Origin of the sequence: Budvicia aquatica DSM 5075 = ATCC 35567 (assembly GCF_000427805.1) — a bacterium.
GTDB lineage: Bacteria > Pseudomonadota > Gammaproteobacteria > Enterobacterales > Enterobacteriaceae > Budvicia > Budvicia aquatica.
Map to the genome: position 1 here is coordinate 1 of NZ_ATYS01000024.1, position 57,671 is coordinate 57,671.

Annotated in this window: 55 protein-coding genes, 3 tRNA genes and 1 pseudogene (1 of these 59 running past the window's edge); 43 read left to right on the plus strand and 16 right to left on the minus strand. The window is 44.3% G+C overall.

The features are described 5' to 3' along the window. Positions 1 to 30 precede the first annotated feature (30 nt). Positions 31 to 1,193, minus strand: a protein-coding gene (locus YWE_RS0110765; RefSeq protein ID WP_099044048.1) for an IS3 family transposase whose coding sequence is annotated in 2 segments (ribosomal slippage) — positions 31 to 932 and positions 932 to 1,193 — 1,164 coding nt in all. Because the reading frame shifts where the segments join, the coding sequence is not laid out codon by codon here. Between the two features lie 167 nt (positions 1,194 to 1,360). On the opposite strand from YWE_RS0110765, the gene YWE_RS0110775 reads away from it, so the two are divergent. Then, the gene (locus tag YWE_RS0110775) at positions 1,361 to 2,023 is read left to right on the plus strand and encodes a phage N-6-adenine-methyltransferase (protein WP_029094538.1); all 663 of its coding nucleotides are present in this window, start codon (positions 1,361 to 1,363) and stop codon (positions 2,021 to 2,023) included. 62 nt (positions 2,024 to 2,085) lie between these two features. On the opposite strand, the gene YWE_RS0110780 is transcribed toward YWE_RS0110775, so the two are convergent. Beyond that, a complete protein-coding gene (locus tag YWE_RS0110780) occupies positions 2,086 to 2,388 on the minus strand; it encodes a monooxygenase (protein WP_029094539.1) in 303 nt (100 codons plus the stop codon). A 922-nt stretch (positions 2,389 to 3,310) separates the two neighbouring features. Here YWE_RS0110780 and uvrY point away from each other — a divergent pair. From uvrY to YWE_RS0110810, 6 genes are all read left to right on the plus strand, one after another. After that, a complete protein-coding gene (uvrY, locus tag YWE_RS0110785; RefSeq protein ID WP_029094540.1) occupies positions 3,311 to 3,967 on the plus strand; it encodes a UvrY/SirA/GacA family response regulator transcription factor in 657 nt (218 codons plus the stop codon). Next, positions 3,960 to 5,792: an excinuclease ABC subunit UvrC gene (uvrC, locus tag YWE_RS0110790; protein WP_029094541.1), complete on the plus strand. Its 1,833-nt coding sequence runs from the start codon at positions 3,960 to 3,962 to the stop codon at positions 5,790 to 5,792. The genes uvrY and uvrC overlap by 8 nt, the downstream gene beginning before the upstream one ends. A gap of 64 nt (positions 5,793 to 5,856) precedes the next feature. After that, positions 5,857 to 6,411: a CDP-diacylglycerol--glycerol-3-phosphate 3-phosphatidyltransferase gene (gene pgsA / locus YWE_RS0110795; RefSeq protein ID WP_029094542.1), complete on the plus strand. Its 555-nt coding sequence runs from the start codon at positions 5,857 to 5,859 to the stop codon at positions 6,409 to 6,411. Between the two features lie 157 nt (positions 6,412 to 6,568). After that, positions 6,569 to 6,644, plus strand: a tRNA-Gly gene (locus YWE_RS0110800). A gap of 32 nt (positions 6,645 to 6,676) precedes the next feature. Beyond that, a tRNA-Cys gene (locus YWE_RS0110805) sits at positions 6,677 to 6,750 on the plus strand. Positions 6,751 to 6,761: 11 nt separating this feature from the next. Next, positions 6,762 to 6,848: transfer RNA gene (locus YWE_RS0110810), tRNA-Leu, on the plus strand. Positions 6,849 to 6,961: 113 nt separating this feature from the next. Here YWE_RS0110810 and YWE_RS0110815 read toward each other — a convergent pair. Continuing rightward, complete coding sequence (locus tag YWE_RS0110815; protein ID WP_211231004.1) at positions 6,962 to 7,177, minus strand: DUF2767 family protein; 216 nt, start codon at positions 7,175 to 7,177, stop codon at positions 6,962 to 6,964. A 142-nt stretch (positions 7,178 to 7,319) separates the two neighbouring features. Between YWE_RS0110815 and YWE_RS31185 the strand changes: the two genes are divergently transcribed. Beyond that, positions 7,320 to 7,553, plus strand: coding sequence for a hypothetical protein (locus tag YWE_RS31185; protein ID WP_029094544.1), 234 nt, complete (start codon positions 7,320 to 7,322; stop codon positions 7,551 to 7,553). A gap of 67 nt (positions 7,554 to 7,620) precedes the next feature. Here YWE_RS31185 and YWE_RS0110825 read toward each other — a convergent pair whose 3' ends face one another. After that, positions 7,621 to 8,277: a DedA family protein gene (locus tag YWE_RS0110825; RefSeq protein ID WP_029094545.1), complete on the minus strand. Its 657-nt coding sequence runs from the start codon at positions 8,275 to 8,277 to the stop codon at positions 7,621 to 7,623. Between the two features lie 549 nt (positions 8,278 to 8,826). On the opposite strand from YWE_RS0110825, the gene pepT reads away from it, so the two are divergent. Further along, entirely contained in the window at positions 8,827 to 10,080 is a 1,254-nt protein-coding gene (gene pepT / locus YWE_RS0110830) for a peptidase T (protein ID WP_029094546.1), read from the plus strand. After that, entirely contained in the window at positions 10,077 to 11,468 is a 1,392-nt protein-coding gene (gene dcuC, locus YWE_RS0110835; RefSeq protein WP_029094547.1) for a C4-dicarboxylate transporter DcuC, read from the plus strand. The genes pepT and dcuC overlap by 4 nt, the downstream gene beginning before the upstream one ends. Positions 11,469 to 11,544: 76 nt before the next feature. Here dcuC and purB read toward each other — a convergent pair whose 3' ends face one another. From purB to rluE, 5 genes are all read right to left on the minus strand, one after another. Then, positions 11,545 to 12,915, minus strand: coding sequence for an adenylosuccinate lyase (purB, locus tag YWE_RS0110840; RefSeq protein ID WP_029094548.1), 1,371 nt, complete (start codon positions 12,913 to 12,915; stop codon positions 11,545 to 11,547). Between the two features lie 26 nt (positions 12,916 to 12,941). Then, positions 12,942 to 13,565 carry a high frequency lysogenization protein HflD gene (gene hflD, locus YWE_RS0110850; protein ID WP_029094549.1) on the minus strand — a complete coding sequence of 208 codons (624 nt, stop codon included), beginning with the start codon at positions 13,563 to 13,565 and terminating at the stop codon, positions 12,942 to 12,944. A 2-nt stretch (positions 13,566 to 13,567) separates the two neighbouring features. Next, entirely contained in the window at positions 13,568 to 14,671 is a 1,104-nt protein-coding gene (mnmA, locus tag YWE_RS0110855; protein WP_029094550.1) for a tRNA 2-thiouridine(34) synthase MnmA, read from the minus strand. Between the two features lie 89 nt (positions 14,672 to 14,760). Then, on the minus strand, positions 14,761 to 15,231 hold the full coding sequence (locus tag YWE_RS0110860) for an NUDIX hydrolase (protein ID WP_029094551.1): 471 nt from the start codon (positions 15,229 to 15,231) through the stop codon (positions 14,761 to 14,763). Then, positions 15,224 to 15,844: a 23S rRNA pseudouridine(2457) synthase RluE gene (gene rluE / locus YWE_RS0110865; protein ID WP_029094552.1), complete on the minus strand. Its 621-nt coding sequence runs from the start codon at positions 15,842 to 15,844 to the stop codon at positions 15,224 to 15,226. Before rluE ends, YWE_RS0110860 begins: the two co-directional genes overlap by 8 nt. A 131-nt stretch (positions 15,845 to 15,975) precedes the next feature. On the opposite strand from rluE, the gene icd reads away from it, so the two are divergent. Beyond that, positions 15,976 to 17,229, plus strand: coding sequence for an NADP-dependent isocitrate dehydrogenase (gene icd, locus YWE_RS0110870; protein WP_029094553.1), 1,254 nt, complete (start codon positions 15,976 to 15,978; stop codon positions 17,227 to 17,229). Positions 17,230 to 17,340: 111 nt separating this feature from the next. On the opposite strand, the pseudogene YWE_RS31395 reads toward icd, so the two are convergent. Further along, positions 17,341 to 17,577 (minus strand): annotated as a pseudogene (locus tag YWE_RS31395) (site-specific integrase); the annotation flags it as partial. A 650-nt stretch (positions 17,578 to 18,227) separates the two neighbouring features. Here YWE_RS31395 and YWE_RS27085 point away from each other — a divergent pair. Together YWE_RS27085 and YWE_RS27090 are read left to right on the plus strand one after the other, a co-directional pair. Then, a complete protein-coding gene (locus YWE_RS27085; RefSeq protein WP_051323300.1) occupies positions 18,228 to 18,593 on the plus strand; it encodes a YajG family lipoprotein in 366 nt (121 codons plus the stop codon). 357 nt (positions 18,594 to 18,950) lie between these two features. Then, positions 18,951 to 19,394, plus strand: a complete 444-nt coding sequence (locus YWE_RS27090) for a nucleoside deaminase (RefSeq protein WP_051323298.1) — start codon at positions 18,951 to 18,953, stop codon at positions 19,392 to 19,394. A gap of 210 nt (positions 19,395 to 19,604) precedes the next feature. Here YWE_RS27090 and uspF read toward each other — a convergent pair whose 3' ends face one another. Continuing rightward, positions 19,605 to 20,039: a universal stress protein UspF gene (gene uspF, locus YWE_RS0110890; RefSeq protein WP_029094555.1), complete on the minus strand. Its 435-nt coding sequence runs from the start codon at positions 20,037 to 20,039 to the stop codon at positions 19,605 to 19,607. 369 nt (positions 20,040 to 20,408) lie between these two features. Between uspF and YWE_RS0110895 the strand changes: the two genes are divergently transcribed. The 3 genes from YWE_RS0110895 to YWE_RS0110905 all read left to right on the plus strand — a co-directional run bounded on the left by YWE_RS0110895 (position 20,409) and on the right by YWE_RS0110905 (position 22,639). Further along, entirely contained in the window at positions 20,409 to 20,771 is a 363-nt protein-coding gene (locus YWE_RS0110895) for a hypothetical protein (RefSeq protein ID WP_029094556.1), read from the plus strand. Positions 20,772 to 21,080: 309 nt separating this feature from the next. Beyond that, a complete protein-coding gene (locus YWE_RS0110900) occupies positions 21,081 to 21,887 on the plus strand; it encodes a sulfite exporter TauE/SafE family protein (protein ID WP_029094557.1) in 807 nt (268 codons plus the stop codon). 323 nt (positions 21,888 to 22,210) lie between these two features. Further along, entirely contained in the window at positions 22,211 to 22,639 is a 429-nt protein-coding gene (locus YWE_RS0110905) for a universal stress protein (RefSeq protein WP_029094558.1), read from the plus strand. 65 nt (positions 22,640 to 22,704) lie between these two features. Here the strand turns inward: YWE_RS0110905 and YWE_RS0110910 are convergent, their stop codons facing one another. Then, complete coding sequence (locus YWE_RS0110910; protein ID WP_029094559.1) at positions 22,705 to 23,649, minus strand: glycosyltransferase family 8 protein; 945 nt, start codon at positions 23,647 to 23,649, stop codon at positions 22,705 to 22,707. A 787-nt stretch (positions 23,650 to 24,436) separates the two neighbouring features. On the opposite strand from YWE_RS0110910, the gene YWE_RS0110915 reads away from it, so the two are divergent. Then, positions 24,437 to 26,068, plus strand: coding sequence for a Na+/H+ antiporter (locus YWE_RS0110915; protein WP_029094560.1), 1,632 nt, complete (start codon positions 24,437 to 24,439; stop codon positions 26,066 to 26,068). A gap of 332 nt (positions 26,069 to 26,400) precedes the next feature. Beyond that, complete coding sequence (locus tag YWE_RS0110920; protein ID WP_029094561.1) at positions 26,401 to 26,796, plus strand: hypothetical protein; 396 nt, start codon at positions 26,401 to 26,403, stop codon at positions 26,794 to 26,796. Between the two features lie 86 nt (positions 26,797 to 26,882). On the opposite strand, the gene YWE_RS0110925 is transcribed toward YWE_RS0110920, so the two are convergent. Together YWE_RS0110925 and YWE_RS31655 are read right to left on the minus strand one after the other, a co-directional pair. Then, the gene (locus YWE_RS0110925) at positions 26,883 to 27,113 is read right to left on the minus strand and encodes a DNA polymerase III subunit theta (protein ID WP_029094562.1); all 231 of its coding nucleotides are present in this window, start codon (positions 27,111 to 27,113) and stop codon (positions 26,883 to 26,885) included. A 182-nt stretch (positions 27,114 to 27,295) separates the two neighbouring features. Further along, positions 27,296 to 27,418, minus strand: a complete 123-nt coding sequence (locus tag YWE_RS31655; RefSeq protein ID WP_255324538.1) for a hypothetical protein — start codon at positions 27,416 to 27,418, stop codon at positions 27,296 to 27,298. A gap of 271 nt (positions 27,419 to 27,689) precedes the next feature. Between YWE_RS31655 and YWE_RS30405 the strand changes: the two genes are divergently transcribed. From YWE_RS30405 to YWE_RS0110965, 7 genes are all read left to right on the plus strand, one after another. Next, positions 27,690 to 27,842 carry a hypothetical protein gene (locus YWE_RS30405; RefSeq protein ID WP_154661408.1) on the plus strand — a complete coding sequence of 51 codons (153 nt, stop codon included), beginning with the start codon at positions 27,690 to 27,692 and terminating at the stop codon, positions 27,840 to 27,842. Positions 27,843 to 27,974: 132 nt separating this feature from the next. Then, complete coding sequence (hinT, locus tag YWE_RS0110940) at positions 27,975 to 28,328, plus strand: purine nucleoside phosphoramidase (RefSeq protein WP_029094563.1); 354 nt, start codon at positions 27,975 to 27,977, stop codon at positions 28,326 to 28,328. A 29-nt stretch (positions 28,329 to 28,357) separates the two neighbouring features. Further along, positions 28,358 to 28,927: a penicillin-binding protein activator LpoB gene (lpoB, locus tag YWE_RS0110945; RefSeq protein ID WP_029094564.1), complete on the plus strand. Its 570-nt coding sequence runs from the start codon at positions 28,358 to 28,360 to the stop codon at positions 28,925 to 28,927. Next, on the plus strand, positions 28,914 to 29,765 hold the full coding sequence (locus tag YWE_RS0110950) for a phosphotransferase (RefSeq protein WP_029094565.1): 852 nt from the start codon (positions 28,914 to 28,916) through the stop codon (positions 29,763 to 29,765). Before lpoB ends, YWE_RS0110950 begins: the two co-directional genes overlap by 14 nt. Before the next feature lie 183 nt (positions 29,766 to 29,948). Then, positions 29,949 to 30,992: a beta-N-acetylhexosaminidase gene (gene nagZ, locus YWE_RS0110955; protein ID WP_029094566.1), complete on the plus strand. Its 1,044-nt coding sequence runs from the start codon at positions 29,949 to 29,951 to the stop codon at positions 30,990 to 30,992. Between the two features lie 64 nt (positions 30,993 to 31,056). After that, positions 31,057 to 31,596 carry an alpha/beta hydrolase YcfP gene (gene ycfP, locus YWE_RS0110960; protein ID WP_029094567.1) on the plus strand — a complete coding sequence of 180 codons (540 nt, stop codon included), beginning with the start codon at positions 31,057 to 31,059 and terminating at the stop codon, positions 31,594 to 31,596. 307 nt (positions 31,597 to 31,903) lie between these two features. Further along, the gene (locus YWE_RS0110965; protein WP_029094568.1) at positions 31,904 to 33,208 is read left to right on the plus strand and encodes an NAD(P)/FAD-dependent oxidoreductase; all 1,305 of its coding nucleotides are present in this window, start codon (positions 31,904 to 31,906) and stop codon (positions 33,206 to 33,208) included. Positions 33,209 to 33,292: 84 nt separating this feature from the next. On the opposite strand, the gene mfd is transcribed toward YWE_RS0110965, so the two are convergent. Further along, positions 33,293 to 36,739: a transcription-repair coupling factor gene (mfd, locus tag YWE_RS0110970; protein WP_029094569.1), complete on the minus strand. Its 3,447-nt coding sequence runs from the start codon at positions 36,737 to 36,739 to the stop codon at positions 33,293 to 33,295. Positions 36,740 to 37,305: 566 nt separating this feature from the next. Between mfd and lolC the strand changes: the two genes are divergently transcribed. The 16 genes from lolC to YWE_RS0111050 all read left to right on the plus strand — a co-directional run bounded on the left by lolC (position 37,306) and on the right by YWE_RS0111050 (position 54,897). After that, positions 37,306 to 38,508 carry a lipoprotein-releasing ABC transporter permease subunit LolC gene (gene lolC, locus YWE_RS0110975; RefSeq protein WP_029094570.1) on the plus strand — a complete coding sequence of 401 codons (1,203 nt, stop codon included), beginning with the start codon at positions 37,306 to 37,308 and terminating at the stop codon, positions 38,506 to 38,508. Next, positions 38,501 to 39,205 carry a lipoprotein-releasing ABC transporter ATP-binding protein LolD gene (lolD, locus tag YWE_RS0110980; RefSeq protein ID WP_029094571.1) on the plus strand — a complete coding sequence of 235 codons (705 nt, stop codon included), beginning with the start codon at positions 38,501 to 38,503 and terminating at the stop codon, positions 39,203 to 39,205. The genes lolC and lolD overlap by 8 nt, the downstream gene beginning before the upstream one ends. Beyond that, positions 39,205 to 40,458 carry a lipoprotein-releasing ABC transporter permease subunit LolE gene (gene lolE, locus YWE_RS0110985; RefSeq protein WP_029094572.1) on the plus strand — a complete coding sequence of 418 codons (1,254 nt, stop codon included), beginning with the start codon at positions 39,205 to 39,207 and terminating at the stop codon, positions 40,456 to 40,458. The genes lolD and lolE overlap by 1 nt, the downstream gene beginning before the upstream one ends. Positions 40,459 to 40,500: 42 nt before the next feature. Then, a complete protein-coding gene (gene nagK / locus YWE_RS0110990) occupies positions 40,501 to 41,412 on the plus strand; it encodes an N-acetylglucosamine kinase (RefSeq protein ID WP_029094573.1) in 912 nt (303 codons plus the stop codon). 48 nt (positions 41,413 to 41,460) lie between these two features. Beyond that, positions 41,461 to 42,297 (plus strand): Sir2 family NAD+-dependent deacetylase, encoded by an 837-nt coding sequence (gene cobB, locus YWE_RS0110995; protein ID WP_029094574.1) that lies wholly within the window; start codon positions 41,461 to 41,463, stop codon positions 42,295 to 42,297. Between the two features lie 591 nt (positions 42,298 to 42,888). After that, complete coding sequence (locus YWE_RS27095) at positions 42,889 to 44,478, plus strand: MFS transporter (RefSeq protein WP_036015778.1); 1,590 nt, start codon at positions 42,889 to 42,891, stop codon at positions 44,476 to 44,478. 23 nt (positions 44,479 to 44,501) lie between these two features. After that, positions 44,502 to 45,641, plus strand: a complete 1,140-nt coding sequence (gene bglB, locus YWE_RS0111005; protein WP_029094575.1) for a beta-galactosidase BglB — start codon at positions 44,502 to 44,504, stop codon at positions 45,639 to 45,641. A gap of 48 nt (positions 45,642 to 45,689) precedes the next feature. Continuing rightward, positions 45,690 to 46,982, plus strand: a complete 1,293-nt coding sequence (locus YWE_RS0111010) for a glycoside hydrolase family 28 protein (RefSeq protein WP_029094576.1) — start codon at positions 45,690 to 45,692, stop codon at positions 46,980 to 46,982. A gap of 294 nt (positions 46,983 to 47,276) precedes the next feature. Further along, positions 47,277 to 47,960, plus strand: coding sequence for an oligogalacturonate-specific porin KdgM family protein (locus YWE_RS0111015; protein WP_029094577.1), 684 nt, complete (start codon positions 47,277 to 47,279; stop codon positions 47,958 to 47,960). A gap of 239 nt (positions 47,961 to 48,199) precedes the next feature. Then, the gene (kduD, locus tag YWE_RS0111020) at positions 48,200 to 48,961 is read left to right on the plus strand and encodes a 2-dehydro-3-deoxy-D-gluconate 5-dehydrogenase KduD (protein WP_029094578.1); all 762 of its coding nucleotides are present in this window, start codon (positions 48,200 to 48,202) and stop codon (positions 48,959 to 48,961) included. A 57-nt stretch (positions 48,962 to 49,018) separates the two neighbouring features. After that, entirely contained in the window at positions 49,019 to 49,657 is a 639-nt protein-coding gene (locus tag YWE_RS0111025) for an RpiB/LacA/LacB family sugar-phosphate isomerase (protein WP_029094579.1), read from the plus strand. Positions 49,658 to 49,897: 240 nt separating this feature from the next. Next, positions 49,898 to 50,332 (plus strand): GNAT family N-acetyltransferase, encoded by a 435-nt coding sequence (locus YWE_RS0111030; RefSeq protein WP_029094580.1) that lies wholly within the window; start codon positions 49,898 to 49,900, stop codon positions 50,330 to 50,332. Positions 50,333 to 50,349: 17 nt separating this feature from the next. Then, on the plus strand, positions 50,350 to 50,925 hold the full coding sequence (locus YWE_RS0111035; protein WP_029094581.1) for a transglycosylase domain-containing protein: 576 nt from the start codon (positions 50,350 to 50,352) through the stop codon (positions 50,923 to 50,925). Positions 50,926 to 51,154: 229 nt separating this feature from the next. Beyond that, positions 51,155 to 51,385 carry a hypothetical protein gene (locus tag YWE_RS0111040; RefSeq protein WP_029094582.1) on the plus strand — a complete coding sequence of 77 codons (231 nt, stop codon included), beginning with the start codon at positions 51,155 to 51,157 and terminating at the stop codon, positions 51,383 to 51,385. Between the two features lie 94 nt (positions 51,386 to 51,479). Continuing rightward, entirely contained in the window at positions 51,480 to 52,778 is a 1,299-nt protein-coding gene (locus YWE_RS0111045; RefSeq protein ID WP_036015780.1) for an HlyD family secretion protein, read from the plus strand. Continuing rightward, a complete protein-coding gene (locus YWE_RS0111050; RefSeq protein WP_029094584.1) occupies positions 52,771 to 54,897 on the plus strand; it encodes a peptidase domain-containing ABC transporter in 2,127 nt (708 codons plus the stop codon). The genes YWE_RS0111045 and YWE_RS0111050 overlap by 8 nt, the downstream gene beginning before the upstream one ends. A gap of 193 nt (positions 54,898 to 55,090) precedes the next feature. Here YWE_RS0111050 and YWE_RS0111055 read toward each other — a convergent pair whose 3' ends face one another. Next, entirely contained in the window at positions 55,091 to 56,446 is a 1,356-nt protein-coding gene (locus tag YWE_RS0111055) for a hypothetical protein (RefSeq protein WP_029094585.1), read from the minus strand. Between the two features lie 499 nt (positions 56,447 to 56,945). Between YWE_RS0111055 and YWE_RS0111060 the strand changes: the two genes are divergently transcribed. Together YWE_RS0111060 and YWE_RS0111065 are read left to right on the plus strand one after the other, a co-directional pair. Beyond that, positions 56,946 to 57,344: an immunity 22 family protein gene (locus YWE_RS0111060; RefSeq protein ID WP_029094586.1), complete on the plus strand. Its 399-nt coding sequence runs from the start codon at positions 56,946 to 56,948 to the stop codon at positions 57,342 to 57,344. 244 nt (positions 57,345 to 57,588) lie between these two features. Then, positions 57,589 to 57,671: the 5' end (the start) of a hypothetical protein gene (locus tag YWE_RS0111065; protein ID WP_029094587.1), read on the plus strand. It continues 892 nt past the right edge of the window; the window shows 83 of its 975 coding nt (coding positions 1-83); its start codon is at positions 57,589 to 57,591; the stop codon falls past the right edge of the window.

Below are 57,671 nucleotides of genomic sequence, written 5' to 3' on the forward strand. Positions count from 1 at the left end.
TGATCTTCCCCACCAAAAATGGACACAGGCCTAAGCGAGGTTCTGGTTTTCAAATTGTTCCGGGCTGATACCGCCACACGCACTGTGACGACGCCACCGATTGTAATCACACTCGATATAATTAAACACCGTTGTTCGCATTATTTCCCGGCTGATAAAGCGTTCTCCGTGGATACATTCCACCTTCAGCGAGTGGAAAAAGCTTTCCGCGCAGGCATTATCATAACAGTTCCCTTTTGCACTCATACTGCCACGCAGATTATGCCGTTTCAGTAATGCCTGATAATCCGCTGAGCAATACTGACCACCACGGTCACTGTGAACAATGACATTCTCCGGGCGTTTACGCCGCCAGAAGGCCATTTGTAGTGCATCGCAGGCAAGCTGTGCCGTCATGCGGGGTGACATTGACCAGCCGATAACAGCACGCGACCACAGGTCGATAACCACCGCCAGATACAGCCAGCCTTCGTCTGTGCGCAGATACGTGATGTCTCCGGCCCACTTCTGGTTCGGGCCGCTGGCGTAAAAATCCTGTTTCAGTAAATTTTCTGACACGGGCAGCCCGTGCTCACGGTAGCTGACCGGGCTGAACCGGCGCGAGGCTTTCGCCCGCAGCCCCTGACGACGCAGGCTGGCGGCCACTGTTTTGACATTTAACGTCAGGCCCTGCGACCGCAACTCGTCTGTCAGGCGTGGCGCGCCATAGCGCTGCTTCGCCTGCCCGAAGGCATCACGAACGGCGCGATCGCAGCACTGACGATACTGCTGACGTGAACTCATCACAGAACGTCGCTGACGCCAGACATACCAGCCGCTGCGGGCCACCCGGAGGACGCGACACATCGCTTTGATGCTGAATTCGGCCTGATGTTTTTCGATAAAGACATACTTCATTTCAGGCGTTTCGCGAAGTATGTCGCGGCCTTTTGGAGGATAGCCAGCTCCTCAGCTTGTTCCGCCAGCTGGCGTTTGAGACGAGCATTTTCAGCGGCGAGTTCATTTTCACGGTCAGAGGATGAGAGCTGTTGCTGCTGTTTACTACGCCAGTTATAGAGCTGCGATTCATACAGGCTGAGCTCGTGGGCTGCGGCGGCAACACCAATGCGCTCAGCCAGTTTAAGGGCTTCCTGACGGAATTCAGGTGTGTGCTGCTTGCGGGGCTTTTTGATGGTTGATGCTGGTTTTGTCATGTGAGATACCTCTGGTTGAGAGTTTACTCACTTAGCAGCGTGTCCACTATTGATGGGTAAGATCAGTTTTCTATTACGGCTTTGCTTTGTGTGGGCAAGGTTGTTGGTAGAAAATATCGAATCGGTTTGGTATTGCCGCCTGGTACCCACAATTAAGGGGACAGGCAATGATAGATTTTTCGAATACAGAGTATCTACAACATATTAATTATTTAAGATCGAAACCTAAACATCTATTAAGAGATATTGGGGATCAGTGGCGTACACCGGATGCTCTGTTTTTAGCTATCAATGAGTTATATGGGCCGTTAGTACTTGATTTATTCAGTGATGGTCAAAATAACAAATGCCCACATTTTTACACTGAGTCTGATAATGCATTAGCTCAAGATTGGGCGCAAAAGTTACAAGAGATCGGAGGTGGCGGGGCATTTGCGAATCCACCGTATTCAAGAGCAAAGAAACATAAAGGCAGCTATATTACCGGCATGTCATACATAATGAAGCACACCATTGCCCAGCGCGAAAAAGGCGGGCGTTACGTTTTTTTAGTTAAGGTTGCCACATCTGAGGAATGGTGGCCTGGCGAAAAGGCCGATCATATCGCTTTTATTCGCGGTAGAATTCCTTTTGATCTTCCTGCATGGTTTTCGCCAGCGAACAAACGACAGGAAGTAACAACGGCCTCTTTTGGCATTGCGGTGATGATTTTCGATAAAACATGGACAGGGTCGCCGATAAGTTATCTATCCCGGGATGTGTTACTTAACCGGGGAATGGAACTGATGAATGAACTGAAGGAGCCACAAACATTAGTTATTGCTGCATAATAAGCCCTGATAAAGGGCTTATTATGGCAATTAGAGAAACGCTGGGCTAAGCTACTGCTAACTTAAAGGCCGTGGTTGATTTTAGTCAGGGGAATATTGATATCAAACAGTTTACAGTTGATATTCTTTGCGCCCATCTGTTTAACGCGCTCTATGTGCATTGCGGCATAGCGTTCAGCTGATTCTCTATTACTAAATAGGTAGATTCCACCGGCTTCTTCTGTTTGGGCATTTTCAGTCCAAATTTTGGAGATAAAACCGGGCTCAGTATTGATTGTTGCTGCTAGTCCTGCTGCATTTTTAGATAAATTTTCGCCAAGCATTTCAGCAGGCATACTAAAGTCAATTTGGAGTAAAACGGTCATAAATACCTCTAGTCAGTGATGCTTATTTCTTAATGTTTTCTTAATAAGTAATGCATTACCCGCTCTTTTGCCTGATACCAAGGCAGTCGTATCTGGATAATAGCGATTTATTGAAGGCCAATGCAAACTTAGATATCTGCTTAAATGATATGAGTTGGTTAAAATTTATCAGTGAATATTATTTTATAGCATTGTCTTCAATGCATAAATAATCTAAGTGCAACTGACTATTGTTTCTATAACCATTTTTCAACTAGCCATTATTTTATCATTTAATCTGTCGTGCTTTCTGGCTATTTGATTTTTAGAACATGTGTATGTGTATGATAATGAATATATATCATGGCTAATTATATTTTTTCATCAATGTGTGTGGTGTTTGTTTTGGTTTTATATCAAAGAGTTAATTTATTTTTTGCAGCAATTGTAGATTAGTCGAACAGATTTATTGTTAATTTTTTGTTTGTTCTGTCGTTAAGTGAATTTTGATACTTGAATGAGAGTTAATTCAATTACTCTTACGAGCGTAATTTTACGTGGTTTTCAAATTTACATAAATAAGCGTTTAAAAACAGGATGTATGCAAATACGGTTCTTGTAACTATTTCTTACTATATTAGTGATAAATATCCCTACTGATTGATGGTAAATTAAGCCTGTTTAGCTAAAGATAACCATGAGTGATTAATCTTTTTATTGAGTTTAGATGGTGGATATGTAACCCTGAGCAGCATTGCGTCTAGGGCGCCATTTAAAGCTGTTTATCCACTAACGACGTTATACCTTTATATTAAAGATAAAGTGATTTCATTAAAAAAGACAAGTATCATCAATATGTTTACTGATTTTTTATGGTGGACCATTCTGTGATTAAGATCACCACTGCTACCTACACCTATTATTACTGTTTGGAGATTTCCTTTTGATAAGCGTTCTTCTTGTTGATGACCACGAACTGGTGCGCGCAGGGATTCGACGCATTCTCGAAGATGTCAAAGGAATAAAAGTTGTTGGTGAAGTTCAATGTGGCGAAGATGCCGTAAAATGGTGCCGGTCCAACAGCGTTGATATCGTTCTTATGGATATGAATATGCCCGGTATTGGTGGCTTAGAGGCGACGCGTAAAATTTTACGTTATTCGGCCGATATCAAAGTCATTATGCTGACTATTCATACCGAAAACCCGTTGCCCGCAAAAGTTATGCAGGCCGGAGCTTCCGGATATTTGAGTAAAGGGGCTGCGCCACAAGAGGTGATTAGCGCGATTAGGGCTATTGCTTCCGGCCAGCGTTATATCGGTGCAGATATTGCCAGACAAATGGCATTAAGCCAGTTAGAGCCAGAAGCCGATACGCCGCTATCTAGCCTGTCAGAGCGCGAACTGCAGATTATGATGATGATAACTAAAGGATTGAAGGTTAATGAGATTGCAGAAACGCTAAATCTTAGTCCTAAAACCGTAAACAGTTATCGCTATAGAATGTTTAGCAAGCTGAATATTAGTGGGGATGTTGAGCTGACGCATCTTGCTATTCGTCATGGGATTGTGACTTCAGAGAAATTGTTAAATAGTGACTGAGAGTTTCGATAGCAAATCTTTCCTAAAATATGTAACTCATGAGCCAGGGGTTTATCGTATGTACGATGCCTCTGGCGTTGTTATATATGTAGGGAAAGCAAAAGATCTCAAAAAGAGATTATCCAGTTATTTTCGTCAGAATGTCGCGAGCCGTAAAACGGAAGCGTTGGTGAAAAGTATTGCTAATGTTGATGTTACCGTCACCCATACGGAAACAGAAGCATTGCTGCTTGAACATAATTATATTAAACAATACCAGCCTCGCTATAACGTTTTGCTTCGGGATGACAAATCTTATCCTCTAATTTTTCTGAGTTCAGATGCCCACCCGCGTTTAAAAATCCACCGTGGCGCCAAACATGCCAAAGGCGAATATTTTGGGCCGTTTCCTAATTCAGGGGCGGTGCGCGAAACCTTAGCCTTACTGCAAAAGTTATTTCCTATCAGGCAGTGTGAAGACAGCGTGTATAAAAATCGCTCAAGGCCTTGCCTGCAGTACCAGATTGGGCGGTGCCTGGGGCCCTGCGTTGCTGGTCTGGTTAGCGATGAGGAATATCAAAAACAGGTTAACTACGTCAGACTATTTCTGGAAGGTAAAGATCAGCAGGTTCTAAATCAGCTTATTGCCAGTATGGAAGATGCCAGTAAGGCTCTGAATTTCGAAGAGGCTGCACGAATTCGCGATCAGATTCAGGCTATCCGCCGCGTGACTGAGCGCCAGTTTGTTTCCGGGGATAGTGACGACCTTGACGTTATTGGCGTTGCATATGAGTCAGGCATGGCGTGTGTGCACGTTCTTTTCCTGCGTCAGGGTAAGGTGCTTGGCAGCCGTAGCTACTACCCTAAAATTCCAAAGGGTACTGAGTTGGATGAGGTCGTTCAAACATTTGTCGGCCAGTTCTATCTGCAAGGCAGCCAGTCAAGATCGCTACCCGGTGAGATTTTATTAGATTTCACATTACCGGATAGAAATACGTTAGAAGATACTTTGTCTGAGGTTGCTGGTCGAAAAATTCAAATACAGAGTAAGCCTAGAGGCGATCGAGCGCGCTATTTAAAGCTGGCCAGAACCAATGCCAATATAGCGCTAAAAACCAAGCTATCTCAGCAGTCTACTATCCACCAACGATTAGCCTCGTTAGCTGAAGTACTGAAACTGCCACAAATTAACCGCATGGAATGTTTTGATATCAGCCATACCATGGGTGAAGAGACCGTTGCATCATGCGTTGTATTTGATAGCAATGGTCCTCTGCGTTCTGAATACCGGCGATACAATATCACCGGTATCACGCCCGGCGATGATTACGCAGCGATGGCCCAAGTATTAAAGCGTCGATATGGCAAGGCATTAACCGATGAAAAAATTCCGGATGTGATTTTTATCGATGGCGGTAAAGGTCAGTTAGGGCAAGCAATCGGCGTATTTGATGAGCTCAATGTCGCTTGGGATAAATCCAAGCCGCTATTGATTGGTATTGCAAAAGGTACCGATCGCAAAGCCGGGCTTGAGACACTGTTCTTTAAAGCGGAAGGTGAGGGCGTTGCTTTGCCGCCAGACTCTCCTGCTTTGCACGTTATTCAACATATTCGTGATGATTCCCATAACCATGCCATCTCTGGTCACCGCCAGCGCAGAGCTAAAGTGAGAAATACCAGCGCGCTGGAACATATTGAAGGTGTTGGTCCTAAACGTCGCCAGGCGCTGCTAAAATATATGGGAGGATTACAACCATTATTGAGTGCGACGGTTGATGAACTGGCAAAAATTCCAGGAATTTCACAATCTTTAGCAGAAAAGATACACAATGCATTGAAACAATGAGGACGATGTAGCAACATATACACACGTCTTTTTATCCCAGACAGCAATAGGGCATCTGAGCACTATGCAATTGAATATACCGACCTTACTTACGCTTTTCCGTCTCATACTGATTCCATTTTTTGTTGTGGCTTTTTATCTGCCATCTCAATATCAATGGGCTCCTATGGTCTGTGCGGGTATCTTTGTTGTAGCAGCTGTCACTGACTGGTTTGATGGCTTTCTTGCCCGTAGATGGAAGCAGACAACTCGATTCGGTGCTTTTCTTGATCCGGTTGCCGATAAGGTCATGGTCGCCACTGCTTTAGTTCTGGTTTGTGAGTTTTACCACGTTTGGTGGATTTCATTACCGGCGGCAACCATGATTGCCCGTGAAATTATTATTTCTGCGCTCAGAGAGTGGATGGCTGAAATTGGTAAGAGAAGTAGCGTTGCCGTCTCTTGGGTTGCAAAAGTTAAAACCTCGGCTCAAATGTTAGCGTTAGTTGGTCTGCTTTGGCGGCCGAACTCAATTATTGAGATCTTAAGCTTTGTTCTATTGTATATTGCGGCCGTATTAACGTTTTGGTCAATGTTCCAATATCTGAAGGCTTCAAAGGCTGATTTGCTGGAACCGTGAACGATACGCCGGAAAAAGCATCAAACGAACGAAATGTTTTCATAATTCTATTGACTCACTTCGTCAGGTAAGTAGAATGCACACCATCTGATGACGACAGGGTGTGTCAAAAGATAAAGTAGCTAAATCAGCAAGTTCTGATGTGATACTTAAAGGCGCGGGAATAGCTCAGTTGGTAGAGCACGACCTTGCCAAGGTCGGGGTCGCGAGTTCGAGTCTCGTTTCCCGCTCCAAATTAATATCCATAAGGATATTAATGGAGTAAGGCGCGTTGGCAGAGTGGCCATGCTGCGGATTGCAAATCCGCCTACCTCGGTTCGACTCCGGGACGCGCCTCCAAAATTAGATATGCCCGGGTGGTGAAATCGGTAGACACAAGGGATTTAAAATCCCTCGGCGGCAACGCCATGCGAGTTCAAGTCTCGCCCCGGGCACCATTTAACATTGGTTATAATTAGCAGTAGATTTAGCAAGCAACCACCTATAAGGTGGTTTTTTTGTGCCTGAATGTTACTCATCAATAAAGATAGTCGCTGTGGGAGTATAAAAATTAATTAAACTTACCATTTGTGATAATAAACATATCGATACTTTGTTGTATTCCTTGCTGGAGCTTTACATCATCGGTTTCGCTAATCAGAATGTGTAAGGTATTAATGATTGTTTCCCGCGAGATCTCCATACCCAGCGTATTTAGCCGGCAAACGGCTTTACCAATAATTCGACAGCGTTCATCTTGCATAAATTTAATATTTTCGATACTCATCATCACCCGGCCATAAATAACAAATAGAATAAAAAGTGAATGATGAATGGTAGCATTGCCCGAGAATGGAAATGCTACCATTTGAGCGATTGTGATAAACCCTGTTAGCAGATGATACCAGCATGCAGTGACTGAGGATGATATGGAGTTAACTGATTTTATACTCTGCGCACAGCAGGTGAGCCCGCAGGCGAGTATTGGGATAGATATTCATCCTGATAAGAGTTCGCTATCTGTTCGGTGGCAGTGGACAGGTCCGGCCGGTGAGGAAAGGGCGTTTAAACGGGCTATTTTGCTTAAGGAACTGAACTATGATGAAGCAATTATGGTTTTCTTTTCGCGTTGTAAGGATGCAATCGAAAATAGCAGCTCGTGACCATGGCGGCGATGTGATTTTTGCATTCGGAGAGAGTTAATGCGGGAGAGGACTAATCTCCCGTTTGTTATTTATGTGATTTCTTCTTTAAAACTACAATGATTGAACCAATTAGCCCGCCAACCAACAGCACAATCGGCAGAATCATCAATCCTGTCATCATCTGGCGTTCATAATGCTTAAATAGTGGTGTCATGCTAATGATGTAGCCCAATCCGGTAACAGAGCCTACCCATAGTGCTGCGCTCAGCCAGTTAAATATCTGAAAGCGTTTAGGGTCCATATTTGATAACCCGGCAATGGTGGGCAGTAAGGTGCGCACAAAAGCTAAAAAGCGGCCAATCAGCAAGGCAAAGAAGCCATGTTTATGGAACAGTTGATGGGTTCTTTGATGATAATGAGCCGGTATTTTGTGCAACCAACTCTGTACGGTTTTTGTTTTCCCTAACCATTTACCTTGAAGGTAGCTAAACCAACAGCCGAGAGCGGCTGCGGTAGACAACACTAAAAAAGTGAGACCAAAGTGAAGAGAACCCTGTGCAATTAGCGCGCCGGAAAGTAGTAGCAAGCTGTCTCCGGGTAAGAAAGCCGCGGGTAGCAAGCCATTTTCAAGAAAGATAATGATAAACAGAACGCCATAAATCGCCCAAAGAAACTCAGGATTGGCCAGTGTTTTAAAGTCCTGATGTATAAGCGCTTGGAATAAATCTGTAATCAAACCCATTTTCTTTCCTATGCGTGACATTAACTGCAACTGCATGTCTGACTTCAGGATGAGTTAATGCTATAAGCGGTGAGATAAAATATGAAACCGGTCATAAGTTTAACACCATCGGGAGCAACTATACAGGCGAATGCCATTAGCTTATTAAATAGCCTATTTTCTTATGAAAATAATAACAATAAAAAAGCTTATTAAAAATAATCAGTTATATAGGTAATGATATTTATTTACATCATGTGTGAATGAATAAGGATAGGTTCAATTCATTTGCGCTTTTATGATATATATTTTTACATATTACTATTTGGCTATATATCGAACAACCCGTGACTGATATTCAGTCTTAATTTTCTTTTGTGTTGTATTTTTACAATAAAATTTGGTTGGCATTGTTTTTTTGTGAGCTAATTCAATGAAATTTAAAGTAAATGATATTTAATGTCATGTTGGAAAAAAGACTTAGTGTTATTAACATCATTCACTGAATTATGTCTCTGTGTTAACGTAAAGAAGAAAATATCATCCATTAATCATCAAAGGTAAATATCCATGGATATCGTCGATCGGTTCATTTCCTATACTAAGATAAATACAACCACTGACAGAGATAAAGGTGCCGCAGGTATTATGCCTTCCTCTGAAGGGCAGCGTGTACTGGCTAATAAAGTGGCGGATGAACTCAGAGCATTAGGCCTCGTTGATGTACAGGTCAGTGACCGAGCGATAGTGACTGCGACATTAGCCAGTAATGTGGATTATCCATTACCTGCGGTGGCTTTTTTTGGTCATCTGGATACCAGCGCGGAGCAAACCAATGATACCAAGGCTCAGATATTGCCTTATAAAGGCGGCGATCTTTGTCTGAATGCAGAGAAACAGATCTTTTTGCGCCAAAGTGAGTTCCCAGAGCTGAGTGACTATATCGGCGATGACATTATTGTTACTGACGGTACCAGCCTTTTAGGGGCAGACGATAAAGCGGCGATTGCCTCTATCGTCAATACCATTCAGTATTTATTAGCACACCCAGAGATTAAGCATGGTCCGGTTAAAGTCGGTTTAGTTCCTGATGAAGAACAAGGATTGCGGGGCTCTAAAGTATTTGATGTGAAAAGCTTTGGTGCTGACTTTGCCTATACCCTCGACTGCTGCGGTATTGGTGAGTTGGTGTACGAAAACTGGAATGCGGGCGATGCTGAAATCATCTTTACCGGTCAGTCGGCTCACCCGATGTCAGCAAAAGGGAAACTTAAAAACTCTTTATTAATGGCCCATAAATTTATTTCAATGCTACCGGGCGGCGAAGCACCTGAATATACCGATGGCAGAGAAGGGTATTACTGGGTTAAGCAAATGCAGGGCAACAGTGCCAAAACCGTATTGAAAATGGACGTCAGAGATTTTACCGAAGAGGGATATCTGCGCCGGATGAAGTTCTTAGCTACTCTGGCTGAAGGTTGTGCTGCGTTATGGGGTGAGGAAAGCATTGAATGTAAGCTTGCAGACCGTTATGCCAACGTATTTAATAGCCTGCAGGGTGATTCAGCTTATCCTATCGATATTGCGGTTCAGGCCTATCGTAACCTGGGTATTGAGCCTAAAGTCACGCCAATGCGCGGTGGTTATGATGGCGCAGCGCTTTCTCAAAATGGTTTACCTTGCCCGAATATTTTCACCGGGGCGCATAACTTCCACTCAATCTATGAATATTTACCGGTAAAATCACTGCGTGCTGCCAGCGATGTATTAGTCGAGGTGGTTAAGCTGACTCATGACCGCTTTGCAAGCGGTGATAAAGCATGATTCAGGTTATTATTGCACTATTGGTTATTGTGGTCGTTGCTCGGTTAATATTGAAAGGTTATAAAGCTGAACCGGTGCTGTTTGCCGCCGGTTTGATCTTAATGATCGTTACTATGGTATTTGGCTGGGGAAGCATTTTACCGAAAAACTTAAAGACCACCGGTATTAGCTTCTTCGATCCTTTTGAAGTGATGCGGGATTTATTCAGTACCCGCGCTGCTGATTTAGGATTAATGATTATGGCCCTGATGGGATTTGCCCATTATATGGACCATATTGGCGCTAATAAAGCGGTTGTCCGGGTTGCTACCCGTCCGCTTAAAGCGCTACGTTCGCCTTATATTCTGCTGTTCTTTTCATTCTTGCTTGCCAGCGTACTTCAATTAGCTATTCCGTCGGCAACCGGTCTCGCGGTACTGCTAATGGGGACGATGTTCCCTATTATGATCGGTCTTGGGTTATCACCGGCTTCTGCGGCGGGCGTTATTGCCACCTCACTGGGTGTGGCCTATACGCCGATGGCCGTTGATGCTATCAGGGCTACCGATGCTGTCGGCATGGGGAAAGATGTCGTTGGCTATGTGATTTCTTATCAGGGGCCGGCGGCTATCGCAACCGTGCTGGCCGTTGGTATTACTCACGTCTTTTGGCAACGCCACTGCGATCTCAAACTGGGCATAGTACCGGACCTTGGTAAGGAAGATGAGGAAGGCAGTAAAGAGAAGGGGGCTCCCGGTTTCTATGCTTTACTTCCTATGTTACCGATTATTATGGCGATCGTTTTCTCTAAGCTTTTCGTAAAAGATATCAATCTTGACGTTGTGACCATCGTTCTGATTTGTATGTTTATCTGTATGGTTATAGAGACGGTACGTACGTTAGACTTTAAACAGGTATGCGCCGGGTTTAATCAATTTCTGAAAGGAATGGGCAGTGCCTTTACCGGGGTTGTCGGCTTATTAGTCGCCGCAGGCGTATTTGCTCACGGTATTAAAGCGATTGGGGCCATTGAACAAATGATCTCGATGGCTGAACACGTCGGGCTACCGCCGTTTGCGATGGCGATCGTTTTTGCCATTGTCACCCTTGCTGCTGCAATTATTATGGGCTCAGGCAACGCGCCGTTCTTGGCTTTTGTTGAGCTTATTCCTCAAATTGCACAGAGTATGGGTGTGAATCCGGTTGGTATGATTTTGCCAATGCAGCAGGCTTCCCATATGGGGCGTGCTATGTCGCCTGTTTCCGGCGTTATTATCGCCGTATCCAGCGGAGCCAAACTGTCTCCGTTTGATGTGGTCAAGAGAACGGCCATTCCACTGTTAGTGGGATTGGTTGTTCATACTCTGATAGTCGGGATTTTCTTTACCGGTCCGATAGTGGCTGGTTGATATTTGACTGACGAGATTGTTAAATAAAAAACGCGCTGTTAGCGCGTTTTTTATGGTCTAAATAAGATAGATGAATTTATTTGAGTTCATCAACCATCGTGGCGGCATAACCAATATAATTAGCCGGCGTCATGGTTTTCAGGCGGGCTTTTTCTGCTTCAGGCAGTTCAAGTCCGTCAATAAATACCTGCATATCTTCTGCCGTTACGCGCTTGCCACGCGTCAGCTCTTTTAGTTTTTCATACGGTTTTTCAATGCCGTAACGACGCATCACGGTCTGGATAGGTTCAGCTAAAACCTCCCAGTTATGGTCAAGTTCATTACGCAGATTACCTTCATTAACCTCTAGCTTACTCACGCCTTTCATCGTTGACTGATAGGCAATCAGTGCATAGCCTAAACCGACACCAAGGTTGCGTAATACGGTTGAATCGGTCAGATCCCGCTGCCAGCGAGAGACCGGCAGTTTAGTCGCCAGATGTCCCAAAATTGCATTAGACAACCCGAGATTTCCCTCTGAGTTTTCAAAATCGATGGGGTTAACTTTATGCGGCATGGTTGAAGAGCCAATCTCTCCTGCAATCGTTTTTTGCTTGAAGTGATTCAGGGCAATATAGCCCCAAATGTCACGATCGAAATCCAGCAAAATCGTATTGAAGCGGGCAATGCAGTCGAACAGCTCAGCAATATAGTCGTGAGGTTCAATTTGTGTGGTATATGGGTTCCAGGTAATGCCCAGAGAGGTAACAAAACTCTCGCTAAACTGGTGCCAGTTAACTTCCGGATAGGCCACAATATGGGCGTTATAGTTGCCTACCGCGCCGTTAATTTTTCCTAAAATTTCTACCTGAGCCAGTTGCTTATACTGGCGTTCCATCCGATAAGCAACGTTAGCCAGCTCTTTACCAACGGTAGTCGGCGTTGCCGGCTGGCCATGGGTGCGAGAAAGCAGAGGAATATCACGATATTGCCCGGCAAGATTTTTAACGGAGTCAATAATATTACGCCAGGCGGGCGTAATAACATCCTGTCGGGCGGTGCTGAGCATCAGCGCATGAGACAGGTTATTAATATCTTCAGAAGTACAGGCAAAATGAATAAATTCAGAAACGGCATGCAGTTCAGCAATAGCCGCCACTTTTTCTTTTAGGAAATACTCAACGGCCTTCACATCGTGATTGGTGGTCCGTTCGATTGCTTTGATTCTCAGGGCATCGGTTTCGCTAAAATTATCGACCAGAGCATTAAGGAAATCGTTTGCTTCCTGACTAAAAACGGGGACTTCTTTAATTTCTGCGCAATCGGCCAACTTTTGTAACCAGCGAACTTCTACCGTAACGCGAAACTTCAGTAAACCAAATTCACTGAAAATGGTGCGTAATGCGCTGACTTTATCACCGTAGCGTCCATCGATAGGGGATACGGCGGTCAGTGAAGATAATTCCATCAGTAAGACTCCTGAAGTCTGATAATTTAACTATTAGCGAGTATTTGCTGTGCCTGTTTTAACAGACGATTGCGTGAAAACATAAACTGTAAACGGCTACCACCGACCTGTTGCCACAGTACTGCGGCACGTATTCCGGCCAACAGAGAAGCCCGGACTTTTGCCTGAACCAGCGGTCTTTGTAACGCTTCGGGCGAGCCGGTAACTTGAATGCGCGGCCCAATAGGGCTAATGACGTCGACGTAAATAGATGCCATAGCGCTGGTGATCGTTTCTGATTCAACGTCAAAATGGGCTAACTGGCGATCTAACTGACTAATGCGCGAAGACAATTCATTCAGCGCCGCACGATTAGCGCTTAGTTTGCGTTCCAGCACCATAATGCTTAATACGTAGCGGGTCAGCTCTGCGCTTAATTCCTGACGATTATTGGTCAAAACGCTGGGTAGCGTTTCCAGACCCAGGCGGATATCCTGTTCAAGCCCAAAAACGGAAAGCGTCGATGGGGCATCGGTCACTAAAATACTTTTTAGTGACACGGATAGCGCTTGGTTGTCGCATTGGCCGTCATGGGCCAGTTGCTGTACTAAACGGGCTGACTGGGCGATTCCGGCCAAGGCCACGGTGATATCATAATAATTTTTAGCCACGTTTAATCCTGTAATCGTTCTTCGATAACACCACCACCAAGGCAAATTTCACCCTGATAGAAAACGGCTGACTGCCCCGGAGTTACTGCGGCAACCGGTTCATCAAAGCGAACTTCAATGCGGTCGTCGCCATGGGGAATAACGGTACAGGATACATCCTGTTGCCGATAACGGGTTTTGACCGTACAGCTAAATTTTTCGTTAACCACCAGCCGATCAACCCAGTGTAACTGTTGAGCTATCAGACCGGTTGAGAACAAGCTAGGGTGGTCATGCCCTTGAGCAACAATAAGGTGATTGTTTTTTAGATCCTTATCTACCACATACCATGGATCTTCACCGCCATCTTTTAAACCGCCGATGCCCAGACCTTTACGCTGGCCTAAGGTGTGATACATCAGGCCCTGATGCTGGCCGATAGTCTCACCATCAACGGTGACTATTTTACCCGGTTGAGCGGGTAAATAGCGGGCTAAGAAGTCTTTGAATTTACGTTCACCGATAAAACAGATACCGGTTGAATCTTTCTTTTTCGCCGTGACTAAATCAAGCTGTTCCGCAATACGGCGTACTTCTGGTTTTTCTAATTCTCCGACCGGAAACAGGCTTTGCGCGATTTGTTCATGGCTTAAAGTATATAGGAAATAGCTTTGGTCTTTATTGGTATCCACACCGCGCAGCAGGCGGCTTTTACCGTCAACGTCTTGACGACGGACGTAGTGACCGGTAGCAATATAATCCGCGCCTAAATCTTCTGCGGCAAACTCAAGAAAGGCTTTAAATTTTATTTCTTTATTACACAAAATATCCGGATTAGGCGTACGTCCGGCCTTATATTCGGCCAGAAAATGTTCAAATACATTATCCCAGTATTCTGCGGAGAAATTGATGGTATGTAGCTCAATACCTAATTTATCGCAGACTGATTGGGCATCGGCTAAATCTTCAGAGGCTGAACAGTATTCGTCCGAATCATCTTCCTCCCAGTTTTTCATAAATAAACCGGCCACCTGATAGCCTTGCTGCAAAAGCAAATAGGCTGAAACGGAGGAGTCGACACCACCGGACATTCCGACAATGACTTTTTTCTGGCTATTATCTGACATGGGACTCTCGTGTGCTGTTAAGGCTAAAGATGAAACATACAAAATTTATGACGCAAGATTTTAGCACGTTGCTGGCGCGGACGCATCGCCTAAGGCAACAGGTTTTCGGGCCATTCAAACGTTTCTAATAATGACAATGGGTAGCGAGTGGTTTGTTGGTAACGTAAAAGGCTTTGCCTGACTAATGGAGAACGAAGATTCTGAGCATGAATAATTTCGTTATAAGTCAGCCATAAACAACGCTCAATATCATCATCCTGAGGCTGAGTGGCGACAATTTCAGGCAAATCGATAGAAAAAGTGAAGCGAATAAACGGCGTTTTATCCGGAGCAATCCATTGATAAATCTGCAATAACGACTGCGGTGCAGCGATAATGCCGGTTTCTTCCCACAGCTCTCGCTGTGCGCCTTCAAGCAGCGTTTCGTTCGCCTCTAAATGGCCGGCAGGCTGATTCAGGGTAGGTTTACCTTTTATCAACTCCTCAACCATCAGAAATTTATCTTCAGCCTGAACAACACAGGCCAGAGTAACATGAGGTTTAAACTGAGTTTCAGACATGTTTAATTTCTCTCCATTCTCCGGGGGCCAGATTATCAAGGTTCCAGTTATTTAAACTGTAGCGGATTAAGCGCAAAGTCGGAAAACCAATATGGGCAGTCATTCTGCGTACCTGTCTGTTACGACCTTCATACAGCGTAATTTTCAACCAACTGGTCGGAATCGATTTTCTTTCTCTGATCGGCGGATCCCGTGGCCACAGCCAATCGGGTTGTGAAATGATTTCGGCCCCCGCGGGTAAGGTCAGGCCATCGTTTAAGGTTATGCCCTTTCGCAGCTGCTCTAATGCCATATCGTCAGGTATACCTTCAACCTGAACCAGATAAACCTTTCCGGTTTTATGTTGCGGCTGTGTTAATTTAGCCTGAAGTTTTCCATCATTAGTCAGGACTAAAAGGCCTTCACTGTCGCGATCTAATCGCCCGGCGGCATAAACACCGGCCACCGGAATAAAATCTTTTAACGTTTTCCTTCCGGCTTCATCAGTGAACTGCGGCAAAACGTCATAAGGTTTATTAAACAAAATGATACGTGTCGGGCCTTTAAACTCACGACCGCTGATTTTTTTTCTGTTCCGGTTGGCAGAATTATTTTTAATTGCTAATTTTAACATGTGATTTTGAGTGTTGAATCGTTAAACCATTATAGTTGAAAAAGTTTTTGGTTGGCGGACTTTAACTATTGAAGTAGTATCATTACGCATCTTACAAAATATTAACAAATATGTCCTCAGAGGAGAGTTTGATGGAAAGCAAAGTTGTTGTTCCGACCGCAGGTAAAAAAATTACAGTTGATGCCAATGGTAAACTCGCAGTTCCGCACGATCCTATCATCCCATATATTGAGGGAGATGGCATCGGTGTTGATGTAACACCTGTGATGATTGACGTTGTTGATGCTGCAGTAAAGAAAGCCTACGGTGGTGAGCGAAAAATCTCCTGGATGGAAATCTATACGGGTGAGAAGTCGACCCAAGTGTACGGTAAAGACGTTTGGCTACCGGAAGAAACGTTAGACCTGATTCGTGATTATCGGGTAGCGATTAAAGGGCCATTAACTACGCCAGTCGGCGGCGGTATTCGTTCTCTAAACGTCGCTCTTCGCCAACAGTTAGACTTATACATCTGTCTGCGCCCGGTTCGTTACTATGAAGGTACTCCTAGCCCGGTAAAACAGCCTGAGCTGACCGATATGGTGATCTTTCGCGAGAATGCGGAAGATATTTATGCCGGCGTTGAATGGAAAGCTGGCACGGCAGAAGCCGACAAAGTGATTAAGTTCCTGCGTGAAGAGATGGGCGTAACTAAGATTCGTTTCCCTGAGCAATGTGGTATCGGTATCAAGCCGTGTTCAGAGCAGGGAACAAAGCGTTTAGTCAGAGCGGCCATCGAGTACGCAATTGTGAATAACCGCGAGTCAGTTACGCTGGTTCATAAAGGCAATATCATGAAGTTCACCGAAGGTGCTTTCAAAGACTGGGGTTACCAGCTGGCGAAAGAAGAATTTGGTGGTGAACTGATCGACGGCGGTCCATGGATGAAGATTAAAAATCCGAATACCGGCAAAGAAATCATCATTAAAGATGTGATTGCCGATGCTTTCTTACAGCAAATTTTACTGCGTCCTGCTGAGTATGATGTGATTGCAACCATGAACCTGAATGGCGATTACATCTCTGATGCATTAGCGGCTCAGGTTGGCGGAATTGGTATTGCACCGGGTGCTAATATCGGTGATGACTGCGCACTGTTTGAAGCGACTCATGGTACAGCACCTAAATATGCCGGTCAGGATAAAGTAAACCCTGGTTCAGTTATCCTCTCTGCGGAGATGATGCTGCGTCATATGGGCTGGTTCGAAGCGGCTGACTTAATTGTTAAAGGTATGGAAGGGGCGATTAAAAATAAAACCGTCACTTACGACTTTGAACGCTTAATGGACGGCGCTAAGCTACGGAAATGCAGTGAGTTTGGTCAAGACATAATCGATAATATGTAATTTATCGCTACTGATAAAATCCTCGGGGGCTTCGGCCTCCGATTGTTTTTGTGCTTGGCTAAAAGTCTTTCCCCAAAACTCCTCCCCAAAATTGGCTAGAATTTAGACTAATTAAATGGCAATTGTTAGCCATTCCTTTCCTTTGTTATCGCTATATTTGTCGGTCATTTTTTGATTCTTGTGGCCGAGTAACTTTTTAGTATCTATTCCTTGAGCTCGATATAACCGTTCTGACAATGAGCGCTGTTGGTGAAATATTGGCGGGCTCCCATTTTTCCATTCAATTACTGCCAAATCGCGAGCTTTAGAAAATGCTGTGGTTATCGCTCCTGTTGATGATTTACCTCCGTGCTTATTGAATCATCACTTTCAGTGGCTAGCGTGGCTATTACACCTTGGAGCGTAGATACATTCGTCGAAGAATAATCCCCGTCAGCATACCCGTTAATGCTCCAACGACCAGTCCGGGCTTAAGCAGAATAATCCCAGACAAACCCCCTAATGCGGAGCTCAATATAACAACGGCGAAGTTATTCTTTATCTTGGGATTAATCAGGAATTCCATCAATAAACTGTAAATAATTGACTGTATGCCAGTCAAAAAGTAAGCAGACATCATAAAACCAAACACAATTAAGAAACCGTCTTTATTTATTGCTATGTCGAAAGTTCCATCGTTAATAAAGAAGACGATTTGATAAATAATCACCACCACCATGGTGCCGATTGGTGCTGGTGCTAATATTCCCGTGGTAATTCGTAGTCCTTTAATGATCTAACTCCTTGTACTTGGGTGAACAACCTTGTTCGAGCGATGATTAAACAATAATGCCAGCTATGGAAATAAAAGGTATAACTAATTTAACCTCACTCTTTTAGCTTGTATGGCAGCTTACCGAGCGTTTTTTATATGGTTTGCGATAAGTCGTTACTTTGACAGTTACCTCCAGATATCAATCATTGCTATGCTGACTAAAATCATTCAAGGGATATCAGCAGTGAAAAAAATAGTATTTGCCGTTGCGTGTGCTTTAACCTTGGCCGGGTGTGTAACATCAGCGGTACGGCCTAGTATGGCTAAGCTAACTCCGCCTGAAAGAGTATTTGCCTATCAGACCAATATTCCCAATGAATCTAAATTAACGGTTGTAAGGGATTCTGGGTTTTTAGGTGGTTGCTATTATGGCTTTTATATAAACGGTGAGAAAGCGGCAAGCATTGATGTGGGTGAAAAGGTAGAATTTCACCTGATATCTGGTGAGCTGACGCTAGGCTTCAAAGGGGAAGGTTCCATTTGTATCGCGAATGTACTTCAGACTGAAAGACAGATCGTATTAAAACCCGGGGAGCATAAAGCGGTATGACTATTTGCAGATTCTGACGGATACTTAGATTTAAAGCTGATAACATTAAATTGAAGCACATTATGGATCTGGATAAGAGATAAATTAGTTAATTCAATAACCGACTCTTGAACTGACCCCATAAAATTGGACCGTGATTTAAGCATGAAGTTGTCACTATGCCAACCCACAGCGCTTCGGCAAATACATCTATCAACGTAAACTACACTATTTTGGAATTCTAGCCAGACAATCTGGGGGATAATAATTAAAGGCGGCGCTTTTGTTGAAATACTTTCAAATATAGTTAACATAAATTGATTATATACTTTGATATTTAATATTTAAATGACTCAGACAATCCAAATTGGAGCTAATATGGGTAATCATCAAACATTTATTCTTATGGCTATAAAACGCGCAAAAAAAAGTGCTCAGAATGGAGGCTATCCATTTGGCGCTGTTGTCGTTAAAGATGGTGATATTGTTGGTAAGAGCAACATTGATGATCAAGAGTTTGATCCTACTGCCCATGCTGAGTTATCGGCAATAAGAAATGCTTGTAAAAACCTTAAAGTATATAACTTAACTGGTTGTAAAATTTACTCTTCTTGTCATCCTTGTCAGTTATGCTTAGGGGCCATTAAATGGGTAGGTATAAAGGACATTTTCTATGCTATGGATAAAAACGACGCACAAGCTATTGGCTATGCCGATGATATATTTATGGATGATTCAGTAGTATTAAGTAAAACCAAAATGCAAGATGAAAATATACTGGTGTTTATGAAAAATTGGTATGCGCAACGAAATGGACAATGAACAGTTCGTTATAACCATCTAATAACTGTTGTCTAAATGCGTTCTTATATCTAAATTCTAACGCCTGACAACGACGGGGGCTTTTTTCATATCTTACTCTATAAAATATTATCTAAGTGCTCATAACTGAGGCGTCTTCTACTTCTGTTACTCCATTGATTGAAGACAATAAACAACCCGCCGAAACGGGCTGTTTAGTTAAATTACATCTTATCTTATAACCATCACTGACGTTTTAGCGTAGCCAACGATGGCAGATGAAGTTGAGCCAAGCAGGTATGTTGAAATACTTGGCCTGCGAGATCCAACCACGATGAGGTCAGCATTAATGGCATCGGCAAGTTTTAGGATCTGGTCCTTAGGTGAACCGACGGCCACATGATACTTAATCCTATCCTCAGGCAGTTTGAACGAGCTTGTGGTTTCCGTCAGCACTTTCATTGCCGATTCATTCATATCTCTGGGATCCGGTAAATGGGTTGTATAGGCCAGGCCAAATGTGGAATAAAAAGAATATGAGGGAATAACAGAAATAAAATGGATTGTTGCGTTTTCTTGTTGCGCTAGAAATTCAATATGAGGTTTTACCAGATTAACTAAGCTCTCTTCTGAAATATCGATCGGAATTAAGATAGTTTTATACATAATTGCCTCCCGAATGTAGAACCAATCCGTTGAGGATAAGGTTTTTTTCGGAGCCACACAGCAGTAAACCAGCCCTCAACTACCTATGTGTATTATCTATGCGTAACCTTAGGATTTCCTATGGCCGCACTACTATTTTCTACCCTAAACGGCAAATTAGCCACAGGATTAGGTTAAATTGTGAGCAGTGACGCAAAAGAGAAATTTGTAGGAGATAGATGCCAAGGCAGACAATCTTGATAAAGCAAGTTATCGGAACAAATCCAAAGAGCGATAGGCGATGCAGAAGGCCAAACATAACGGCCATTGCATTGGGATAAAGCATTTTGTAATGTGTCTGAATTAATAACATCCTGGTGGGAAGAACAAATGCCTGAAACCCTGAATGCCTTGGTGCAAGAGTTTATAGTATCAGCCGATGATAATGGCTTTGTTCCATTAAAAGCGTTTGCCCAAAAAACATTAAAACGAAGTGCTAACGATATTAGTACCTTTTTTGACCTGGAAAGCCGTTTTTATTCAAGATATCAACAAACGATTATTCATAATATTAAACATAACGTTGTATTTATAAAACGTTATAAAAAAGATGGATCTTTACGCGCTCGGGTGTGTGAGGGAGGAGTTCATCAAGATGATTTACTCACTTTTATCACAAGGGCCAAAAATGAAATTGAGGAAAATGAGAAGAGGTTTGATGTAGCCTATAAGAACTACTATGGCTTGGAGTAGCTAATGATCGCCATATAGTTGATATGTATTGGATTTGACATGTGACTTAGCCTAAGCGTTTTGTTGTTAACTCATTGAAAAATAGTTTTGTTTTACACTTACCGCAAAGTGTAAAAAATTATATTATCTGATATCTTAACAAAACATTAACCTGTAGGGTTATTATTTAATAGGCATGTACTGTCAGGTTGAAAAAACATAATCCCCAGGCAAAAAATGGGCAGCATAGAAAAATAATATCGAATATCACCTGCTTTCCGGACCGATAATCAGGGCATATTCAGATCAATTGTTAATCAAGGATATCCAATGAGTATTGAGTGGGTTTTGGCATATTTGGCATTAGGTGCCGTGGTTGGATTTATGGCCGGGCTACTGGGGGTTGGTGGCGGCGGGATTATGGTCCCGATTCTTACCGCGCTGTTTGCCGCTCAGGGGGTTGATCAGGTGCATTTAGTTCATATGGCGCTTGGTACATCAATGGCTTCTATTGTGATCACCTCATTTGCCAGCGTACGCGCGCACAATAGCCATAAGGCCGTACTATGGCCAGTAGTATGGAAAATAACCCCGGCAATACTGATAGGTACATTTGCATCAACCTGGTTAGCGGCGCTGTTACCGACAAAATTCCTGGGTATTTTCTTCTCCTGTTTTATGGGCTATGTCGCCTTACAGATGATTTTGAACATAAAGCCAAAACCAAGCCGTCAGTTACCTGGAACCATGGGAACGTCTATCGCCGGGTTATTGATTGGTGGAATATCTGCGTTGGTGGCTATCGGAGGCGGCTCGTTATCGGTTGCCTTCCTGTCATGGTGTAATGTTCGGATACAGAATGCAATTGGTACCTCTGCGGCTATTGGTATGCCTATCGCACTGGCGGGGAGTATAGGCTATATGATTAATGGCTGGGGGGCTGAAAATACGCCTGACTATAGCGTTGGTTACGTTTTTTTCCCGGCGGTTGTTCTGATCTCTATTGTTAGCTATTTTACAGCACCGATAGGTGCACGCTTAGCCCATAAGCTGCCGGTTGCCACACTGAAGAAAGTGTTTGCGGCGTTATTGGTCTTCCTGAGTCTGAAGATGTTGCAAACAATATTTACTTCCTGAGTGTACACAGGGCTAATTCGTTTTATACCCGTTATACTTCAATCTGCATCTTTGTTGGCTGCGTTTACTCACCCGACAAATCTGCTGTAAGTAGATTTGAACGCTGCTGGCAGCGGCCCCGAAGGGGTTAGGCCCATTAATGGGCCTAATAATCACTTACCTGAGTAAGCTCATCGGGACTCGCTCACTTGCCGCCGCGATGCAACTCGGATTATTTTGGGTATATATGCTTAATCAGTTAGGCTGCTCACAATAATTATTGGTTTGTCTAATACACTTAAGCAAGTGGGTTCTTTTAGAGCTATAGCGACAGGAGATATGATATGTATAAATCTATTCTGGTACCTGTGGATATTTTGGAAGAAGGATTAACCAGTAGCGCAATCAGCCATGCGGTATTTTTAGCCAAGCTGTCAAATGCAACGGTTAGATTGTGCCATGTATTACCTATCTCATCGGCAATTATTAACTCCTATGCGATGGGCTATGCCGAGTTAAAGGATCGGGCTTCGGTTAAAGCTGAGGAAGAATTGAAAAAGCTGATAGCCGGAATAGACCTCCCTGAGGACCAACTCTCTTATTCCATCGCTTTTGGTTCCCCGAGAGATGAAATTGTATCAATGGCCGATGAAGTCGATGCTGACCTGATTGTGATAGCCTCAAGAAGGCCAAATATTACGACTCACCTGTTAGGATCGAATGCATCCGGTATTGTTCGATATGCTAAATCTTCCGTTCTGGTTGTAAGATAAGTTATCTGCTGGCTAATAATCGCCGAAAGACAGTTTTTAGCCAGCGTGTAATATCTTGATTAAGGCTATAAGAGCTTATTTATTAAGTACTTGGAAAACCAGAGTGCGCTTTGGTAATATTTTTTATCATTCCAAAGCTTTTTTGCATACAATTTTTTATGCTTATAGTTTAGAGGTAACTCTAACTCTACATCGGCCCATGGTGACTTTCGGTAATAATTCAAATATAACGTAATATCAGGACTCCAAGATTTCCATGGTTTTGGCGAACCGACAAAATGCATAAATATTGTATCTTTTAATAATGTATTTTTTTCTGAATAAAAAAGATTGTACTTTCCAGATAAATAATGAACTCTTTCTTCAAGAAGAATATTTAACACATCTTGATCAAGATATTGAAAGTCTTGTGATGTGATTTTATTTACAAACATATCGAAAATATTATTTGAAATCCATAGAGGGATGTTAATAAGCATTACTCCTGCATTAAAATAATAATTATTATTTTTTAGATTTAAACTATTAATATGCGAGGCGCTAAATTCTTGATGGTTAACAGCACAAATAATATTGTCTTTAAAATCAATCTCTTTCAGGTTAGATATACTATTTAGACACAATATATCAGCATCAATATAAAGAACTCTATCTGTAACTTCTTTTAATATTTCAGGAGAAAGCATTCGATAATATACTGATATTGGTAAATTTTCCCTTACTTGAAATGTACTAAAGGCAGTACTGTCAACTAAATAGAGCGTAATGGCAATTTTATTTGTCTTTATTTCTTCTATTTTAGTTAGATCTAATTCCAATATGCTTGATGTAAATATATGAAAGTGAAGGAATTCCTCTGGGTTGTTTGCAATAATTGATGTAATGGTTACGCCTGCTGGTTTGATAAAACTTTCATCAACACCAAATGCAATATGAAAAAAATCATAATCATCTTTTTTTGGAAAACTGACAATGTCAGTTTTTTTGCTTATTATGTTATCTACTATCATTGTTAACGTAATCCATTTTCCTTCTAGCCTTAAGTTTTGATAGTAACTAAAGTCACATCATATGTTCAATGAATAATTATTAGTATGAGAGACTATTATATCAAGTTATGAGCATGTAAATCTATTTTTTAACTTCATTTTTACCGCTTATATCTGCAAACTGCTGCAATCTCAGTGCCAATTTCTAACATACACTCAATACTGATTGCTTCTAGGTTAATGATAGTTTTCGTATGTTTTTACAAATTTGATAGATTCCTTGAAGATGTTTTAGGACAAGAATTGCTCATTAATTTGTCACATGACTGGCCTTAAGGACATGCCTTTATCCATTTATCTTCACCTAAAAAATCCTACCTTGGTGTTTGTATTTTTTATTATTTGTTTTTTTCAATTGTTTATGTGTTTTTTTGAGATGTATGGCTCGTGAGTGAGCATAAGATTTTTTCTTGGCCTGAATGCTTTTATTTAGGAGCAAGAGATTATTTTTTATATAATCGTTTATTCTCAATTTGAGATGATTATCTGTTTTTCACTTCTCTATATGTATCTAACGTGTTGCATAGGTGATTTTCCAATTCAGCTTAGGGTTTCAACTTTCAGCATTTATAGGGCTTTTTGATAAAATGGCCCTATAGTTTTTCTCGTTTCTCGTGCCCGGTAATTCAGGCACTTGGTATTAAGTTAGAACAATACCAGATAGTAAACTATAACTAGTTAGTCATTATAGCTATTCACTATTGAGAGTATCGTTCTTAAACAACATTAAAAAGGACTAAATGTCGTTATGTCAGTAGTAACAATGGTACTTGCATTCTTGCTGGCGGTGGTTGCCAGCGTCTTTATATCACGGTTGCTTCCCGTGAAGATTCCGCTGCCTATTTTGCAGATTGCATTAGGGGCTGCACTCTCGGTATTCGGATTTGATGTCGAATTTGAACCTCATCTCTTTTTACTGCTATTTATACCGCCGCTGCTGTTTCTTGATGGCTGGCGGATTCCCAAAGATGCCCTTTTTAATGAGCTAAAGCCGATAATGTCTCTGGCTATCGGGTTAGTGGTGGTTACCGTTATAGGTATTGGCGTCTTTATTCATTGGTTAATTCCGGCGATGTCGATTGCCGTGGCTTTTGCCCTTGCGGCAATATTGTCACCAACGGATCCTGTATCCGTTTCCGCAATGACCGTTGGCTCACCTTTACCGTCGAAAATGGCACATATTCTTGAAGGGGAGTCATTGCTGAATGACGCCACCGGCCTTGTATGCTTTAGCTTTGCCGTAACCGCGGCGCTGACCGGTACTTTCTCTTTGGCAGATGCCACGCTGGGCTTTGTTTTGGTTGCTTTTGGTGGTGTTTTAGCCGGTTTAGTTGTGACCTGGATAATAGGCCGGTTAAACCGATTTTTAGTCAAACGGACGGGTGAAGAGCCGGCAATCCAAATTTTAATTAGCCTGCTAATTCCGTTTACAGCCTATCTGGTTGCTGAACATTTACACGTTTCAGGGATTCTTGCGGCAGTGGTTGCCGGTATTGCCATGCACTATGATGAGTTAGCCGGGCGCCCACAGGCGGCTACCAGAATGCAACGCAATGCAGTTTGGGACACGGTTCAGGTGGCATTAAACGGTACTATCTTTATCTTACTGGGTGAGCAGTTACCCAGAATGTGGAAGACCATGCCGGAAGTCGCTAACGTTGCCGGCGTGAGTAATCACTGGATGCTGCTTGGCTATGTCGTGGCTATTACGCTTGCGCTTGGCGTATTGCGTTTCTTATGGGTGTGGATCTCAATAACCCTGACGGTATTTCGCGGCAGACGGAAGGGACAAGATCAAAATATGCCCCGTACCCGAATGATGGCCGTAATGGCAACGGCCGGTGTGAGAGGGTCTATTACGCTGGCGGGTATTCTTACGCTGCCTCTGTTTATGCCTGATGGTTCTAATTTTCCGGCTCGTGATGTGGCTATTTTTCTGGCCATGGGCGTGATTCTGCTGTCATTAATTATTGCCAGCATCGGCTTGCCGTTACTTACGCGCGGGTTGGTTATCGACTTACCACACACTGACAGTGAGAGCAGTGCCAGAGTTGCGGTAACGGAAGCGGCCCTTCATCGTATAAAAGAAATCATCAGTCACCCGGTGGAAGATCCAGACCAAATGGCGCTGCGCTCTGAAGCGGCAAACCATCTGTTAGATATTTATAGCCGCCGTCTTGATTACGGTGACAATGATAAAGACGGTTCAACGGATATGTGGAAACTGGCAGAAGTTGAACGCCAGTTACGCCGTGAAGCATTACGTGCCGAGCGGGATGAGCTATATAAACTGCGTAAGACTAAAAATATCAATGATGAAGTTCATCGCCGATTGTTACGTGAGATTGATTTGAAAGAGGAAAGCCTGAGTCACCACTAATGGCCAAACGTTGTTGGTACTAAATTTGTTTTGGTGATGCAAATTTAGAGAACGTCAGCTATACTGAAATTGTTAATATCTTGTTAACTCCTTGGTTGTATTTGAGCCCTTATCCTTGAGGGCTTTTTTTATGGGCGCTGGCCAGCATTCAAACCAATAATATTCGCCTGGCTAGGCGAATATTATTGCCGTTCTAAGTGGGCCAAGTTCCTCATCTCCTTGGCCGGCAGAGCAGTAATTATCAGAGTTATATTATTGTTTTATATCGCTTGACTCTTATCTTGCTACAGATGAAGATTAGCCGTGATTTTTATTAACAGGGACGAAAATAAATGTTAAAACGGTCTATCTTACTCGCTGGATTAATATTCAGTTATCCGGCGTTAAGTGCAAGCAGTGACTACGTCAATTCTTGTGCTGACTTTCAGCAACAACAGTCAAACAACCAAATAACCAGAAAACAAGCCATCACGCTTTGCCAGTGTACTGAAGAGCGTAATGAAAAAGATCTCGAAAAGTTGCAGGCAATGAATAATCCGACTCAGGCTCAGGTGAAAAAATTACTTGAAGATTCAGCGCGGTATTGTTTGAAGAAGGCCGGAATTTCTCAGAAGGGAAGTGCAACTCCGAAAGCTAAACCGTCAAATAATACTGATGATGAGGATGATGACCAGCCGATGCCTTCAAGTTCATCGTCTAACGGCATAAAAATTCGCGGTATTCGCTAGTTATTTGATGTAGTTTCTGACTTTAATCAGTGATTAAAACAAGCCTCACATTTCTGTGGGGCTTGTATATTTTTGGATGCTTGAAATTATTTATCGTTAGCAACATAAGGCAGTTTGCCTAACTGATAGGGATTAGTTCTGAAAAATTCGACGCGTTCCTTAAAGTAATCTTTAAGATTGGCGGGAATTAACAACTCAATTTCACGGTAGTTAAACGGCATACCATAACGTTCTTTATAAGCGATACCGGAAGCATGTAAGTCAACGTCGAGCTTGTCGCGCTCTTCCCGGGGTAACTCTGCCAAATTATAACTCATGATCGATTCCTCTTATTCTGGCGAGATTATACCGGACTGAAGAGATGATTTCATTGTGTAGTTTTATTCGTTTGAAGCAAGAATATAAATACGGCAGGGTAGCTTTAGGCATAAATGATTTTCCGGCTCCATAAAGGAGCCGGTTGTTAGGCTTTATGCTGAGAAAAGCATGTAATGGCAGATTAGATAATGTCTTTTTCGCTACTTTGTCTGTCTTTTTTAGCCTTCTTCTCGGCTTTTTTCTCAGCCGGTGTTGTCAGTGGTTTTTTCTTGCTGTCTTTCTTCTTATCCATACCTTTACTCATAAATCCTCTCTATCAATGTGATGACTCTGTGGTCTATATGCAACCAAAGGCCAATATAAAGCAAGGTATAAACATCAGTTTCATCTATCGATATGATATATAAGGTAAGATAAAACTAATTAATAAATTCAGGTGTAAATCGGGTGTTGGTGAATGGGGTATGATTTAAGGCGGGTTTCAATAAATGGTGAAAAAAAGGGAAACCGATTATAATCCTGCTCATTACTCAAGCAGGTTCAGGCATTCGGTTACTAGCAAACAGGTAGGGGTCATGGATTCAGATTCTATTTTTCGCGTGGTTATTTTAGTCGGCTGCCTTGTATTAGCTGCCCGGGGAACCAAGTTCCATTTGCGTTATTTTTTGCTGGCTATCGCGGCAATTGCCGGGCTGACATTAGTGATTTCTGCATTTAACGGGTTCTGAACCTTCTGATACTGGATGTCCACTCTCAAGTAAATTCTGTACCACAGCCCATAGAGCTTGAAAGCACAGGCGTATCTCGCTCATACTGGGCAGATAATATTTTTTATTGATAGGTAACATAAGGGATATAACATGGCTGAAGAGACTATTTTTAGTAAAATTATTCGCCGCGAGATTCCGTCAGATATCGTATATCAAGACGAATTAGTGACCGCATTTCGCGATATTTCCCCTCAGGCACCGACTCATATTTTAATCATACCGAACGTATTAATTCCTACGGTAAACGACGTTAAGCCAGAGCATGAATTGGCGCTGGGTCGCATGATGGTGGTTGCGGCAAAAATTGCTGAACAGGAAGGGATTGCTGAAGATGGCTACCGCTTAATCGTGAACTGTAATCGTCACGGCGGGCAAGAGGTTTACCATATTCATATGCATCTGCTGGGCGGAAAAACGCTGGGTCCGATGTTATCGCGTCAGTAGCAGGGTATTAATACTTCTTGGAGAAGGGAATGAAAAAGCTTCTGTTTGTTGTTCTGGCTTCTATGCTGTTAGCTGGCTGCCCCGGGACTGCACCTAAACCACAGAAACCACCCGTGGCGGTTAATCCGCCGCCGATAGACGTCGTGCCGATACCACCGATTCAGCCACCACCACAGCAGGCTCCGGATCCTATCAACTGGATGGCCAGCATCGAACCTTTGGTTGCAAAAATGGTGAGCTCATCTCCGGATGCTAACAACGGCATTATTTTGTTAGATCAGGTTAAAAATAATACCTCCGGAAGAGTAGAAACAGCCGATGCGACTTCTGCGTTAAAAGAGACGTTGTTATCGACCAATCGTTTTAGTCTGGTGCCGGATAGCAAACTGATAGAAGGGCGCCAGGCGCTTGGCTTACAGGGGGATGATAGTTTAATTTCCCGTTCTAAAGCTATCGGGCTGGCCCGATATCTGGGGGCTAAATATATTATTTATGCCTCAGCCAACGGCAATCCGGGCATGCCGGAAATTATGATCCAACTGTTGCAGGCCCAAACCGGCGAAATTCTGTGGACCGGTACGGGTAATGTTCAACGCTAGTTCTGAACTTGAATCGCTGATAGCCCGGTCCGTGCCGGGCTGTTTGCCTGAGCAGCTCAGCCTGACCCCCTTGACCGGTTTAACCGGAACCAGTTGGCGCATTGATCTACACCATCAGCCCCGCTGGCTGGCTAAACCTCGGTTAGCATCCCAAGATATTTTAGGTATTTATCGACATCAGGAATATCGGACCCTTCGGCGTATTTCCGGCGCAGGAATATCACCTCAACCAGTTTTACTCACCGACCGGTGGATGATCTCTTCATGGATTGAGGGACAAATACTCGGGGACCGTTTTAGCCATGACTGCGGATTAGATGGTATCGCCAATAGTCTGGTCCGGCTACACCGACTCCCTCCCAACGGTTTTTCATTGAACTTAAAGCAACGCTTTGAACGCTATCTGCATGGTATAGACAAACGGCGATTATCACCGCGCTGGCTGGCTTTGCATCAGCGTTATCTGAATTCGTCTTTACCACGCCACTTAAAGCTGGCGCCTGCTCATCTGGATTTGCACGGTGATAACGCAGTCCTGTGTTCAAACAGCCTGATGTTTATTGACTGGGAATATTCCTCTGATGCGGATATTGCCTTTGAGCTGGCGATGTTATTTTGTGGTAACCGTTGGAATAAAGGGTTAGAAACCGATCTGCTACAGCGTTATATTAATGCTGGTGGCTATTCTGACGGTGAGAAATTAAGGCACCAGATTGATAACTGGAAACCTTATGTCGAATATTTAATCTTGCTTTGGTTTGAAACCCGTTGGCAACAGACTAAAAATCAACAATATCTTATTGATTGCCAGCCAATAAGAATCGGTTATGGTATTTAGTTATTGATCAACTCTGATTAGAATATACCGGTTGTACTCCAAGCGGCATCTTTGTTGACGACGCTCGCGATGCAGCTCGAATTATTTTGGGTATCAACAACGTTGTTTCATTAGGGTAAACAAGCTAAGTAGCTTCGGCTATTTATATCTATTTTTGGCAGGCAGCAGCAAAGTGAGGTGAGTGTGGGACCAGTGATGTTGGATGTAGCGGGCTATGAGCTGGATGCAGAAGATCGCGAAATATTAAAACATCCGTTAGTCGGTGGATTAATATTTTTTGCCCGCAATTTTCACGATCCTGCGCAGTTAGCTGAACTTGTTCGACAGATTCGTGAGGCATCACGCCATCGCCTGTTAGTCGCCGTCGATCAGGAAGGCGGCAGGGTACAGCGTTTCCGCCAGGGATTTACCCGCTTGCCGGCAGCTCAGTCATTTGCTGCACTGCTAGAAGATCATCAGGCAGAAAAAATGGCAGCAGAGGCTGGCTGGCTGATGGCTTCTGAACTGACGACGATGGATATTGATATCAGCTTTGCGCCGGTTCTGGATGTTGGTCATGGCAGTGCCGCAATTGGCGAGCGCTCATTCCATCGCGATCCTGAAGCTGTGACTTTACTGGCTAGCCGTTTTATTCAGGGCATGAACAGTGGGGGAATGAAAGCTACCGGTAAGCACTTTCCCGGGCACGGTGCCGTTTCTGCGGACTCTCATAAAGAGACGCCGGTTGACCCGCGCTCTTTTGAACAGCTTTACCAACAGGATATGTCAGTATTTCGTCAGCTATCCGCTGCCGGATTACTGGAGGCAGTGATGCCTGCCCATGTCATATACAGTGAAGTGGACCCGCTACCGGCAAGCTGCTCTCCGTACTGGCTTAAAACCATACTGCGTCAGAAACTGGGCTTTGACGGCGTTATTTTCTCTGACGATATGTCGATGGAAGGCGCAGCGATAATGGGCAGCTATGCCCAAAGAACTCAGGCTGCGTTGGATGCCGGTTGTGATATGGTGTTGGTATGCAATAACCGACAGGGTGCGGTGAGCGTGTTGGATAATTTACCGACCGACCTGCGGGCTGAATCAGTGACCCGGCTCTTTCATCGAAATAAAGTGACCCGCCGTGATTTACTGGCATCATCGCGCTGGAAACAGGCCAACAAAGAGTTATCATTGTTAAGTGATCGTTGGCAACAACATAAACAACAGATAAATGAAGAACAGCGTTAATTCCGGTTGTTATCGTTCTGGCGCTAGAGATATTGATCTTATATTGGCAGGTAGTGAGGCTTAAATGATTATTTATTTGCACGGTTTTGATTCAAACAGTCCGGGAAATCACGAGAAGGTCTTACAACTTCAGTTTATCGATCCGGACGTTCGTTTTATTAGTTACAGCACCCTCCATCCGCGCCATGATATGCAACATTTGCTGAAAGAAACCAATAAAGCCGTACAGCAGAGTGAAGATACTCACCCTCTAATTTGCGGCGTTGGTCTCGGCGGATTCTGGGCCGAAAGGATCGGCTTTTTGTGCGGTATCCGTCAGGCGTTGTTTAATCCTAATTTGTTCCCTCATGAAAATATGCCGGGGAAAATCGACCGGCCGGAAGAGTATCTGGATATCGCGACTAAATGCATTTCAGAATTCAGAACTAAGAATCAGGATAACTGCCTGGTGATTTTATCCCGAGAAGATGAAATGCTAGATAGCCAGCGCAGCGCTGATACTCTGAGCCCGTATTACAATATTATTTGGGACGAAAATCAGGGACATAAATTCAAACAGATCTCCCCGCATTTACAGGCGATAAAAGCGTTTAAACAACGCTAATTGAAGCAATAAAAAGTACCAATAATGGTGTAGCGTTGATCGGTTAAGCATATTCATTGCCCTTAACTGACCACTATTGCACCATTATCGGTGCTTTTTTATTGCCCGCTATCTGAACTACCTCTGTCGCCAAATCACCCAAACGGGTTAAAAATTGATATATATCAATTTTGGTATAACCAAATGTCCAATTATGATATTCTGACGTCAATATTGCAGGGAAAATCAAGTTAACTTGATGTTTTTATAAGTTATTAATCGAATCCCTTGCCAGAAATTTTTGGTTTATTTTTAATGAGATACGATTGTGAAAACAGAGATTAAAAAGATTGTTATTGTTGGCGGCGGAGCCGGCGGGCTTGAGCTGGCGACCAGCTTAGGTAAAAAGCTGGGTCGCAAAGGAAAGGCCGAAATTGTTCTGGTCGATCGCAACCATAGCCACCTATGGAAACCGCTGCTGCATGAAGTGGCGACCGGAGCGCTGGATGATGGCGTTGATGCATTAAGCTATCTGGCCCATGCCCGTAATCACGGCTTCCATTTTCAGCTTGGCTCGTTGGTTGATGTTAATCGGGATGACAAAATTATCCGACTGGCTCGAATCGATAACGAGAAGGGCGAGGAACTGGTGCCTGAGCGTAACGTTTCTTACGATATTTTAGTTATGGCGCTGGGCAGCGTGTCGAATGATTTCGGGACTCCGGGGGTTAAGCAAAACTGCATCTATCTGGATAACCCGGAGCAGGCCCATCTGTTCCACAATAAAATGCTAAATCTGTTCCTTAAATTCTCCTCTCATCCTCATGAGAATGAGCGGGTGAACATTGCTATCGTTGGCGGCGGAGCAACCGGCGTTGAGCTTTCAGCTGAGCTGCATAATGCGGTTAAACAACTGCACAGCTACGGTTATGAAGGGTTGGATAACAAGGCGCTGAACGTCACCTTAGTCGAGGCTGGCGAGCGTATTCTGCCCGCGCTGCCGGAGCGAATTTCAGCCTCTGCTCAGCAAGAATTAATTAATCTTGGCGTCAATGTATTGACCCAAACCATGGTAACCAGCGCAGACGCTGACGGTTTGCATACCAAGAACGGTGATTTTATTAAGGCCGATCTTCTGGTGTGGGCGGCTGGGATTAAAGCGCCTGATTTTATGAAGGACATCGCCGGGCTGGAAACTAACCGAATTAATCAGTTAGTGGTTGAGCCGACGCTACAAACCTCGCGCGATCCGGCTATTTTTGCTCTGGGTGACTGCGCCAGTTGCCTGCGGGAGAATGGTGCACCTGTTCCTCCTCGCGCTCAGGCCGCACATCAAATGGCCAGCCTGTGTTACACCAATATTTTAGCCTTGATGAACGGGCAACCGCTGAAGAACTATCGCTATACTGACCGTGGCTCACTGGTTTCTCTATCAAAATACAGTACCGTTGGCAGCCTGATGGGAAATTTAACCCGCGGTTCAATGATGATTGAAGGTCGTCTGGCGCGTCTGGCATATATGTCACTTTACCGTATGCACCAGACTGCGCTGCACGGTTATATCAAAACGGGACTGATGATGCTGGTGGGCAGTATCAACCGGATTATTCGTCCGAGATTAAAGCTTCACTAATCTTGATGCTCTGACCGGCATAGCCTGATGAAAAACGCCGTAGCTTGGTAAAGGCTACGGCGTTTTTTATCGCTTAAAAGCGTATCAATGGGCTAACTGATGCTCTTCAAACTGTTTAAGCAGTGACTTAATAAACTCTAACCGTTTAGGGCGATCCGTCAGGTCGACGTTGAACTTGAGCTTGCTCGGGCCATCCAGCCGATAGCACTGTGGCTGGCGCTGAAGCAGGCCAATAAGATACCCCGGATCCACATTGTTCTTTTCACTGAACTCAATAAATCCGCCTTTCTCATTACCTTCAATACGCTTAATTCCGAGTTTCTTAGCCTGTTGACGCATTTCAGCCGTTTGTAACAGGTGGCGGGCGGCATCAGGTAGTGAACCAAAGCGGTCAATCAGTTCGACTTTTAGCTCATCCAGTTCTGACCCGGTTGCCGCGCTGGCAATACGCTTATAGAACGAGAGGCGGGTGTTGACATCCGGAATATAATCGTCCGGCAATAGGGCCGGAACCCGCAGTTCGACTTCAGTTTGATTATTGGTCAGGTCATCTAATGACGGTTCACGGCCTTCTTTGAGTGCATCAACGGCGCTTTCCAGCAGCTCCATATATAACGAGAAGCCGATGGTGGTAATTTGGCCGCTCTGGTCGTCGCCCAAGAGTTCACCGGCTCCGCGAATCTCTAAGTCATGGGTGGCCAGCGCAAACCCGGCGCCTAAATCTTCCAGCGAAGCGACAGCCTCAAGACGCTTAACCGCATCTGTCGTCATGGCTTTCGGATGAGGCGTCAGCAAATAGGCATAAGCCTGGTGGTGAGAGCGGCCAACCCGGCCACGTAGCTGGTGGAGCTGAGCCAGACCAAATTTATCTGCCCGTTCCATGATAATGGTATTGGCATTAGGGATATCAATGCCGGTCTCGATAATAGTGGTACACACCAACACGTTATAGCGCTGATGGTGGAAGTCAGACATGACCCGTTCAAGATCTCGCTCATGCATCTGACCATGGCCGATAGCGACCCGGGCTTCGGGCACTAATTTAGCTAAATGCTCAGCGGTTTTATTAATGCTGGCTACGTCATTATATAAATAGTAAACCTGACCACCGCGCAGTACTTCACGTAAAATCGCTTCACGAATAATCAGATCGTCATATTCACGAACAAAGGTTTTTACTGCTAAACGGCGCGCCGGCGGAGTGGCGATAATCGATAAATCTCGCATGCCGCTCATAGCCATATTCAGCGTTCTTGGTATCGGCGTTGCCGTCAGGGTCAATATGTCGATATTGGCGCGCATTGCCTTGATCTGCTCTTTCTGACGAACGCCAAAGCGGTGCTCTTCATCTACGATCAGCAGGCCTAAATCTTTCCAGCGTAAATCGCTTTGTAGCAGCTTATGGGTACCGATCAGAATATCGACTTTTCCTTCGGCGGTGGCTTCCATAACCTGTTGCTGTTCTTTGGCACTGCGGAAACGGGACATGACCTCAATACGCACCGGCCAGTTAGCAAATCGGTCGCGGAAATTATCGTAATGTTGTTGGGCTAACAGCGTGGTTGGCACCAAAATAGCGACCTGCTTAGTATTGATAACGGCAAGAAACGCAGCGCGCATTGCCACTTCTGTTTTACCAAAACCAACGTCACCACATACCAGACGGTCCATCGCATTTGGCCGGCACATATCCCCCAGCACCGCACCAATTGCATTGGTTTGGTCCAGCGTAGGCTCATAAGGGAAAGACTCACAAAACTGCTGATATTGTTCACGGTCCTGTTTAAAGGCGAAGCCCGGTTTGGCTTCACGACGGGCATAAATATCCAACAACTCAGCGGCGACGTCGCGTACTTTTTCGGCCGCTTTTTGGCGGGCCTTAGACCAGGTTTCACCACCGAGCTTATGTAAAGGGGCGTTCTCTTCGGCGCCGCCTGAATAACGGCTGATCAGATGAAGCGACGAAACCGGCACATACAGTTTGTCTTCACCCGCATAGGTTAGAATCAGATATTCAGCCTTGATACCACCGGCTTCTAAGGTGGTTAAACCCGCATAACGACCAACGCCGTGTTCCAGATGTACGACGGGTTGGCCCGGCTTTAATTCAGCCAAGTTACGAATGAGGGTATCGGTATTAATCGCCCGGCGATTATCCTGACGGCGAATAATTCGTTCGCCTAACAGATCGCTTTCGCAGATAACGGCAGTTTGATTTTCGTTATCCAGAAAACCATGCTCGCAGGCTCCGATCATTAAATAGTGGCCGGCAGCCTCTGCCTGCTCGAGCTTATCGATTAGCGCGGGTTTTAATTTAATTCTCGCCAGCAACTCTTGCAGCGTTTCACGGCGGCCTTCGGTTTCTACCGAGAAGATAATCCGACCGCTAAAGCTTTCGACAAAACGACGCAGGTTGTCTAACGGTGACTTATTCTGATGCTGAACCGTCAAATCCGGCAGCGGCAGATAATCTAAATTTTGGCTACCGCCTTTTTTACTAACTTTGTCGATATTAAGCTGAAGCCGCGGCCATTTCTTTAACTCAGCAAACAGCTCATCGACCCGTAGCCACAGCGATTCCGGCGCTAGAAGCGGGCGCATAGGGTCAACCCGGCGATTATCAAAGCGCTGTGAGGCATCAAGCCAAAAACGTTCTGCGGCTGATTCGATATTGCCCAGGCTGATTAATAGCGTGTTTTCCGGCAGGTAGCTGAATAATGCCGGTAGCGGCTGGCTAAAGAATAACGGCTGCCAGTATTCAATACCGGCAGGCCATGTGCCTTTACTGACCTGCTGATAAACGTGTTCCGGGTCGCGACGCACATCAAATTGCTCACGCCACTGGCTGCGAAACAGCTCTATTGCCGTTTTATCCGTCGGAAATTCATGGGCCGGCAACAGGTTGATTTGTTCTACTTCATTGAGTGTTCGCTGGGTATCAACGTCAAACAGGCGAATACTATCAATTTCATCATCAAAGAAATCTATGCGGTAGGGTTCTTCACTCCCCATCGGGAACAGATCCAGCAGGGCGCCACGGGTGGCAAACTCACCGTGTTCCATCACCTGATCGACCGAACGATATCCGGCCTGTTCAAGCTGGGATCGTAGATTATCTCTGGAAAGCACATCGCCTTTTTTAGCAGCCAGCGCATAGCCCATCAAAAAAGAGTGCGGGCAAACCTTTTGCATCAGCGTGTTGACCGGTAGGATCATCACGCCGTCTTTCATATGTGGTAACTGATACAGGCTGGATAAGCGCGAAGAGACAATCTCCTGATGCGGAGAAAAACTATCGTAGGGCAGCGTTTCCCAATCGGGCAGGGCCGTCACGGTTTTATCCGTAAACTGGCGCAACTCATCGTTCAGACGCAGCGCTTGCTGCATATCTGACGCAATCAACATGACCGGGCCAGAATGCCGGTTAATTATTTCGGCACTGATAACCGTAATCGATGAACCATATAGCTGACCTAGCTGACGCAGGTCTCCCGGACGTTCAGGCAGTGTAAAACGATGTTGAAGGGACATAAATTTTTATACAATCTCTTTATTCGGCAGGAACTTAGGTTTTGTCCCATTCCAATCTGATTCAAATTATGTAACGCTACGCGGGTTAATCAGCCGCATAGGTTAATGTCTAATGAGCGTATTTTAGTCTAACCGTTTTGGATTGTCTGGTTAAATGAATAAAATCAGCGCCATGAATTGAATAACGGCGTTTCTTCGCTCAGAACGAGGTTTTTATCGGGTAAGTTTCCCGCATATGCCGATAAATAACAAAACAGGGTAGTCAATAAAACAAAGAAATATCACCGGATTGCGGCTTAGTGGTTCCATAAAACCGAGCGACCCTTTATTATCCTTGTACGCTGTAGTTTAGCAATATACCCTGCGTATCTGAAGTTGCAACGACGCTAGCTGTATTGGCTGTTCCGAATAATCTATTCGAGTAAGCTTATCGAGCTAAACCCGCCGGCAGCCTTGCTGTAACGCAAATAAGTTTGGGTATACTAGCGCTATTTTAATCTCAGGCAGAGTCGCTTACTGCATCGTTTTTTGCACTAAGCGGCCATAAAAAGAGTAAACAGATCTTAATGTATCAGCCCGTCGCATTATATATAGGTCTGCGCTACATGCGCGGGCGAGCTTCAGACCGCTTTAGTCAGTTTGTCTCTTGGCTTTCAACCATCGGTATTACCCTAGGGGTAATGGCATTGGTCACAGTGCTTTCAGTGATGAACGGGTTTGAACAAGAACTGGAAGGCAATATTTTGGGGCTGATGCCACAGGCATTAGTCACAACCAAGCAAGGGCAGCTTAATCCTCAGGAATATCCGTCCTCTCCGCTAGAGAAACTGCCCGGCGTTACGCGCGTCGTACCGCTGACGACGGGGGATGTGATTCTACAAAGTGCAAAAGGGCTATCCGTTGGCGTTATGCTGGGGGTTAATCAGCAAGATAACGACCCGCTGGCTAAATACGTTTATGCCGGAAGTATGTCTCAGCTCACGCCGGGCAGCTATAAAACTATTCTTGGCGATAAACTGGCAGAACAACTGGGCATTCAGATCGGTGACAATATTCGTATTATGGTTACCGGTGCCAGTCAGTTTACCCCGATGGGCCGGATTCCCAGCCAGCGGCTGTTTACCGTTGTGGGGACTTTCTCCGCCGGCAGTGAAGTTGATAGCAGCCAGCTATTAGTTAACCAACAGGATGCATCACGTTTAATGCGCTACACCGCCGGAAATATTAGCGGATGGCGTTTATCCATGGCTAAACCGTTAGAGGTTATTGCGCTGGGCCAGCAACCTTTGCCGGAAGGTCTGATCTTAAAAGACTGGCGTGAGCGTAAAGGTGAACTGTTCCAGGCCGTCAGAATGGAAAAGAATATGATGGGGCTGTTGATTGGCCTGATTATTGCCGTGGCTGCCTTTAATATTATTACCTCTCTGGGCCTGCTGGTAATGGAAAAGCAGGGTGAAGTAGCGATCCTGAAAACCCTGGGGCTGAAACGCCGCCAGATTATGAGCATCTTTGTGGTTCAGGGCGCCAGTGCGGGCATTATCGGGGCATTGATGGGCTCTTTGTTCGGGGTTTTACTGTCTAAAAATTTAAACCTACTGATGCCATTTATCGGTAAGTCTATTGCGGGTGTTGCACTGCCGGTCGCTATTGACTACTCGCAGGTTATTCTTATTGCCTTGTTCTCTATGGGCATCGCACTTCTTTCTACGCTTTATCCGTCATGGCGCGCCGCCGCCGTTCAACCCGCAGAGGCCTTACGCTATGAATAATTCTTTGTTGCTGCAATGTACCGACCTGTGCAAAACCTACCAAGAAGGTAAGTTGAAAACGGAAGTATTAAAGCATGTGGCTTTCTCTATGCAGCCCGGTGAACTGATGGCGATTGTCGGCAGCTCTGGTTCAGGTAAAAGTACCTTATTACACCTGCTGGGCGGGCTGGATGCACCTACCGCCGGCGATGTTATTTTTAAAGGCCGCTCCATCAGCTCAATGAGCTCCGGCGAAAAAGCTGAATTACGTAACACTCAGTTAGGCTTTATTTACCAGTTTCACCATCTTTTGCCTGATTTTACCGCGCTGGAAAATACCGCAATGCCATTAATGATTGGCAATGTTAAACCTTCAGAAGCTCAGGACCGGGCCCGCCAAATGCTGTCGGCGGTTGGTCTGGAACATCGGGCTGCTCATCGCCCGTCAGAGCTATCCGGCGGTGAACGCCAGCGCGTGGCGATTGCCCGGGCGTTGGTGAATAACCCTGCGTTGGTACTGGCCGATGAGCCAACCGGCAACCTGGATCAACGGACGGCAGACAGTATTTTTGAATTACTCGGTAACTTAAATCGCCAGCAGGGCACCGCTTTTCTGGTGGTTACCCATGACCTGAAACTGGCCCGTCGCTTAGATCGCCAGCTTGAAATGCGTGACGGACATCTTAGCCAGCAGGCCATGATGCTGGAGGCTGAGTAATGTCTGCCGTGCCTTTATCGTTAAAAATTGCTTTACGCTTTAGCCGCGGGCGTCGCAGTAGCGGTATGGTGTCACTGATTTCGATTATTTCGACTATCGGTATTGCGCTGGGCGTTGCGGTGTTGATTATCGGTCTGAGCGCTATGAACGGCTTTGAACGGGAGTTAAAAAACCGAATTTTAGCCGTGGTCCCTCACGGTGAGGTTGAGCCGGTTGACCAGCCGTTTAATGACTGGCCGCTGGCACAGCAGCGCATTGAGAAAGCCAATGGCGTTGAAGTTGCTGCCCCCTATATTTTATTTACCGGCCTGGTTGAAAGCGGCGTCCAACTGCGGGCTATTCAGGTTCGCGGTGTGCAACCTGAGCAGGAAGAGAAGTTAAGTGCTTTACCCCAGTTTGTACTCAACGATGCGTGGAAACAGTTTAAAGCCGGTGAGCAGCAGCTGATTTTGGGTAAAGGCATTGCCGATGAGTTGAACGTTAAGCAGGGCGACTGGGTGACCGTGATGATCCCCAATAACGACCCGACGGGCGAAATGAAAATTGGTCAGCCTAAGCGTATCCGTTTACATGTAACCGGTATTCTTCAGCTCAGCGGGGTGCTTGATCATAGTTTCGGTATGGTTCCTCTTAGCGATGCGCAACAGTATTTAGATATGGGTGACAGTGTTACCGGCATTGCATTTAAGGCTAATGACGTTTTTGCTGCCGGAGTGGTTGCTAAAACGGCCGTCGAAGCCAGCGGGAAATACTCTTATTATCGCAGCTGGATTTCCACTTACGGCTTTATGTACCGCGATATTCAGCTGATTCGTAGCATCATGTACTTAGCCATGATTCTGGTGATTGGCGTCGCCTGTTTTAATATTGTTTCTACGCTGGTTATGGCGGTTAAAGATAAAAGTGCCGATATTGCGGTATTGCGGACCTTAGGGGCCAAAGACCGCCTTATTCGCTCAGTCTTTATTTGGTATGGCTTGATGGCCGGGCTGATCGGAAGTATCAGCGGCGTGGTGGTGGGAATTATCCTCTCGCTTCAATTGACCAATATTATTAAAGGGATTGAAAATCTGGTGGGCCACCACTTCTTATCCGGTGGGGTCTATTTTATTGATTTCTTGCCGTCAGAATTACACGCGCTTGATGTTGTCAGCGTGTTAATTACGGCCATTATTTTGAGTTTGCTGGCAAGCTGGTATCCGGCACGACGGGCGAGCCGAATTGATCCTGCGAGGGTATTGAGCGGACAGTAACGCCGCTCAATCAGATTTACCTGATACTTTAAAGGAACAGATATGTATTACGGTTTTGATATGGGCGGAACCAAGATTGAGTTTGGTGCTTTTGATGCACAACACAATCGTCTGATTCAAAAACGGGTGGCGACTCCTCGTGATGATTATCAGGCCTTGCTGGACGTTATCGTGCAGCTCACGTTGGATGCTGATGCCGAATTAGGCTGTCAGGGCATGATTGGTATCGGTATTCCGGGAATGCCTGATAGTGAAACCGGCGCGCTGTTTACTGCCAACGTTCCGGCAGCCATGGGCAAACCGCTAGCGGCGGATCTAGAAAGGCGACTTAAACGCCCGATTCGGATTGATAATGATGCTAACTGCTTTGCCTTGTCCGAAGCCTGGGACGGCGAGTTTCGTCAATATCCCAGCGTACTGGGCATTATTCTAGGCACCGGCGTTGGTGGCGGACTGGTCATCAATGGTAAGAGCTTTACCGGCCGGAACTATATTGCCGGAGAATTTGGCCACTTAAGGCTTCCGGTAGACGGATTAGAGATTCTCGGACGAGATATACCAAGAGTTCCCTGCGGATGTGGTCATGACGGTTGCATTGAAAACTATATTTCAGGGCGCGGTTTTGAGTGGGTATATCAACATTTTTATGCTGAACCACTGTCGGCAAAGGTGATCATTGAGCGTTACCGTTCCGGCGATGCTAATGCGCTTGAACACGTTGACCGTTTCTTAGACCTGCTGGCCGTTTGTCTGGCCAATATCTTTACTATTATCGATCCGCATCTGGTTGTGATTGGCGGAGGGTTATCTAATTTTGATGAAATGTACGCTTTGCTGCCTGAACGTATCAAACCGCATTTGTTAAGCGTAGCCAAAGTACCTAGGATAGAGAAAGCCCGCTGGGGTGATTCCGGTGGCGTGCGTGGTGCTGCATTCTTGAACTTAGTTGATTGAACTAAGTGCTGATTTTAATTTAGGGCAATCAACAAGGAGTTTGCCGTTATGCGAGTTCATCGCCGTTTGTGTAGTTCACGAACGAAGTTCTTTCGTCACCAGCGCCGCCGTATGCGTTATTTTCACTCCGAGTTGTTTTCTGCCGGTGAGCAGGAGAAGGTTGATAAAATGCCATCCGTTGTTGTGTTAACCGGGGCCGGTATTTCTGCCGAGTCCGGTATCCGAACCTTTCGCGCCGCCGATGGCTTATGGGAAGACCATAACATTGATGAGGTCGCAACGCCTGAAGGGTTTGAAGCTAACCCTGAACTGGTTCAGAAGTTCTATAACGCGCGTCGTCGTCAGCTATTTCAGTCCGACATTCATCCTAACGATGCCCATAAGGCCTTAGCAAAACTTGAAGGCGTTCTGGGAAATAAATTTTTACTGGTGACTCAAAATGTCGATAACCTGCATGAGCGGGCCGGCAATATTCGCGTGATTCATATGCACGGTGAGTTACTTAAAGTTCGCTGTACGGTGTCAGGAAAAGTATCTGAGTGGCGGGGAGATTTAACCGTTGATGATGGCTGTTGCTGCTGCCCGACGCCTCAGCCAATGCGCCCGCATATTGTCTGGTTTGGTGAAATGCCGATTGAGATGGCGACCATTAATCAGGCCATTGCTGAAGCCGATTATTTTATTGCTATCGGTACCTCCGGAAATGTTTATCCGGCCGCCGGCTTTGTGCGCAGTGCCCGTTTATATGGCGCCCACACGGTAGAGCTCAATCTGGAACCGAGTCAGGTTGGCAGTACCTTTGCTGAAAAGCACTATGGTTTAGCCAGTCAGGTGGTGCCGGAGTTTATTGAGAAAATATTTTTGTCACCGGCCGTTGAAGAGTAGCAGTTATTAAGATGACGGGCATTTTTCCTGATTTTATTTCCGGGTCTTATGCCTAAATCGTCACCTGACATTTAAAGTTGACCATTCTTCCTGTTTCATTTGGTAAATGACAAAAGTCATATAAATTAATAGCCAAATAATCCATATTTATATTTCATCAATCTATATTTATAAAATATTCTTCTCAGGGGGGCGGTATTCCTCCAACGGTCAGCGTTTAGTTGTAATAACTATAATTTGATCCGCTATTTCTATTACTTTTTCAGGTAACTTAACCAGCTATTTTTTCTATGGACATAAATCAATAATTATATTCATTCCTATTAAATTGTTAGTTAAGTCAATAAATTGAACGAGTAAATTAATTTGAACCGATCATTTAAAGTTAATGAAACATTATTTCATTAACTTGAGATATTGATCGGGGTAACCTTTGTCATTTTGCCGTTTTAATCAATAAAGTGGCAAAATTAAAAAGGTTTCTCCAGTTTTCCTTATATATTCTAACCGTGCCTTCAGTTCGAGGATATCCGATTACTACTTGGTAATCGATCGTAATCTCCATACGTATAACGATAGAGTGTACTCGCTATGAAAACACGCAAGATAGGATTTTTTAACTATATAGCTTATGGGTCCGGCGATTTTCTGGGCGCAGGTACCACAGCCCTCACTGCCGTTTGGTTACTCTACTTTTACACCACGTTTTGTGGCTTAACGCCGATTGAAGCCACTTTTATTTTTGCTATGGCGCGCATATTAGATGCGGTTGTCAGCCCGCTGATGGGATATTTTACCGATAACTTTGGTGCTACATGGTTGGGCAAACGTTTTGGTCGTCGTAAATTTTTTATCCTGCTTGGTATCCCGCTAGTCTTTAGCTACAGCTTAATGTGGGTAGGGCATATGGATTATTGGTATTACATGCTGACCTATCTATTTTTTGACGTAGTCTACACCATGATTTTGGTGCCTTATGAAACACTGGTACCGGAAATGACTGATGACTTTAAACAAAAAACCAAATTTTCAGGTGCCCGAATCGGGTTAGCGCAGCTGTCAGCAATTTTAGCGGCATTCCTGCCGGGCATTCTGCTCAGTTATTTCGGTAAAGATAATGCGATTTCATTTTTCTATTCGAGCCTGGTTTTTTCGGTTATTTGTGCTTTTGTGCTGACATTAGTCTATTTATTTACCTGGGAACGGGCCCCTGAAAAGAAATCTGCTGCTGCACTGGAAGCCGAACAACAAAAACTTACTCTGATTCAAAGCCTGAAACGCTTAAACGTTGAACTGACTTCCACATTACGTATCCGTATTTTCCGTCAACACTTGGGCATGTACCTTGGTGGTTATATAGCACAGGATATTTTTAATGCGGTATTTACCTACTATGTAGTGTTTGTATTAATGCAGAGCGCGGCTACGGCTTCAAACTTGATGGGGACTATGGCGATCATGCAGTTTGTTGCCGTTATTGCCATGATTCCGCTGTGCATTCGTTTTGGACCTGCACCTTCTTACCGTGTGGTAGTGGTTCTGTTTGGTATGAGCGCACTCTCTTATGCGGTGTTGTATTACGCTAATCTCAGTGACGTATTTTCACTGTTGCTGCTAGTTTCCGGTATCGCCGGTCTGGGGCGTGGCGGGATCAACTATGTCCCATGGAATACCTATACCTATATTGCTGATGTTGATGAGGTCATTACCGGTCAACGTCGTGAAGGTATTTTTGCTGGCATCATGACCTTAACACGCAAAGCTTCACAGGCAGGTGCAGTGATGTTGGTCGGCATCATCATGCAACTGTCCGGTTTTGTTTCCGGTCAGAGTGAGCAAGCTCAGACGGTGAGCCACGCTATTCTGATGATCCTATGTTTTGGAACTCTATTGATGTTAACCATCGGTTTCACTATTTCGCTACGTTTCAAGCTTAATCTGGCCACTCACCGTGTGTTGCGTCAGGAAACTGAAAAAATGCGTATGGCAGATAATGTGGTACCAAACAACATTACGCCAGAGGCTCGAGCTACCGTAGAGATGCTTGCCGGTATGCCATATGAATCTTTGTGGGGGAATAATAATATTGGTTATCTCAATCGTAATAAGCCAGCAGCACCGAGTTTGTCTGAATCCGGATATGGACAGGAAACGGCAGGTCGCGCGACACCGTCAAATTAATTTAGCGTCAAAAGGAGATAGTTATGTTGGTATACCCTGTAAAACACAGTTTGCTACTGCGTCAACCGGAGCGTGTCATTAGCCATCAGAAGCTGAATCAGCTGATTAATAGTCTGGTGGATAATTTAATCAATATTACCGATGAAACCGGTGAGTTTTTGCTGCGCCTTGACGATGGACGGGTCATTGATACCAAAGGTTGGGCTGGCTGGGAGTGGACACACGGCATCGGCCTATATGGCATTCACCAATATTATCGCCAGACTGGTGATACCAAAATGTGCGCTATCGTTGATGATTGGTTTGCCGCTCGTTTTATGGAGGGGACGCCGACCAAGAATGTTAATACAGCCTGCCCGTTTCTGACTTTAGCTTATCGTTATGAAGAGACCGGTGATGCGCGTTGGCTACCTTATTTGGAACGCTGGGCACAATGGCTAATGTATGAAATGCCGCGCACTGATCGCGGTGGTATGCAACACGTTACGCTGGCAGAAGAAAACCATCAACAACTGTGGGATGACACGTTGATGATGAGTGTGCTTCCGTTGGCTAAAATCGGTAAGTTGCTTAATCGTCCTGAGTATGTGGAGGAAGCCAAGTATCAGTTTTTGGTTCATATCCAACACCTTATGGAACGTGAAAGCGGTCTGTGGTTCCACGGCTGGACCTTCGAAGGCAAGCACAACTTTGCCAAGGCCCGTTGGGCTAGAGGCAACAGCTGGCTGACTATTGTGATCCCGGAATTTCTTGAACTGCTGGATTTACCTGAATACGACGCGACCCGTCGCTTTTTAGTCCAAGTCTTAGAGTGTCAAGTGGAAGCTCTGGCACAGTGCCAACACGATAGTGGATTGTGGCACACCCTATTAGATGATCCTGAATCGTACCTAGAATCTTCAGCTTCTGCTGGTTTTGCTTTTGGTATTTTGAAGGCCGTGCGCAAACGCTATATCGACGTTAAGTACCTGGCGGTGGCGGAAAAAGCGCTATCGGGCGTTGTGCAGCAAATCAATGCAGAGGGGGAGTTAATGAACGTTTCGTTCGGTACTGCGATGGGCAAAAATTTGGACTATTATCGCCAGGTTCCGCTCACGTCGATGCCTTATGGACAGGCCATGGCAATTCTATGCATGGTTGAATACCTGCACGTCTATCTATAACGCCTGAGTGATATCGGTATGACGACCACCGCCTGATGAGGAGAACCTATGGAAAAGCTGAACATTGTCGACTTTGGTGCTGATGCAGCAGGTCAGCGGTTATCTACCGTGGCGATTCAAACTGCCATTGATAGCGCCAAACCCGGAGATACGATAGTTGTCCCTCCGGGCCGTTATCTGACGGGAGCGTTATTTTTGAAAAGCCACCTTACCTTAGAACTGCAAATTGGCTCTGTGTTACTGGGCAGCCGTGTACTGACAGATTATCCCATAGGGAAAACCCGGGTGGCAGGGATAGATATGGACTGGCCTGCGGGCGTGATTAATATTTTGCATTGTCGGGAAGTTTGTATTTGCGGCGGCGGTATTATTGATGGTCAAGGGGCGGTTTGGTGGCATAAGTTCTGGGGTGACGACCGGCAGAGTGGCATGCTGGCGCAATATAGCCAGCGCGGCCTGCGTTGGGTGGTTGACTATGATTGTCAGCGACCGCGTAACGTGGTGGTCTATCGCAGTGAACAGATTGAGCTAAGCGGTTTTACTTCCCGTGAGTCAGGCTTTTGGAATATTCACCTTTGTTACTCTCAGCAACTGCACTTACATCATTTACAGGTGGAAAACTCCGGTGGACCAAGCACCGACGGCATTGACATTGACTCTTCACAGCAGGTGGTGGTCGAGCACTGTCGGGTTTTCTGCAATGATGACAATATTTGCGTTAAATCAGGCCGCGGTGCGCAGGCACAGCGTATCGGCGCCACTGCTAAAGATATCGTCATCCGCGAATGTGAGCTATTACGCGGTTCTGGTATTACTTTAGGCAGTGAAACGTCCGGCGGCATTGAACAGGTTACCGTTGAAAACATCAGGTTTAACGGAACGGGCGTGGGTTTTCGCATCAAGTCGGCGCGCAACCGGGGCGGATTTATCCGTAACATCCGCGTGAGCAGGCTGTATATGACCGACGTTCATTATCCGTTTATGCTGCTGCTTAACTGGTTTCCTGCATACAGCTACGGCTCAGTCATTACCGATGAATCGATACCCGCACATTGGCAAACACTGGCTCAGGGCGTAGACGGGGAGGCAGGACTCACGCGGGTGGAAGGCATTACTATTTCACAGGTGCGTAGCGTGCTTTCTTGCAGTGAGGCGTTTAGCCGGGCATTTTTTATTGAGGGCAACGCTGAAAGCCCCATAGATAACCTGCATTTTAACGATATAACGTTAACTGCTCAGGAGTTTGGCAAGATTGCCGGTGTGCGCAACCTACGGTTGGATAACCTGCAGGTTAGTGCCCGCCAGCCAACCTGTTCGAAAAATGATGTCTATGAGCGTTAGGGGTAAACCGATGGCGGTGACGATAGGATTCTATCGATATATCAGCCTCTCTGTAAGCTGAATTATTCTGAATATATTTAGAGAGAGATAGACAATTAAATAATAGCTGAAAAGGGGCTAGCCTGTTCATTAACAGGAAGGGCACCGTATTGCTGAAATAACCTGAGCGGTTGTTGTTATTCAATGTATTAACACCATGCTCAAAATTGAAAGTGACTGTTAACTAAAGCGTATTTATTCCTACAAAAAACAATATTTATTATTTCAATGAATTTAATTGCTAAGGGATTATTAATGAAAAATACCACTTTGTTTTTATTAACGCCGTTATTAGTTCTAGCTCCATTAACCTCAAATGCGGTGTATGTTGATGTGCGTCATGAGTATCTTGATGATAGTAAAGCAAATTACGATCGTGCTTATATATCTCATCGCTTTGCCAGTGGCTTCGGATTTGCAATCGAAGCGATTTCTAAATCAGGCGGGAATGATACCAATAAAGCGTTCAATGATTTAGAAACTCAGGGAAATGAGTATACGGCTAACTATCAGTTTAATCTTGGCAGCTTTGCGGTTCAGCCAGGAGTTGTACTTGAGACAGGTAGTGGCTATTCGGTGTATAAACCCTATCTACGAACAACTTATACCATTAATGACTCTTGGTGGTTATCCGGGCGATATCGTTTTGAATATATACGTCGTTCCTCAGATGAGCGTAGTGATGACACCATTAATAGGGTGGATCTTTGGGCCGGGTACAAAATAAATAATTTTGAATTTATTACAGAGGGTGTTTATAAAGTCGCTGATAAGTACGACTTATATAATAATAAAAAAAGTAACTATGAATATAATTTCAGAACTTCATATACCGTTGACTCTTGGACGCCTTTCGTAGAGATAGGTAATGTTGCAGTAAGAAGTGATAGCAACGATAGACAGAACCGATTTCGTATTGGTATTGGATATACTTTCTAATTTATTTAACTAATTCAATAGTGATATTTTTGCTCTATTTAAATGATATAAAATTTCATTTTATATTAAGTGTAGTGTGATTTAGCGATGGATATTAGCTAATACGGACAAAAATACTCATTGGCACTTATATGACGTCTCGAAAACCGAAGTGGCTAAAGCCATTTTTACTGGCAGGGGATTGCTGTTATCCCCTATTTATCCGGGCTATAAACGTCCGGGGTCTTAAGGAAGATATTATGATTCTCGATAATTTTTCATTACAGGGTAAAGTTGCCATTGTGACCGGTTGTGATACAGGTTTGGGGCAAGGTATGGCTATCGGTCTGGCTCAGGCTGGGTGTGATATTGTTGCTATTAACGTTGTTGAGCCAACGGAAACGGCTGCAATCATCACTCAGTTAGGTCGTCGCTTTTTGAGTCTGAAAGCTGACCTAAGTCAACAAGAGATACTTCCTTCTTTATTGGAGCAAGCCGTCGCAGAATTTGGCCATATCGATATTCTGGTGAATAACGCCGGTATTATCCGTCGTCAGGACGCACTGGAATTCAGTGAAAAAGACTGGGATGACGTAATGAATCTGAATATTAAAACGGTATTCTTTATGTCTCAGGTTGTTGCCCGCCAGTTCATTAAACAAGGTACCGGCGGCAAGATCGTGAATATTGCCTCAATGCTTTCTTACCAAGGGGGGATCAGGGTGCCTTCTTATACGGCATCAAAAAGTGCAGTTATGGGAGTAACTCGGCTGCTGGCTAATGAGTGGGCTAAATATGGTATTAATGTGAATGCTCTTGCCCCTGGATATATGGCGACAAACAATACCCAACAGTTACGTGCCGATCCTGAACGTAATGATGCGATTTTAGAACGTATTCCTGCTGGACGCTGGGGATTACCGCAAGATCTTATGGGGCCGGTAGTATTTCTGTCGTCATCAGCATCAGATTATGTCAATGGCTATACCATCGCGGTTGACGGTGGCTGGTTGGCTCGCTAATTAATAAAAAATTGATTTGATTTATACCCGTCAGACTTTAAATTTCTAGGAGATAACATGAATATTGCACTAATGATGGAAAACAGCCAAGCTGCCAAAAATACGATAGTTGTTGAGCAACTTCAGGCGGTTGCCACGGTTAATCATGATACTGTTTTTAACGTTGGCATGAGCGATGAACAGGACCATCATTTGACCTACATTCATCTGGGAATTATGGCCAGCATTCTGTTGAATGCTAAAGCGGTTGATTTTGTGGTGACAGGATGTGGAACAGGGCAGGGAGCATTGATGTCGTTGAATATCCATCCGGGAGTTGTCTGTGGCTATTGCCTTGAGCCTGCCGATGCGTTTTTGTTTGCGCAAATTAATAATGGCAATGCACTATCGCTGGCTTTTGCCAAAGGATTTGGTTGGGGCGCTGAGCTTAACCTTCGCTATATGTTTGAAAAAGCCTTTACTGGCCGTAAGGGCGAAGGCTATCCGGCAGATCGCAAAGAGCCTCAGGTTCGTAACGCTGGTATTTTGAATCAAGTGAAAAAAGCGGTGATTAAAGATAACTATCTGGATACGTTAAAGGCGATCGATTCAGAATTAGTAAAAACTGCGGTCAGCGGTGCTCGTTTTCAGCAGTGCTTATTCGAGCAGGGGAAAGATCGAGAAATTATTGCCTATGTTAAGAGTCTGTTGAGTTAGTCGTCCTTAACGTATTTATTTTTTGTTGCAGGTGGCCAAAATCAGGCCGCCTCTATTTATCTGATTCTGCGATCTCCCCAAGATACTGACCTTAATCAAACAGTAATAGCCCTTTTCACATAAGTGACTAATACGTCACCGAGCGTTATGATTTCCTAATCAAGATGATTGGGTTTTAGCCGAGAGACTGCCGATGATAATATGGCGGATAATTTCCTTTTAGCTAACAGACTTTATGCGATGACGATATATTCAATAGAACCCGGCGACTATGCCCATCTGACAAATCTGTGGGAGCGTTCAGCCAGAGCGACGCATGATTTTTTATCAGAAGATGATATTCAGTTCTTCCGCCCGCTAATCCTGAATGAATACCTGCCGATGGTGAAATTGTTTTGCACCCAAAACCCGCAGGGCGTGATTAACGGGTTTATCGGCCTGTCTGACAATAAAGTTGAGATGCTGTTTATTGAGCCTGATTATCGCGGCCAAGGTTTAGGTAAAGCGTTACTGAGCTATGCGGTTGAACATTGTCAGGCAACCGAGGTTGATGTGAATGAGCAAAACCCGCAGGCGGTCGATTTTTATTTAAAATTTGGGTTCAAGGTAATAGGGCGTTCTGAGCTAGATGGCATGGGCAAACCCTATCCGTTACTGCATCTGAGTTTAAATTAACGCATTAAGGCAAAGGAATGTCATTGATAAAACGTTTGTTGATATGGTTGGTGAAGCTGACTATTGGTTTTTGTCTGATTGTTTTAATCGGTTTTGTCAGCTATTACTTTGTTGAAATATCACCACACCGAGATGGTATTAATGCTTCTGGGCAAAAATACGCTGGGAGTGACGCACACCAACGGCTAATGCGCGACATTGTTCGTCAGGATAATGCAGAATCATCAGGCAGAACTTACTATGCTGTGCGGACGCTGTCGTTTAAATATCTTGATGGTCAGCGATTAGCCAACCTGCGTCGGCATGTGCGGGAAATACTGTGGTTTTGGTGGCTAAATATTTTATATACCGACGATGAAATCGTGTCTATTTGGCTGAATGAGGTCTATTTCGGCAGTACTGAGGCTCAACAGCCGATTTATGGTATTGAACATGCCGGGCTAGCGTATTTTGGTGTTCCATCACCTGCTTTAAATTGTGAGCAACTAGTGAAGCTGGTGGTTATCACCCGATCGCCGTCGATGTATAAGGTGTCCCCAGAAAGGTTTAATACCCGAATAGAAAAAATATTACCGATTTGCAATGGTCAATAAGCATAAGGTTTAGTATCTGATTATTACAATAACCGCCGGGGATGATAAGATTTTTTATGACCGGACTAAGAATTAAAAATAGAGATTACGGTAATATATAGTCGCTAAGATAGCGTGTGAAATTAATCAGAATATAATCATAAACGGAGAGGAAACGCCTTAAGTGTTTCTTCTCCGTTTGTTTTTTCAGCTGGTATAAAATTATTTCTGATAAATAAGGATATATATTATGCGTGATTTAAGTCACAACGAAATCGAAATGGTATCAGGCTCAGGTTCACTGTCTAATCTGGGTAAGGCATTAAGTAATGCGACTCCGGCTACTGATACGCCGGTGAACGACTTCACACAGCAGTTCGAAGATATGTTGAAAGCTATTGGTGATGCATTTGTGAAAATAGGTAATATTCTTAACTATTACACTAATTTATTCCCGCTGCCGGGCAGTTCTAATAAATAAACGATAAGTTCATGGCTTCATTACTTGTGGTGAAGCCTTTGTTTAATTATTGACTTAATAATAAATATTTATATTCGGGATATCATGTTTACTCATGGCTAATGTACCGGCTCGCCTTTTCCGCCAAGAGGTGATTGAGCATAATAAAAATGTCTGGCTGGGGAAAATAACTCTGATTAGCCGTATTCCGGCCCGACTAGTGGCTTTTATATCACTTTCCCTGTTAGTGGTTCTGCTACTTTTTTTGATTTTTGGCAGTTTTATTCGGCGAGTTAACGTTAGCGGTGAGGCGATTATTTACCCTCATCCGGTTGAAGTATTTACCGCATATCCGGGGATTGTTGAGAAGCGCTTTATTGAAGTCGGCAGTCAGGTGAAAAAGGGGCAAAAGCTCTACCAGATAGATATGTCCAGAGTGACTCATTCCGGCAATATTAGCCTTAAAAACGTAGAGGCGATTAATAAGCAGATTGCTAAAAATGATGAGGTCATTAAGACGCTGACTGAGAGTAAACAAGAGACCATCAATAACTTAAACCAGCAGCTTGATTACTACCAAAAGGCCCATCAACAGTCGCGTTCAGTACTGGCTGACTCGTTGTCTGCCACCGGTGAGATGAAAAGAACGCTGTCAGAATATAAGCAGTACATTAAGGCGGGTCTGATTACTAAAGATCAGCTAAATAATCAGCGCTATATGTATCAGCAGCAACAGAGCGTATATAACAGTTTATATTCACAAAACACCAGTAATTCACTGCAAATCATCAATATACAAAGTGAAATTGCGATTAAATCTGCCGAGTTCGATAATCAAATTTCCCAGAGTGAATCTCAGCGTGAGAGCCTGCGGCGGGAGTATTCTGACGCGGAAGCCAAAGACAGCTTTTTTATCACTTCACCGATGGATGGAAAGATTGAGAGTGTAGTTGTCACTGAAGGCCAGATGGTCAATGCCGGTGACACTATGGTTCAAATTTCACGGGAAGATAGTCAGGCGCTTTATTTAGTGTTCTGGCTACCCAATGATGCGGTACCTTTTGTCAGCCGCGGCGAGCAGGTAAATATTCGCTATGATGCCTTTCCGTTCGAGAAGTTTGGTCAGTTTCCCGCAGATATTATCTCAGTTTCTTCGATTCCGGCCTCGATGAATGAGCTCAGTCACTATAAAAACAGCCCGATTAACAGTGACCGTACCCATATCGCCTCCTATTACAAAACTATCGTTAAGCTGGACCGCAAAAGCCTCTCTTATGCCGGACACGAACTGAATATTTCCAGCGGTATGAAGGCCCAGGCCACCTTTTTTCTGGAGAGAAGGCCGCTCTATCAGTGGATGCTATCTCCGTTATATAAAATGAATAAAAGTATTGTAGGACCGCTAAGTGAATAGGCAACAATCAGTATCGCTGGTTAATCGTTTGAATTTAGGATTCCGCCGCCGGTTACCGCAGATTTTGCAGTCAGAAGCCTCAGAATGCGGGCTGGCCTGCTTAGCTATGATTGCCGGTTATTATCATTTTAACGTCGATATGGTGAGCCTGAGGCACCAATACCGGCTCTCTTCTCAGGGCAGTAATTTAAAGCAATTGGTGGACGTGGCTTTATCAATGAACTTTAAGTCCAGAGCGGTGGGGCTGGAGCTCAGCGAACTGAAACAGTTGAAGACTCCCTGTATATTGCATTGGGATCTGTGCCACTTTGTGGTGCTGGTTTCAGTGGGGCGTAATGGGATCACCATACAGGACCCTGCATTGGGGCGGCGAAAGCTCAGTTTTAAAAGCGCATCGAACCATTTTACCGGCGTGGCGATGGAGATATGGCCGGCAGCCAACTTTGAGCCGAAGGAGGTACGTCAGCGTTTAAAACTCTCTTCGTTGCTAAGTAATATGGCCGGCTTTAAGCCATTTCTACTGAAAATATTTTCGCTATCGCTGGTGATTGAAGCCATCAACTTGCTGCTTCCGGTCGGAACTCAACTGGTGATGGACCACGTGATTATCGCTAAAGATTATGATCTCTTAACGCTGATTTCGCTGGGGCTGCTGTTTTTCATCCTATTCAGAACGCTGGTGAGCATGTTCAGGGCTTGGATTACGTTAGCGATTAACTCGATGATCAATATTCAGTGGTGTAATCAGCTGTTTGAGCATCTTATTCGCCTGCCGCTGGACTACTTTGAAAAACGAAAACAGGGTGATATTCAGTCCAGATTCTTCTCACTGGATATGCTGCGTAATGTATTTACCACCAGTATTGTTAATACGGTGATTGACAGCATTATGATTCTCGGCCTGTTGATTATGATGTGGCTGTACGGTGGCTGGTTGATTTGGGTGGTGGTCGGGTTTATGGCTATCTATGTGGTGATGCGGTTAGCCACTTATCGGCTATATCGTCAGATATCCGAAGAGCAAATAATTAATGATGCTAAGGTGACCTCTCATTTTATGGAGAGTCTGTACGGCATGGGGACCATTAAAGCGCTTAATCTGGCGCGTATTCGCTCTGCCCATTGGCTGAATTTGAAAGTTAATGCGATTAACAGCGGCATTCGTATTACTAAGTTCGATATGCTGTTTGGCGGGGCCAGTAGCCTAATTTCCACCGTTGATCAGGTATTGATTCTGTGGCTGGGAGCCGGCCTGGTGATTGACGGCACCTTATCATTAGGGATGTTTGTCGCCTTTAATGCTTACCGCGGGGAGTTTTCTTCCCGTACCGTCAGTCTGGTCAATACCTTACTTCAGCTAAGAATGTTGACGCTACACAGTGAAAGGGTGGCGGATATTGCATTAACTAAAACTGAGCTCTACAGCCCAACGGTGAACTTGTTTGCGCAATGTGACAATGTTTCACTAAGTGCCAGAGCTATTTGTTTTCAATACGATCAGTTTTCTAAGCCTATTTTTAACGGTTTAGATATTGATATTTCAGCCGGTGAAAGTGTGGCATTAGTCGGGGCATCCGGTGCAGGAAAAACCACTTTAATGAAAATTCTCTCCGGCCTGACCGTACCCGACAGCGGCAGCATTTTTGCTAACGATTTGGATATTCATAAAGCGGGGATTGATAACTATCGCCGCTATATTGCCTGCGTACTGCAGGATGACAAACTGTTTGCCGGCACTATCGAAGATAATATCGCAGGCTTTGATAGTGAAACTGACCGTGACTACGTTATTCACTGCGCTGAGCTGAGTCATATTCACCATGAGATTATGGCAATGCCGATGGGGTATCAAACGCTGTTGGGTGAGTTGGGCGGGAGCGTTTCTGGCGGCCAACGCCAGCGCTTGCTGATCGCAAGAGCGCTTTACCGGCGACCGAAGATATTATTTTTAGATGAGGCAACCAGTCATTTGGATATTGATAATGAAGCGAAGATTAATCAGGCAATTTCTGCGCTGAATATTACCCGCGTCATTATCGCCCATCGCCCGTCGACCATTGCATCGGCGGATAGGGTTATTCAGATTGGGGATAAGGGTATTGATGGAGAACTGTGGTGAATTAGGTTTAGGGTACACTCCGATGATGTGTCATTGGCCTTGAAAACCGTGGCGCGATAGTCCGCCATTTGGCTCGTCGTGACGTACGTTTCTGGCACTAAAATTCTGTACTATGGAGCCATCTCCCCTTATATGGGAGAGTTGACTCAACATAAGTGTGGCTGGGTTTAAGCTGAGAAGAGGGGCCATCGCATCACGACCGTAATTTTGTCACCTGCCGAAATGGATTCTCACCTTTTTTGACGATGGAGAAAAATGTATCGATGGATAAATCACCTTCTTCATTACCTTCTTTATCTTCATCAAAAACAAGCGGTAAAAGCAATTCCGCCGAATAAATTAAGCCATCGATTTCTATATTGTTTATATCGAGACAAAAAGCCTCAATATAAATCGATTCCCCTTTATCAGATTTACTCGGCATAGAATGATCGTTATTGATAAAGTATGGGCAACTGACCTTGCCTTTAATTACCAAAGTTCCGTCATTGTACTGGCCATAAATGCCGTACTTTATATGAGCGTTGCCGGAAACTTCAATATGGCAGTTGTGGGTATATAAATAATCGCAGATAAGATCTTTTTCTACCTGAATCGAAATATCGCAGGTGATATCGCCATCCACCTCAAGATTCCCTGCAACAATAATTCCCATAAAGTCATTTTTCCACCTCATGTTTTCAAGCTGTCTGCCCAGCCATGCTTCGTCAAGGTTTCCTTTTATATGCAGGTTTCCCTTGAATAGTAATAAGGAGTCATCATCATCTCCGTAGAAGCACGCTTGTTTCCCGCGGGTTATTCCCAAGGGAGTTATTTCTTTTTCGGGCACATTTGCTATAAATTCTCTGACGTCCGTTTTTTGCTCAGAAATAGTATTTTTAATGACTGCAGTAATGCGCGCGGCTTTTTGTAGAATTTCTTTTTTTTCGACGGAAAAACATGTTTCATCTAGCAGCTTTTCTTTCCATTGCCGATATGCTTTGCTTTTTTGTATGTCGCTAAAGTCGTCATGGCCGGGATATTTTCTCAGACATGAATCTACTATGCTGAACGATTCTTCTTCACGCCTGAGTTTAAGCAGAAGGTGAGCTTTTAACGCAAACATATAGATATAGAGGTCGCTTTCTGAGTATTCACAGCCAAGAGAAATGGTTTCAAGTGCTTTTTCTAGTTCGCTTTTGTCTACTAGTTGTTGGTATGAGTACCAAGCTAAGGCATATGATGCATTACGAATTACTTCTTCATAAAACGATTTCATTTCTGCGCAATGCGTACTCGTACCTTTCGCTAACTCAAGGCACGTCTGGGCATATGGCAGCGTTTCTTTCACTTCTTGGAGCTCTGGTCCCCCATATACTTTGTTATAAAGGTCAGAACCATATATCAACACCATCTGATAATTAGCGTATAGAAACGCGTATTCTTCGTCTTTTTTGAGCGAGTATGCCTTGATTGCTTTTTTATAGCGCTCCAATGCTTTTCTCGACGAAGTACCGCTTCTTTCCTGTAACTTAATGCCTTCCTGAACATATTCCGTTGTTGTCTTCACTTTTGTTTACCTTCCTTGAAACAGTGTATTACATATTCAGATATGGCTTTTATACTCGCACAGGTTGAACCATATCAGAGTAAATTTTTACCTTTATTTGTTGTTTTCGCATCATTCAAGGAAAAATAACTCTGTGTTGGGTTTTTGCCGTGATGATTGTAGAACACTTCAATATAATCAAATATTGAATACATCATTTTAGTTCCAGTAACAGATACTTGTATCTGCATGAGTTCTATTTTTAGCGGTAAAAATCCGCAAGTGTTGTAGCACTGCGGGGACCGATAAGACTGACACAAAGGCAGGGTATAGATATGCAGAGAAAAAGGTATTGGCTGGGCGAGAGAGTTAGGAATTATGGCGATAGATGGCAACTAATTTTTAGAAGTCTTTTCCAGCCGCCAAATATCCATGTTGATTTCTAGTCATAAATATATACTGAAGAAAGAGGAATGGTGTTGAATTTGTTCGCGAACTCAAGTGTAAGCAGGGATTAATTATGGCAAGTAATAAACAGTGTTTCCTAGTAAATATATGGATTGGAATAGCGGATGAAAATTTTGGTAACTATATAGATCAAGATAGATACGGCGATGAGTGTGCTTTTTGTCAGGATATTGGGCAAAGATATGATGTGGACACCTTCTCTGTATACGTTGCAGAAAATTTAGTTGATTTAGACGACTTGATTGTTGAGATACCGTTTAGCGAGTCATATGAAGATGTTCTGATTGGCAAATGTAATGAAATCGGGCTAACAAAGGCCAATGCCTATATATCAATATTAAATGAAAAACTTGAGATCGCGGATAAAACAAAGGATTTCTCAGGGCTGCGTTTTATTGGCACCTTTTATTACTATTTGCCGGATGAATGGTCTAAAAATGGTGTCATTTAAATGAGTCTGTTTAATATCCCTCAGTTGGCTTCACCAACCCTCCTGTTGAGACTTAAACTCGGGTCATGTTGGTGAGGCTAGGTTTAAAGGCGGAGTCCTTTCAAAAGAGAACGAAAAGTGTGCAGAGGTATAGGAAGAGATTTATCGGATAAATTTGATAAAACTATATTGAAGATGGAAACTCAAACTAGAATAAAAGTGGCAAGTGGAGTTCACCTAAGCTACGTCCAAGAGGAAAATAAGCATGATGCTTTCAGCGGTATATAACTATAAATTCAATTTATACTTTAATGAACGAATCTCGCCTTTGCATAATAATGATTTGAC

Excerpts from the sequence above, each read along its gene's own strand:
- YWE_RS0110775 (WP_029094538.1), top strand. The coding sequence starts at position 1,361 with ATGATAGATTTTTCGAATACAGAGTATCTACAACATATTAATTATTTA.
- YWE_RS0110780 (WP_029094539.1), bottom strand. The coding sequence starts at position 2,388 with ATGACCGTTTTACTCCAAATTGACTTTAGTATGCCTGCTGAAATGCTT.
- pgsA (WP_029094542.1), top strand. The coding sequence starts at position 5,857 with ATGCAATTGAATATACCGACCTTACTTACGCTTTTCCGTCTCATACTG.
- YWE_RS0110815 (WP_211231004.1), bottom strand. The coding sequence starts at position 7,177 with ATGAGTATCGAAAATATTAAATTTATGCAAGATGAACGCTGTCGAATT.
- YWE_RS31185 (WP_029094544.1), top strand. The coding sequence starts at position 7,320 with ATGGAGTTAACTGATTTTATACTCTGCGCACAGCAGGTGAGCCCGCAG.
- YWE_RS0110825 (WP_029094545.1), bottom strand. The coding sequence starts at position 8,277 with ATGGGTTTGATTACAGATTTATTCCAAGCGCTTATACATCAGGACTTT.
- pepT (WP_029094546.1), top strand. The coding sequence starts at position 8,827 with ATGGATATCGTCGATCGGTTCATTTCCTATACTAAGATAAATACAACC.
- dcuC (WP_029094547.1), top strand. The coding sequence starts at position 10,077 with ATGATTCAGGTTATTATTGCACTATTGGTTATTGTGGTCGTTGCTCGG.
- purB (WP_029094548.1), bottom strand. The coding sequence starts at position 12,915 with ATGGAATTATCTTCACTGACCGCCGTATCCCCTATCGATGGACGCTAC.
- mnmA (WP_029094550.1), bottom strand. The coding sequence starts at position 14,671 with ATGTCAGATAATAGCCAGAAAAAAGTCATTGTCGGAATGTCCGGTGGT.
- YWE_RS0110860 (WP_029094551.1), bottom strand. The coding sequence starts at position 15,231 with ATGTCTGAAACTCAGTTTAAACCTCATGTTACTCTGGCCTGTGTTGTT.
- rluE (WP_029094552.1), bottom strand. The coding sequence starts at position 15,844 with ATGTTAAAATTAGCAATTAAAAATAATTCTGCCAACCGGAACAGAAAA.
- icd (WP_029094553.1), top strand. The coding sequence starts at position 15,976 with ATGGAAAGCAAAGTTGTTGTTCCGACCGCAGGTAAAAAAATTACAGTT.
- YWE_RS27090 (WP_051323298.1), top strand. The coding sequence starts at position 18,951 with ATGGGTAATCATCAAACATTTATTCTTATGGCTATAAAACGCGCAAAA.
- uspF (WP_029094555.1), bottom strand. The coding sequence starts at position 20,039 with ATGTATAAAACTATCTTAATTCCGATCGATATTTCAGAAGAGAGCTTA.
- YWE_RS0110895 (WP_029094556.1), top strand. The coding sequence starts at position 20,409 with ATGCCTGAAACCCTGAATGCCTTGGTGCAAGAGTTTATAGTATCAGCC.
- YWE_RS0110900 (WP_029094557.1), top strand. The coding sequence starts at position 21,081 with ATGAGTATTGAGTGGGTTTTGGCATATTTGGCATTAGGTGCCGTGGTT.
- YWE_RS0110905 (WP_029094558.1), top strand. The coding sequence starts at position 22,211 with ATGTATAAATCTATTCTGGTACCTGTGGATATTTTGGAAGAAGGATTA.
- YWE_RS0110910 (WP_029094559.1), bottom strand. The coding sequence starts at position 23,649 with ATGATAGTAGATAACATAATAAGCAAAAAAACTGACATTGTCAGTTTT.
- YWE_RS0110915 (WP_029094560.1), top strand. The coding sequence starts at position 24,437 with ATGTCAGTAGTAACAATGGTACTTGCATTCTTGCTGGCGGTGGTTGCC.
- YWE_RS0110920 (WP_029094561.1), top strand. The coding sequence starts at position 26,401 with ATGTTAAAACGGTCTATCTTACTCGCTGGATTAATATTCAGTTATCCG.
- YWE_RS0110925 (WP_029094562.1), bottom strand. The coding sequence starts at position 27,113 with ATGAGTTATAATTTGGCAGAGTTACCCCGGGAAGAGCGCGACAAGCTC.
- YWE_RS31655 (WP_255324538.1), bottom strand. The coding sequence starts at position 27,418 with ATGAGTAAAGGTATGGATAAGAAGAAAGACAGCAAGAAAAAACCACTG.
- YWE_RS30405 (WP_154661408.1), top strand. The coding sequence starts at position 27,690 with ATGGATTCAGATTCTATTTTTCGCGTGGTTATTTTAGTCGGCTGCCTT.
- hinT (WP_029094563.1), top strand. The coding sequence starts at position 27,975 with ATGGCTGAAGAGACTATTTTTAGTAAAATTATTCGCCGCGAGATTCCG.
- lpoB (WP_029094564.1), top strand. The coding sequence starts at position 28,358 with ATGAAAAAGCTTCTGTTTGTTGTTCTGGCTTCTATGCTGTTAGCTGGC.
- YWE_RS0110950 (WP_029094565.1), top strand. The coding sequence starts at position 28,914 with ATGTTCAACGCTAGTTCTGAACTTGAATCGCTGATAGCCCGGTCCGTG.
- ycfP (WP_029094567.1), top strand. The coding sequence starts at position 31,057 with ATGATTATTTATTTGCACGGTTTTGATTCAAACAGTCCGGGAAATCAC.
- mfd (WP_029094569.1), bottom strand. The coding sequence starts at position 36,739 with ATGTCCCTTCAACATCGTTTTACACTGCCTGAACGTCCGGGAGACCTG.
- lolC (WP_029094570.1), top strand. The coding sequence starts at position 37,306 with ATGTATCAGCCCGTCGCATTATATATAGGTCTGCGCTACATGCGCGGG.
- lolD (WP_029094571.1), top strand. The coding sequence starts at position 38,501 with ATGAATAATTCTTTGTTGCTGCAATGTACCGACCTGTGCAAAACCTAC.
- lolE (WP_029094572.1), top strand. The coding sequence starts at position 39,205 with ATGTCTGCCGTGCCTTTATCGTTAAAAATTGCTTTACGCTTTAGCCGC.
- nagK (WP_029094573.1), top strand. The coding sequence starts at position 40,501 with ATGTATTACGGTTTTGATATGGGCGGAACCAAGATTGAGTTTGGTGCT.
- cobB (WP_029094574.1), top strand. The coding sequence starts at position 41,461 with ATGCGAGTTCATCGCCGTTTGTGTAGTTCACGAACGAAGTTCTTTCGT.
- YWE_RS27095 (WP_036015778.1), top strand. The coding sequence starts at position 42,889 with ATGAAAACACGCAAGATAGGATTTTTTAACTATATAGCTTATGGGTCC.
- bglB (WP_029094575.1), top strand. The coding sequence starts at position 44,502 with ATGTTGGTATACCCTGTAAAACACAGTTTGCTACTGCGTCAACCGGAG.
- YWE_RS0111010 (WP_029094576.1), top strand. The coding sequence starts at position 45,690 with ATGGAAAAGCTGAACATTGTCGACTTTGGTGCTGATGCAGCAGGTCAG.
- YWE_RS0111015 (WP_029094577.1), top strand. The coding sequence starts at position 47,277 with ATGAAAAATACCACTTTGTTTTTATTAACGCCGTTATTAGTTCTAGCT.
- kduD (WP_029094578.1), top strand. The coding sequence starts at position 48,200 with ATGATTCTCGATAATTTTTCATTACAGGGTAAAGTTGCCATTGTGACC.
- YWE_RS0111025 (WP_029094579.1), top strand. The coding sequence starts at position 49,019 with ATGAATATTGCACTAATGATGGAAAACAGCCAAGCTGCCAAAAATACG.
- YWE_RS0111030 (WP_029094580.1), top strand. The coding sequence starts at position 49,898 with ATGACGATATATTCAATAGAACCCGGCGACTATGCCCATCTGACAAAT.
- YWE_RS0111035 (WP_029094581.1), top strand. The coding sequence starts at position 50,350 with ATGTCATTGATAAAACGTTTGTTGATATGGTTGGTGAAGCTGACTATT.
- YWE_RS0111040 (WP_029094582.1), top strand. The coding sequence starts at position 51,155 with ATGCGTGATTTAAGTCACAACGAAATCGAAATGGTATCAGGCTCAGGT.
- YWE_RS0111045 (WP_036015780.1), top strand. The coding sequence starts at position 51,480 with ATGGCTAATGTACCGGCTCGCCTTTTCCGCCAAGAGGTGATTGAGCAT.
- YWE_RS0111060 (WP_029094586.1), top strand. The coding sequence starts at position 56,946 with ATGGCAAGTAATAAACAGTGTTTCCTAGTAAATATATGGATTGGAATA.